This window comes from Periweissella ghanensis (assembly GCF_918814755.1).
GTDB classification, from domain to species: Bacteria; Bacillota; Bacilli; order Lactobacillales; family Lactobacillaceae; genus Periweissella; species Periweissella ghanensis.
This window is the reverse complement of sequence record NZ_CAKKNT010000013.1, coordinates 1-53,963: the sequence shown is the minus strand read 5'-3', so window position 1 is coordinate 53,963 and position 53,963 is coordinate 1. Positions and strand designations below refer to the sequence as shown.

Here is a 53,963-nt window from a genome sequence, read left to right as displayed (position 1 = left end):
GCTATCTCTATTTTTGTACTCTTTTTTACGAAACAATACAATTAGAATAAAAAATGGTACTGACACCCATGACTTAAGTCATGGCCATCAGTACCAAAAAGTATAGAACCAAAAGAGTTAGTAAGGATTTCCTTGCTAGCTCTTTTTTTGTGGCTTTTTACGAAGGTAGTGCAGCGCCCATGTGATGGACCAGTTAAATAATTAGCGATTTTACTTGCGTTTAAGCTAATTGAAAGGGTAACCTAACGCTTTAGATTATCCAGTGGTGAAAATCGCTATAGCATACTAAAAATGGGAGTGTGACCAAAGGCGTTTAGCTCCGATATAACACTAAAAAATCCCGACTGAATTTAAAAATTCGGTCGGGATTTTCGTATTTTATGCTAGTAGCTGTCTTTTGAAACACGTTCTAGCAGCAACTTATTACTAAATTTCACTGCTGTCACAGCTCTGTTTTGGTAATTAAATATCGTAATCGCTATCTTCCATAACTTCAACTTGGCCAAGACGGTAACCATTACCAACTTGCGAGAAGAAATCGTGGTTTGATGTTGAAGTTGAAATCCCGTTCATAACAACAGGGCTAACATCATCAGCAGTATCTGGGAACAATGGATCTTGGCCTAAGTTCATTAAGGCTTTGTTGGCATTGTAACGCAAGAAAGTGAGTACTGATTCAGTCCAACCAACACCATCATATAATTCGTGGGTGTATTTTTCTTCGTTTTCATACAATTCGTACAATAAGTCATACATCCAAGCTTTGATTTCTGATTGTTCATCTTCATTTAATTCGTTAAACGCAATTTGGAATTTGTAACCAATGTACGTACCGTGGACAGATTCATCACGAAGAATTAATTTGATGATTTCAGCCACGTTAATTAACTTGTTGTGGCCTAAGTAGTAAAGTGGTGTGTAAAAACCAGAGTAGAATAAGAATGTTTCTAAGAATACAGAGGCAATCTTCTTTTGTAATGGGGTTCCATTTTGGTAAATATCATTAATGCGTTGGGCTTTGTACTGTAAGAATTCGTTAGTATTTGTCCATTCGAAAATAGCTTCAATTTCTTTAGGTGCATTCAATGTTTCAAAGATTGAAGAGTATGATTTTGCGTGCACTGATTCCATGAATTCAATGTTGTTCAAAACCGCTTCTTCGTGTTGTGTCCGGATGTCGTCTTTAAGTGCTGACATCCCATCTTGTGATTGAATGGTATCAAGTAAAGTTAAACCACCGAAAACTAAACCAACCAAATCTTTTTCTTTTTGATCCATTTGACGCCAATCATCAAGGTCGTTTGATAACGGAATCCGGGTGTCTAACCAAAATTGTTCAGTTAATTTTTCCCAAGTTGCCTTATCGATAGCATCTTCAATGTTATTCCAATTGATTGCGATGTATTCTTTTGCCATTAGATATTCTTCTCCATTGTTAATTGATTCACTAAATTTTAGCCCGTCAACTTATGAATGTCAACATAAGTGGGGGAGGCTTAAAATTCAGTAGTTGTAATAAAAAAGGTATGAATTACGAATTTATCGCAATTCATACCTTCACTTTTAAGCTATGCAATTAGATTGAGCAGCTGACGCATTCGTTAACACCAGCTTCAGTGTCATCATCAGTAAATGTCCGCACGTAGTAAACTGACTTACAACCACGCTTGTAAGCGTAGTTCCGTAAGATGTTTAAGTCCCGCGTTGTCATCTTATCAGTGCGACCGTTCTTCCATTCGTAGAGGCCTTCAGGCAACGTTGCCCGCATAAAGAGGGTTAATGCCATCCCTTGGTCAATGTGTTGTTGAGCGGTGGCGTAGATATCGATAACTTTACGCATATCAGTATCGTAAGCTGAAACGTAGTAAGGAATAGTATCATCTGCCAAGTATGGGGCTGGATAGTAAATCTTACCAATTTTCTTTTCTTGACGTTCTTCAATCCGGTTTACAATTGGGTGCAATGATGAAGTTGCATCGTTAATGTATGAGATTGATCCAGTTGGGGCAATCGCCATCCGGTTACGGTTGTATAAACCATCTTTTTTAACGTCAGCAGCAAGTTGACGCCAGTCATCAGCAGTTGGAATGTGGTGACCTTCAAAAAGGGCCGCAACCTTCGCTGATTGAGGTTGCCAATCACCGTTAATGTATTTTTCAAAGTATGAACCATCAGCGTATTTTGATAATTCGAAGTCTTTGAAAGTTTCTTGACGTTCACGGGCAATCTTGTTTGATGAAACTAATGTGTAGTAGTTAACCATCATAAAGAAGACATTAGTGAAGTCCATTGAATCTTCATCCCCGTACATGATGTGACTCTTAGCCAAGTAACCGTGAAGGCCCATGGCACCAAGCCCCACCGCGTGGGCTTCATCATTCCCTTTACGGATTGAAGGGACAATATCAAGTTTTGACATGTCAGAAACAAATGAAAGGGCCCGCATCATTGTATCAACTGATTGACCAAAGTCACTCGTTTCCATCATGTTAGCAATGTTAATTGAACCTAAGTTACATGAAACGTCAGTTCCAAGGTGGTCATACATTTGCTTATCGTTAATCTTTGATGGTTCTTGAATTTGTAAAATTTCAGAACATAAGTTAGATGAAACGATTTTACCAGCAACGGCATTTTCACGGTTAGCCATATCAATGTTGATGATGTATGGGTAACCAGATTCTTGTTGTAATTTAGAAATTTCAGTTTCAAGGTCACGAGCATTAATCTTGTACTTGGCAATTTCAGGATTAGCAACTAAGTTATCGTATTCAGCCGTAATATCAACGTAGTTAAATGGTGTTCCGTAAACCCGTTCCACATCATATGGTGAGAAAGTGTACATTGGTTCGTTGGCTTGGGCTAATTCGTAGAACTTATCAGGAATGGTTAAACCAAGTGAAAGCGTCTTAACCCGAATTTTTTCATCGGCGTTTTCTTTTTTAGTAGCTAAGAAGTGCATGATATCTGGGTGGAAGACATTTAAGTACACAACACCGGCCCCTTGACGTTGACCAAGTTGGTTAGAGTATGAAAATGAATCTTCCAACAACTTCATAACTGGTACAACCCCAGAAGCGGCGTTGGCAATTCCTTTAATTGGCGCTCCAGCTTCACGAAGGTTTGAAAGGTTCATTCCAACCCCACCACCAATTCGTGAAAGTTGAAGGGCGGAATTGATGACCCGGCCAATTGAATTCATATCATCAGTTGATTGGATAACAAAACATGAAACCAATTCACCACGACGTGACTTACCAGCATTTAAAAATGATGGGGTCGCAGGTTGGTAGCGTTGGTGAATCATTTCATCAGCCAAGTGCATTGCTAATTCTTCATTACCATCCCCGTAGAAAAGCGCATTAATCGCTACCCGATCAGTGTAGCTTTCTAAATAAGTCGTGTTGTCATTAGTCTTTAATGCGTATTGGGCATAAAACTTGTAAGCCGCCATGAATGACTTAAATTGAAAATCTTGGTCCAAAAGGTAGGCGTAAAGCTTTTCAATGAAGCTAAAGTCATATTTAGCAACAAAACCAGGTTCAAGAAAATCGTTTTCAAGTAGGTAATCAAAACGATCACGAAGGGTTGCAAATTGCATGGTGTTAGGTTCAACATTTTCGGCAAAGAAGGCCGCTAATGCGTCATGATCTTTTTCTAATTGGATCCGATTGTTTTTTGGAATGTTAATTTGATTGTTTAAATCAAAATATGTAACATCTTTTAAGTCTTTTAAACTCATGTGTAAGCTCCCCTTATATGGTAATGATAGAAATTAGTGTGGCTAATTGGCAGCGCACTTTACAAATAAAAAACAACACCCTGTTGTTTTTGACACAAGATGTTGTCTTTAGCACGCGACTTTTAATTGAATACTTAGGCTAATTGTTGCAAGGCGTCTGGACGGAAACCAGCAATTGAATCAATATTAGCACCTTCAACAACTGGTACTGATTGGAAACCTTGAGCCTTTAAGTAGTCGACATATTCTGGGTTCGTGCTGACATTTTTTTCTTCAAAAGCGATGCCGCGGGCTTCTAAAAAGCGCTTTGTCATCTTGCATTGAATGCAGTTATCTTTAGTAAATACGGTTAAATTATTCATGTTATATACCCCTGTCCCTTTTTATTTCATCGATTAGTATAACAATATGTAGTGGCCGGTGCAATGATAAAAAACTATATATAGTGTATAGTGGGAAATAAAGTGATTATTTGCCTTACAGTAGCAAAGAGAAAAATTTATAAAAGGGTGTAAAAACTTTTCGCTAACAGTTATTATTAGATAGAAGCAAAATGAAGGGGGCCAAGCCCATGAATAATCACTACTATACAGAGAACCCAGATATTGTCCACGATGAAAAAACGTGGTCATTTAACTTATTAAACAACGAGATTAAGTTTACCACGGATAACGGGGTCTTTTCAAAACAAACTGTCGATTACGGGACACGCGTGATGCTTGAAGCATTTCGTGAAGACCACGCTCCGGTTGGAAAAATTCTTGATTTAGGGACCGGTTATGGACCAGTCGGCATTTCGTTAGCCTTAGCTTACCCAGAACGCCACATTGATATGGTTGATGTTAATAATTTAGCATTGAGTTTAGCCCAACGTAACGCCACTAATAATCGGGTGGCGGAACAAGTTAACGTGTTCCATTCAAATGTCTATGAAGATGTGACTGAGCAATATGCAGCGATTTTAACTAATCCACCGGTCCGGGCAGGTAAAGAAATTGTCCAAGCCATGATTAGTGAAGCGGTGGCACATCTAGTAGCGGGTGGAACTTTAACCGTTGTGCTACAAAAAAAACAAGGTGCGCCATCAGCTAAGAAACTAATGGAAGAAGTTTTTGGCAATTGCGAAATTATTCGTAAAGATAAGGGCTACTATATTTTAGAAGCCGTTAAAGCCTAACGGGTAAGTAGAATGCAAGAATTAACAATTGAAGAACAACAAAAATTTATGCGCGCTGCCTTAAAAGAAGCCGGTAAAGCTGGTGCAATTGGTGAAGTACCGATTGGGGCGGTGATTGTGCACGATGGGGAAATTATCGGGCGCGGTTTTAACTTACGTGAACACGCCCAAGATGCGATCATGCATGCTGAAATTATGGCGATTCAAGAAGCTAATCGGCGCTTAAAGTCATGGCGGTTAGAAGATTGTCAAATGTTTGTGACACTTGAACCATGTCCAATGTGTGCCGGCGCAATTATTAATTCGCGGATTCCCCAATTATATTTTGGTGCCCGTGATCCTAAAGCCGGTGTCGTGGGTAGTTTATATAATTTATTAACGGATGAACGTTTTAATCACCAAGTGGAAGTGCATGAACGGATCTTAGCTAAAGAAGCTGGAGAAATTTTACAGCAGTTTTTCCGCAAGATTCGCGCGCAACAAAAAGCCCGTAAAAAGGCCGCTAAAGCACAACAAACAAAAGATGCTTGATGTTGCTTAGAAAAAAGTGTATAATTTAAATCTGTAAGGCAAGGTTGTACTTCGAACCGGGTCAGGTCTGGAAGGAAGCAGCCCTAAGAATGCTGCAATTTGTGCTTTACATACATAGCTTGAGAAACGAGGTCAGAAATGGCCTCGTTTTTTTTATCGAAATTTGTAATGATAAATCAGCGATAGAGCTTTTGAATGTGGTAATATTGATAGAGTAATTATGAAATCTACGGGAGGTAAACAAATGGCTTATCAAGCACTATATCGGGTGTGGCGGCCCCAAAAATTTAGTGATATGGTTGGACAAGAAATCATCACTAAAACGCTGAAAAATGCGATTATTACGGGACAAACGAGCCACGCATATTTGTTTACTGGGCCACGCGGAACCGGGAAAACGTCAGCAGCTAAGATTTTTGCCAAGGCGTTAAATTGTTTAAACTTACACGATGGTGAACCATGTAATGAGTGTATTAATTGTCAGGCCATTAATAATGGTTCATTAAATGATGTGATTGAAATTGATGCGGCCTCAAATAATGGGGTTGAAGAAATTCGTGACATTCGTGATAAGGTTAAATATGCTCCGACCCAAGCGCCATTTAAAGTTTACATTATTGATGAAGTTCATATGTTATCAACCGGGGCCTTTAATGCCTTGTTGAAAACCTTAGAAGAACCACCGGCCCAAGTAGTTTTTATTTTGGCAACTACTGAGCCACACAAGATTCCCTTAACGATTATTTCACGAACCCAACGTTTTGATTTTCGCCGGATTGGGACAACTGCAAGTATTGCCCGTATGGAATATATTTTGGAACAAAAAGGGTACCAATATGAAGCCTCAGCCTTAAAAGTGATTGCCAATGCAGCAGAAGGTGGGATGCGGGATGCCTTAAGTATTCTGGATCAAACACTCTCGTTTGGGGATGATAAAGTCACCTTAGCAAATGCGTTATTAGTGACGGGTGCGGTTAAGCAAAGTTTATTAAATGAATACGTAACGGCTGTGTTAGCTGAAGATGTGCCAACTAGTTTGCAAGTTTTAGAATCAATCCTGCAAGAAGGTAAGGATGCGCATCGATTCATTGAAGATTTAATTAGTTATATTCGGGATTTATTATTGGCAAATCAAGCCCCTGACATGGTAACAGTCACGCCAGATGAAGTATTTACGGCTTTGAGTAAGCAAGTAACGCCGGATTACGCCTATGCGGTGATTAATGTCTTAAATGATGTCCAACAACAGTTACGGTTTACCACGCATCCGGATGTCTATTTAGAAGTATTAACAGTTAAATTAGCTAGTCTAAAAACGATTACGTCACAACCGATGCAGCCGGCCGTTCAACAACCATCAGTGGCCAAGCCCCAAAGTCAAAGTGGTGCTGTGCCGACCACTCCAGCAGCTAGGCCGACAATTGCTAGGGAACCTGTGGTAACGACGCATGTGCCACGTGAAACATTAATGGTTAAGGCTGAAATGCCAGCTAGCTTACCAGCTGAACCGAGTCTCCTTGCGGAACCGAAGCAAGCAGAAGTAATGCCGGTTGAAGGGGCTCGTAATATTCCCGTCAGTGGACCGGCTGGACCAGTTGTAAATACCGCCACGACGGGTAAAATGGCCTTTGATGGTCAAACCGTTTTTACGATTTTACAAGCGGCAACTAAAGGGGCGTTACGCGCAATTGAGGATAATTATCCAGATTTACTTAACATGTTAAGTGTCGTTGAGATGGCCAAGTTAAATCAAGCTAAACCAGTCGCGGCGAGTCCTAATGGAATTGTTTTGGCATTTAGCCAACCATATATTCATCGGTTGGCCCAACAAGATGCCAATTTGCAGCATAATATTTTACAAAGTTTAAATCGCTTAACGGGTGAGACCTTAACGGTGGCGTTAATTACAGATGATCAATGGGTTCAGTTGCGGAACAGTTATATTAGCCAATATAAAGAAAAAATTGCGGTTAATGAGATGACGGTGCCCCAATTGGCTGAGTTGGCAGTCGAAACACAACCGCCAGTTGAAGGCCCAGTGACGGTCGCTGTAACCCCAACCGCCGTTGAGCCAGTAATTGAAGAACCGGCATTAATTGCCCAAGCAAAAGATTTATTTGGTGACATTGTTACCGTTGAAAATGATTAATTAATGAAAGAATGAGGAATGATAATATGATGGGTGGAAACATGCAAGGCATGATGAAACAAATGCAAAAGATGCAAAAGCAAATGCAAGCCGAACAAGCAGAGTTGGAAGCAACTGAGTTTGTTGGGGTAGCACCTAGTGACATGGTTAAGGTTACGTTTACTGGTGATCGTAAGTTAAAGGATGTTGTTATCGCACCAGCAATCGTTGATCCTGACGATGTTGATACACTACAAGATATGTTAGTTGTTGCGATTAACGATGCGATGACAAAAATTGATGATCAAACTGCCCAAACAATGGGTAAATACACTCGTGGTTTAGGCTTCTAAGCTATTTTTAAAGGAGGGGCCGATGCAATATCCAGAACCAATTGCCCAATTAATTGAAAGTTACATGAAATTACCCGGAATTGGCCAAAAATCAGCAACCCGGTTAGCATTTTATACCCTTGGTATGGATGAAGAGGATGTGACTGGTTTTGCCCAAGCCCTGATTGCTGCCAAACGTGATTTACAATTTTGTAGTATCTGTGGCAATATTACCGAAGCTGATCCATGTGTTATTTGCCAAGACCCTAGTCGTGATCAAACAACGATTCTAGTCGTTGAGCAATCTAAAGATGTTATGTCTATGGAAAATACCCGTGAATATCATGGTTTGTATCATGTTTTACACGGGGTTCTATCACCGATGGATGGGAAAGGTCCCGATGATATTAACATTGCGAGTTTAATTAAACGCCTACAAGAAAATGAAAGCATTACCGAAGTAATTGTTGCGACAAATGCAAATGCGGAAGGTGAAGCAACGGCAATGTATTTAGCCCGGATGTTAAAACCAGCAGGTATTAAAGTTACCCGGTTAGCCCATGGGCTAGCAGTGGGAAGTGATATTGATTACGCGGATGAGATGACATTAATCAAAGCGGTTGAGGGGAGAACTGAGCTATGAGTCGCTTAAATAAAAACAAGCAACCAGTAAGTCATTTGGCCTATGATGGTATGTTAATGGACCAAGTTGATGAAGCTAAAATCGATTGGGATTTAGCTAAATCATCGGAACGTGCAATGACGGAAAGTAACTATGATGGCCGGTTAATTCAAGCCCAAACCGCTTTAGCAAAGCAGAAATTTTTTTATTACTATCGTGAAGCTCGGCGCCGCCAAATTAAAGGCCGGATTCAACGCAGTGTCTTTACGATTGATTAAGTAGGAGAATCGGATGGCTAAAAAGAAAGCAACCCCGCAATCAGGTTTTGCATCAATTATTGGTTTAATTATTTTAGTGGCCTTAGCGGCAAGTTGGTTTACTGGTGGCCAAGACCATCAACCACATCAGCGCCATACCAATCAAGCAACCTCAGCCGTAAGTCGGGTAATTGAGCAATCATCTTCACAAGCAACAACATCTTCAAGTGCAACGACTAGCAGTCAAGTGCCAACCCCAAAACCAACGCCAAATAACTTAGCACAATTGAACTTTAGTGGCCAACAAATTATTCAAGTCAATAATGGCCAACCGAGTTTTAGTGCAAATGAATTAGCGACTAACCGGGGGGCGTGGGCGACATACCAACCACTTGATAATTTAGGTCGGGCGACTGGGGCGAGTGCTTTATTGAATAAAAGTTTGATGCCGCATGCTAAGCGCCAACGGTTAACGGTTAATCCGACCGGCTTTAAAAACCGGAAAGTACCAATTAATGGTCATATTGAATGGTTATACAATCGCTCACACTTGATTGGGTATCAATTTACGGGCCAAAATAATAATTTGCAAAATTTGGTGACCGGGACCCGTTCATTAAATGATCCAGGCATGTCATATTATGAAAATATGGTGGCTAGTTATTTACGTAGTCATCCCAACGATTATGTACGCTACCAAATTACGCCCTATTATCGGGATCAAGAACTTGTTCCGCGCGGGGTGCAAATGCAAGCCGAATCAATTGGTAGCTCAACAATCCGCTTTAATTTGTATATTTTTAATATTCAACCTGGGATAAACATTAACTATCAAAATGGCTACTCAAGTACGAACTAACATGTTAAAATAATTTAAGCAATGATATAGACAAAGTAGTTAATCAAGTCTCGATACAGAAAGTTAGTGGTTGCTGTGAACTAACCGACCTTGATCCAACGAAGTTACATCTATGGAGCACAAACGGTTCGTCTCGTTATCGACGCCTAAGGCTACAACTGTAGTAAATTAAGGTGGTACCACGGAATTAATTCGTCCTTAAGTGCATAGATAATGCGCTTAGGGACTTTTTTTATGGAAAAAAGGAGAACTTAAATGGAAATTTTTGCTGATTTAAAGTGGCGCGGTGCCATTAACCAATTAACCGATGAAGACGGCTTACAAAGCCTATTAAACGAAAAACAAGTCGGAATGTACGCTGGGATTGACCCAACAGCAGATTCAATGCACATTGGCCACTTGATTCCTTTTATGGTGTTGAAACGGTTCCAATTAGCTGGTCACAAACCAGTAATTGTCATCGGTGGGGGAACTGGTTCAATTGGTGATCCATCTGGTCGTAATTCAGAACGGGTTTTACAAACGATGGAACAAGTTATGCACAACGAAGCCGCCTTAACGGCGCAAATGGTGCACTTGTTTGGCACGGAAAACTTCCGCGTGGTCAATAACCGTGATTGGTTAGGTAAGATTAGCTTACTTGATTTCTTGCGTATTTACGGTAAATTATTTTCAGTTAACACTATGTTGGCTAAAGATGTCGTAGCTTCACGTTTAGAAACGGGAATTTCATTTACTGAATTTACTTACCAAATTTTACAATCAGTTGATTTCCTTGAATTATTTAAACAAGAAGACGTACAACTTCAAGTTGGTGGGGCTGATCAATGGGGTAACATTACAGCCGGAATTGATTTAATTCACCGGATGGAAGGTAACGATGCCAAGGCTTATGGTTTAACAATTCCATTGATGCTTAAATCAGACGGAACTAAATTTGGTAAAACAGCTGGTGGGGCCGTTTGGTTAGATGCTGAAAAGACATCACCATACGAATTCTACCAATTCTGGTTTAACCAAGAAGATGCCGATGTTATCAAATACTTGAAATACTTTACTTTCTTGTCAAAAGAAGAAATTGATGCCTTAGAAGTGGCTACCCAAGAAAACCCACGTGCACGTGAAGCGCAACGGAAGCTTGCTCAAGAAGTAACCCGTTTTGTCCATTCACAAGCCGCCGTTGAAGAAGCTGAACGGATTTCAGCAGCGTTGTTTTCTGGGGATGTCCAAGATTTAACAGCGACTGAAATTGCCCAAGGTTTCGCTAATATGCCATCATTTGCATTGACTAGTGAAGTTAAAAACGTGGTTGATTTTATTGTTGATGCTGGGGTAGATGCATCTAAACGCCAAGCCCGTGAAGATGTGACCAATGGGGCTATTCGGATTAATGGGACTCAAGTTACGGATGTTGAAGCTATTGTTGATCCAAGTGCCATGTACGATGGTAAATTTGTTATTGTGCGTCGTGGTAAGAAGAAGTACTTCTTAGGCCGCGTTCAAGATTAAAAGAGCGTGTGCTAAGCTCCGTTTAAATATGCTCCGGTACAGAAAAATGTGGTTGTGACATTACTCTTTTCTAGTGGTAATTTGCTGCTAGAACGTGTGACAGAAGTCCGATATATTCGAAATACGACAAAATCCTCTATGAAGAATTTTCTTCATAGAGGATTTTTAGTGTATTTCTCGATATCGCCCGACTTCTGTCACACTCCCGTTTTTGTGTGTGATGTTAGTATTTCGGTCATCACGTACACGGTCTGTTATTTCTGCATTAAATGCTGGTCTAACAACGCCAAAATATTTTGTTGAGCCGGAGTTAAGACATGTGCGGTTCGATATGCAATACTAGTGATAAATTCTGGTTGATCATCATCAAGTAAATCAAGGGCGACCACGTCGGTGCGTTGCTCACTAGTGATGCTTGCTAGAAATGAAATGCCAAGATTAGCGGCGACCATATTAAGCACTAAGTTAACATCAGTTGAGCGAAAAACAGGATTTAAACGCATATGATTACGGTTGGCCAGTTTGTTAATGGCTTGGGTGTGCACAAACCCTTCACTTAATAAGATAAAGGGTAAGCCTTTTAAGTCTACAAAGTGGACCGCTCCTTTGTTTGCCAAAGGATGGTTTTTGGCCACAAAGATTTTAAAGGCGTGCCGATCAAACTCTTTAGTTATTAATGATTTATATGAGAGCGGTTCATCTGACCCTAGTAAGGCAATATCGATTTTACCGTGTAAAAGGGCTTTACGGAGGTCATTTGAGCCACTTTCAATCGTTTGAATATTGTGAAGTAATTCTAGCGAGCTTAATTAACTCGCAATTTTGGTGAAGTAATAATTACGAATGATAGGAGGTAAACCAAGCGTAATTTGATCATTGTTTAAGCGGCTGATTTCATCTTTAGTGACGGCCCATTCGTTTAAAATTTGATTGGCGTGTTTATTAAGTTGTTCACCGGCTAAAGTGATGTAGAGATCGTTATGTGAATGGTCACGCACCACTAATTGGGTCGCTAATTCTTCTTCCAAACGTTTAATGGCTGCACTAATCGTTGGTTGGCTGACATTAAAAAAAGCGGCAACTTTTGAAAAGTTTTTTTGCAAGATTAATTGCTGATAATATTCTAGGTCTCGAATATACATGGTTACTCCTTGCTATGACTGTTTTTTTTTAGGTGATATAAAAATCATTTATAGTTCGTGTTTAATTTGACTATACCGTAATATGAGGTATATATTAGTTGATAATGAATGATTGTATAAGAAAAAATAATTAAAAAGTTAGTTTAAACTACTAGAAACGGTCTGATTAATATTTGTCCAAGTATCATGCATTTTACTATGCTGACAATAAAGTCATGTACATTTCATTGTACCACTGATTTTAGTTGTCACGTAAACGGATGTAATCAGACGGGATAAATTTAGGCGAATAATTTGGCAGTTTGGTAACATAATTATGACGACTTATACAATGAATGTAAGTTAAAAGAAGTTTGAGGTAGGGATAATGGCAGTTTTATGGAGTTCCATTCAAAGTGTCCTTGTTGTCGTAATTATTATGGCACTTGGTTACATTTTACGGGTTAAAGGTTGGTTTGCAGATAGTTTTGGAAAAAACATTTCTAAATTTATCAAAAACATCGCTTTGCCCGCTTCAATTTTTGTATCCGTGTTACAACGCTTAACACGTGGTACTTTAGTATCATTCTCAAGTTACTTAATTTGGGGATTTTTAGCAGTAATTATCGGTTATGTAATTGCATTTATTTTAGTTAAAGTATTAAAAGTTCAACCTGGCCGTCGTGGGATTATGATTAACGCGATTGTTAATGCCAACACGATCTTCATTGGATTACCATTGAACATCGCTTTGTTCGGTAACGACAGTTTGACATACTTCTTGGTTTACTACATCGTTAACACCGTTTCAACATGGGCCTTTGGGGTCTTCTTGATTAGTAACGATGACCCAACTAAGGTTGACAACAATGGTGAAAAGAAGAAAATCAACTGGAAACAAGTTATTCCAATGCCATTGGTTGGATTTGTGGTTGCTTTAGTCTTCTTATTATTGAACATTCCAATTCTAAAGATTACTTTCTTGGCACAAAGTATGACGTACGTTGGTAGTTTGGTAACACCACTTTCACTTATTTACATCGGGATTGTGTTAGCAGATGCTGGTTTGAAGAGTATTAAGTTTGATCGTGATACAATTGTTGCCTTATGCGGCCGTTTCATCCTTTCACCAATTATCATGATTGCGATTGTTTACTTTACTGTTCGTCATGGTGTTGACTTGGCACCACTCTTACAAAAGACTTTGATTGTGCAATCAGCAACGCCAATGTTAGCTGTTTTACCAATCTTGGCAGCTGAAGCCCACGGTGATGTTAAGTTTGCAACGAACATTGTGACAACATCAACGGTCTTGTTCATCATCGTTGTACCAATCTTGATGACCATCATTCAATACATCTAATTTATTTAAATTAGCAGTTATCAAAGCGACTTGGAAATTAATTTCTAGGTCGCTTTTTTTGTTCCTTCCAGATGATATCCGCCCAACACGCCTATCTTATGATACAATTTAATAATTAGATAAATGAAGTGAGGAATAATATGCAAACAATGACAATTGGTGATTATAAGCGCCAAGCTCGGCAAAAATTAGCTGGTAACTGGCCAACTGCGGTGCGCTTAAACGCCTTTCCCGCCGCGTTACAATTTATTAGTACGATCGTATCTGTTTTTTTAATTATTGGAGTAATTATTGTTATCGCCCTTGCACTTGGTGATGCACATGCCAGTAATGAAATTAACCAAGCGGTTAAAACTAGTATGGATGCTAGTGATAGTATCAATTTGCAACCCGGTTTTCTGGGCTCATATGGTAATCGATTAAGTTCATTTTTAATGTCGATTGTAATTGCGATGGTTTCAACGGGGATTTATTGGGCATCACTTGATTGGTTACGTGGTAAAAAGGCCACGGTTAAATTTATTGATGCTTTTGAAGGGTTTAACAGTAATAATATTTTAGCCAACTTTATGTTGCTCTTAGTAATGACGTTGTTTAAAATTTTATGGACGTGTGTACTTATTATTCCTGGATGTATCAAAGTTTTTTCATATTCACAAACCATGTTCATCTATAAAGATATGGTTGATAAGCACGGACGTGAAAATGTCCCAACTAGCTGGACGTGGTATATCACAGCTAGTCGGCGGTTAATGCAAGGTCATAAAGCCCAGTTATTCTGGTTAGAAGTAAGTTTTATTGGCTGGTATGTATTAGTGGCTTTAACCTTTGGAATTGCATGGTTCTGGGTCTTGCCATATGTTAATATGACTCGGGCAGTGTTCTATGATAATTTAGCTGGGGATGCCTTTAAATAAGTCCGGCTAACTTAATAACATTTTTACAGATGTAGGACTAAAAATTGATATAATAGACTACGATGATTAACCGTAGTCGCATATTAAAATCCGGGAGCGGCATGCGATGCCAGCTTGCGGATTTTAATTATCTAATGCGGACAAAATGAGCAAGCAACTAGCTGGCCGGAGGTGCAATAATGACAAATGAACAAGAAATAGTAATTATCACAGGGATGAGTGGGGCTGGTAAAACGGTTGCAATGCAAGCCTTTGAAGATATGGGGTTTTTAACAACCGATAACTTACCAATTGCTTTATTAGGCCAATTTTTTAAGATGCTTCAAGATAGTAAATCAGTTCAAAAAGTGGCCTTGGTCGTCGATGCCCGCTCAATGGAATTACTTGGTAATATTGATGAAATGTGGCGGGATAAACAAGCAACCACGAAAATTTTATTTTTAGATGCCAATGATCAAGAATTAGTAGCCCGGTATAAGGAATCTCGGCGCCAACACCCGTTAGCCCCAGCAGGGCGCGTGCTTGAAGGGATTGAAAAAGAGCGCCACGTCTTAGAAGGGATTAAGCAACATGCGGATATGCTAATTAATACTGGCGATTTATCAAATCGGCAATTACGCAAAATACTCTTCAATAAATTTAGCGATGGTACCCACCGCGCACCATTTAATGTTCAAGTGATGTCATTTGGCTTTAAATATGGCTTACCATTGGATGCGGATTTGGTATGGGATGTGCGCTTCTTAACTAATCCATTTTACGATCCAGATTTACGTAATTTAACTGGTTTAGATCAAGCGGTTTATGATTATGTGATGCAGACGGATGGGGCGGAAGAATTTTTCCAAAGTTACATTAAATTACTCGCACTCACAATTCCTCGCTATATTAATGAAGGTAAAACATCATTAGTCATTGCGATTGGCTGCACGGGGGGCCAACATCGGTCAGTTGCATTTGCTGAGCGCATTGGGCGGACGTTAGAGGCCAACTATCAAGTTCGAGTTACCCATCGGGATATCGAATTACGGAAGGAATCGAGTGTTAAATCATGAAAAAAGTCGTAATTATAGGGGGGGGCTCGGGACTACCAGTCGTTTTACGAGCTTTACGCAAACAACAAGTAGACATTACGGCTGTTGTGACAGTCGCTGATGATGGTGGGTCATCGGGTATTTTACGCAATTATATTAACGTTGTACCACCAGGGGATATTCGCAATGTAATGGCCGTGATGTCAACGTTAGATGAAAACTTTATCAATGTTTTTCAATATCGGTTTAAGTCAGAAGATGATTTTTTTGCCGGTCATAGTATTGGTAATTTGATTATTGCCGCGATGCAAGAAATGAATTTAAATATTTTTGAAGCGGTGCAGAAATTAAGCAAAATGATGGCAATTCGGGGACATGTTTATCCGGTTGCCAACGAACCATTGGAGTTGCATGCTGAGTTTGCGGATGGTACATCGTTGGTGGGGGAAGCGGAAATAACACACGCGCATAAAGTAATCAAAAAAGTGTGGGTTGAACCATTAGCAACATCGCACAATAAAATTGCCCAAGCCGTACCACAAGTTATTACCGCAATTGCCCAAGCTGACCAAGTTATTTTGGGTCCCGGTTCATTGTACACAAGTATTTTACCGAACTTAACGATTGCCGATGTGGCCCTTGCGTTACGGGCAACCCGCGCTGATATTGTTTACATTTCAAATATTATGACGCAAAAGGGTGAAACCGATAATTTTTCGGATGCAGATCACGTAAAAGTCTTAAATGAACACTTAGGTGGCGATTTAATTACGCATGTGATTGTCAATGGTTCAGAAGTGCCAGAAGATTATATTGATTGGCAACGATGGAGCGAAGTATCCCAACAAGTACGCCACGATAGTAGTGAATTTACCGGGATTAAAGCCCAAGAAATTCGTGCTAATTTACTTGAATTGCGTGACAATGGAGCATTTCATAATGGTGAATTAGTAGTTGAAGAATTAATGAAAATTCTCGCGCAAAAGCGATGAAAGGAAACATGGAATGTCATATGCAAGTGACGTTAAAAAAGAGCTGACCAGTTTAGAAGTCCATGAAAATAATGCAAAGGCTGAATTATCAGCTTTAATTCGCATGAATGGGGCTTTGGGGCTAAGTAACCGTCAGTTTATTTTAAACGTGCAAACCGAAAATGCTGCCACAGCTCGGCGAATTTATAGTTTGCTGCAGCAATTTTATAAAGTTGAAGCGGAAGTTGTGATTCGGCGGCAAATGAAACTTAAAAAGAATAATGTTTATATTGTGCGCTTAAAATACCAAGTACAACAAATTCTTGATGATTTACAAATTATGAAGGGCTTTGAAATTAATGAAGACATGCCTAAAGCGTTATTACAACGTGATTCTGAACGGCGATCATACTTACGGGGGGCGTTTTTAGCCGCTGGTTCGGTTAATAATCCCGAAAAAAGTCGGTATCATTTAGAAATTTATTCCTTGTATCAAGCTCATAATGAACAATTAGCCGCGTTAATGAATGAGTATCATTTAAATGCTAAAACAACCGAACGTCGCTCAGGCTACATTGTGTATTTAAAAGAAGCTGAAAAAATTGCCGATTTCTTACAATTAATTGGGGCAACCAATAGTATGTTGCAATTTGAAGATGTTCGGATTATGCGAGATATCAAAAATTCCGTTAATCGCCTCACAAATGCCGAAGAAGCGAATGCTAATAAAGTTGCAGATGCAAGTGCGCGGCAAATTGATAATATTAATTTAATTGAGGATCAAATTGGCTTGATGCGCTTACCAATTAAGTTACGCCAAATTGCTGAAGCCCGGTTAAATCACCCGGATGTTAGTTTGGGCGAATTAGGGAATTTTGTACCTGATGGACCGATTTCAAAATCGGGGGTTAATCATCGGTTACGTAAAATTAATGAGTATGCCCAAGCGTTGCGCGAAGGCTTACCATTACCAGGAACCAAAAAACGTTAATCACGATTAATTAATATTATTGTTTGACCTGTTTTGACCTTTGCGGTAAGATAAACAAAGTGGATTAGCAGTCAAACTATTTGATTGCTAGAATTATTTAAGGAGGATCAATTATGTATCCAGTACCTACAGTTATTGAAACGTCAGCTCGTGGTGAACGTGCTTACGATATTTACTCACGGCTTTTAAAAGACCGGATTATCATGGTTAGTGGTCAAATTGAAGATGGGATGGCAAATGCCATTGTGGCCCAACTCCTCTTCTTGGACGCCCAAGACTCAGAAAAAGACATTTACATGTACATTAACTCACCTGGTGGAGTTGTAACCGCGGGGATGGCAATTGTTGATACGATGAACTTCATCAAGTCAAACATTCAAACCGTCGTTATCGGATTAGCCGCTTCAATGGCAACGATCATTGCCTCATCAGGTACGAAGGGTAAACGCTTTATTTTACCAAATGCTGAATACTTGATTCACCAACCAATGGGTGGTGCGCAAGGTCAACAAACTGAAATTGAAATTGCTTACCAACAAATTACTAAAACTCGCCACAAGTTAGCCCAAGTATTAGCTGAAAATGCTGGCCAAGATCTTAAAAAGGTTGAAGCTGATATTGAACGTGACTACTGGATGGATGCTGAAGAAACTTTGGCCTATGGTTTAGTTGATAAAGTGATGACATCAGCGGCCGATTTATAAACGAGCTAATGATAAACGATAAAAAACTAGGAGAAAATACTCCTAGTTTTTTTACTATCACGACCGTTAAAGGGTAAGTTCGCGTTGGGACTACGGGTAGTGTCTTATTAAATAACGTAATCGTGTTATAATATTTAGTATCAAAAGTTTGGGAATCGAGGATTGATGTGTGGCCATCGAAAATTTAATAACATTCCGTAATGCGATTAATTTAATTGATATTTTAGTCGTGTGGTTTGTAATTTATCGGTTAATGCTTTTGCTACGAGGAACCCGTGCGGTGCAATTAATGCGTGGGGTAGCAATTGTTATTATTATCAAATTATTTAGTGCATGGATTGGTTTTAATACCGTTTCATGGATTATGAATCAAATTATTAACTGGGGGGTAATTGCCTTAGTCGTAATTTTCCAACCAGAAATTCGCCGGGGCTTGGAACATTTAGGCCGTGGTTCGGTCTTTACACGGACGAATAAAGAAACTGAAGCAGCCGAACATGTGGTTGAATCGCTTGATTTTGCAATTCAATACATGGCCAAACGCCGGATTGGGGCCTTAATTGCGATTGAGCGTAATACGGGCCTTGAAGAATACGTCGAAACGGGAATTAAAATGGACGCGTATGTCACCGGGCAGTTATTAATTAATACGTTTATTCCCAATACACCGTTACATGATGGTGCAGTAATTATTGAAGGTGACCGGATTGCAGTTGCCGCGGCATATTTGCCGCTTTCTGAAAGTAGTACGATTCCCAAAGAATTGGGAACGCGCCACCGGGCAGCCGTTGGGATTAGTGAAGTAACGGATGCCTTAACAATTGTTATTTCAGAAGAAACCGGAGAAGTTTCATTTACCCTAAATAATGAATTGATTCGTGATTTAGACCAAGCGGATTATTTAAATATGCTCCGCAAGCAATTAGTGCATAAAGAACTGGTTAAGCAGGCCCCACTAATTGCTTTCTTTGAAAAATTATTTCAAGGAGGCCAAAAATAATGCGACTAATTAAATTTTTAAAAGATCAAGGTTTATATTTAGCTGGTTCATTGATTTTAGCAATTTCATTATTTGTCTATGTGTCTTCAACGAATCAAGGATCACAAAATAATCAAGCCCAACAACAAATTAATTCCGGTAATTTCTTCTCATCCTTAGCATCGCAACGCAAGGCGAAAGTTAATTTACCGTTACAATTAGATGTAAATGATATTCGATACTTTGTCACGGGCGCCCCAGAAAATGTCACCGTTCAATTGAGTGGTCCAAGTGCGTTAGTAACGGCGGCAATTAATACTAAAAATTTTGAAGTTTATGCTAATCTCCGCGATTTAACCTTAGGTAACCATACGGTGACTTTAAAAGTCCGAGGGTTAACTAAAGACATTGTGGCACAAGTAATCCCAAGTAAGATTTCGATTAATTTAGCCCAACGTGCGACACGTAATATTCCGGTCAAGGTTCAATATAATGAGGATAATGTGGCCCAAGGTTATGATATTGGTAATCCTAAGTCATCAATTCAAACGGTTCAAATTACGGGGGCTGCCGAACAAGTCGCCCGCGTCCAACAAGTTGTGGCGCAACTCGTTATTCCAAACAATACTAAAAAATCTATAAATCAGCGCGTGCAGTTGCAAGCATTGGATTCAAATGGTAATTTAGTAGATGTCGTGATGACGCCTCAAATTACCAACGTCAATTTACCAATCACCCCAGGTAATGGGAAGAAGGCCATTCCGGTCCAACTCAAAGCGATTGGTACAAACGCCAGTGGTTATACGCTAACTGCTAATGTTAACGAAATTAGTATTTTTGGTAAACAGCAAGTCTTGAATGATATTAAACAAGTTGTTGTCCAAGTTGATGTGTCGGGAATAACGACTAACACAACTAAAAAAGTCGCTATTCAAAGTTTTGAAGGGGTTAAACAATTTGAGCCCGCGACGATTTCGGTTAATATTCAACCCAACGGCAATCATAGCAATGCAAGTAGTAGCAGTAGTAGCAGTAGTAGTAGCGCATCAAGTACTGATAGTAAAGATGCCGTCAGTCAAGATCAAGATGCTAATGAAGACTCAGCGCAAGTAACAACAAAAAATAATAAATAAGGAATAACAATATGTCAGAAATTAATTTAAAATACTTTGGAACCGATGGGGTCCGTGGAATTGCTAACCAAACGCTTACACCTGAATTAGCTTTTCAACTTGGTCGAACAGGTGGTTATGTCTTAACCCAACACGCCCAACAACAAGAACGGCAACCACGAGTGTTAGTTGCTCGCGATACACGTATTTCTGGGCAAATGTTGGAACATGCATTAGTCGCTGGTTTATTATCAGTTGGGATTGAAGTATTACGCTTAGGGGTTATGACGACACCAGGAGTTGCTTACTTAGTCCGGGCACAATCAGCGGATGCCGGGGTCATGATTACGGCCTCACATAATCCAGCACAAGATAATGGAATTAAGTTCTTTGGTAATGATGGCTTTAAATTATCTGATGAACTTGAATTTGAAATCGAACAGTTACTGGATGCTGACCAAGACACGTTACCACGGCCTGCAGCAGTGGGGTTAGGTTCAGTATCTGAATATCCTGAAGGTGCTTTGAAGTATACTAAATTTCTCCAAGATACAATTCCAGATGATTTATCAGGTTTGAACGTGGCCATTGATGCAGCTAATGGCGCTACATCAGGCCTAGTTTCGCACTTGTTTGCTGATTTAGGAACTGATTTTGTTACGATGGCCACTAACCCAAACGGTACCAATATTAATGACGGGGTTGGCTCAACCCATCCAGAAGCGTTAGCTGCCTTAGTGCGAGAAAAAGGGGTTGATGTTGGGATTGCTTTTGATGGTGATGGTGATCGCTTAATTGCTGTTGATGAACTTGGTAATATTGTTAATGGTGATAAAATTATGTTCATTACGGGTAAGTACATGAATGAACACGGTCGCTTGAAGAAAAACACCGTGGTAACAACTGTGATGTCTAACATCGGCATGTATAAAGCACTTGAAGAAAACGAGATGCAATCCGTTAAAACCGCCGTTGGTGATCGCTATGTCGTTGAAGAAATGTTAAAAAATGGCTACAACGTTGGTGGTGAACAATCAGGGCACATCGTCTTTCTTGACTGGAATACGACCGGCGATGGGATGCTAACCGCCATTCAGTTACTTCATATTTTGAAAGAAAGCGGCAAAAAATTGTCAGTATTAGCTGCTGAAGTCACTGAATATCCACAACAATTAATTAATGTGCGCGTTACGGATAAAAAACGGGCTCTTGAAAATGAAGCGATTCAAGCGATTATTGCACAAGTTGAAACCGAAATGAACGGTGAAGGTCGGGTCTTGGTACGGCCAAGTGGGACTGAAAACTTGTTACGTGTAATGGCAGAAGCCAAGACTGAAGAAGCCGTTAAAGAATATGTTGATCGTATTGTGGCGGTTGTTGAAGCTGAAGTAGGGATCAAATAAAAACACTAAAAATCGTTAACTAATTAGTTGGTTAACGATTTTTTTTGTCCTTTGAAAAGCATTTAAAACCTTGATTTAATAAGGAAAATTAATCATATGATGAGAATTAGCGATTAATTTTAATTAGTAAACGTCTATACCAATGTGCAAAAAGTTTGACAAAAGCTTTTGTATGAGTGTATTATCTAGCTATACCATTAAAACAACAGAGGTGAAATTATGTGTGGAATTGTCGGAATTACTGGGAACCGAGTAGCATTACCAGTATTGTTACGTGGATTACAAAAACTTGAATACCGTGGCTACGATTCAGCTGGGGTATATGTAAATGATAGTGCCAACAATCAAGAATTTTTCTTTAAAGAAAAAGGTCGGGTTGATCAATTAGAAGCATTAGTAGCAGATAAAGATATTCATGGAAACACTGGAATTGCGCATACGCGTTGGGCAACTCACGGCATTCCAAGTGCGCATAATTCTCATCCGCACGTATCAGCATCTGGTCGTTTCTTCTTAGTTCACAATGGGGTGATTGAAAACTTCCGTGAATTAAAAGAAACTTACCTTCAAGGGGTTGAATTTAAATCAGAAACTGATACCGAAGTAGCTGTGCAACTTGTGGCTAAATTTGTTGAGCAAGATGGTTTGACAGTAACGGATGCTTTCCGTAAAGTCTTAACTTTAATCGGGGCTGGTTCATACGGATTTGTCTTAGCTGATAACCAAAATCCGGATGTCCTTTACGTTGCTCGTAACAAGAGTCCATTGTTATTAGGGCTTGGGGATGGCTTCACAGTGGTCACATCTGATGCTGCTGCGATGTTAGAATACACACACGAATTTATGGCCCTTAATGACGGTGAAATGGCCATTATTAAAGGAACTGATATTGAAATTTTGGATGCAGCTAGCCAACCGGTTAAGCACGAATCATTTACTATTGAAATTGATGCATCAGAAACTGATAAGGGCATTTACCCTTACTACATGTTAAAAGAAATCGAAGAACAACCAAATGTTATTCGGACATTACTTAACGAATACTTAGATGATGCTAAGCAAGTAACCATTGATGACGCGATTATTCGGGAATTAAAACAAGCTGATCGCATTTATATTGTGGCCGCCGGAACATCTTACCATGCATCATTAATTGGTAAACGCATGTTTGAAAAGATTGCTAATCGCCCAACACAAGTTGAAATTGCTTCTGAATTTGCTTACGACAGTTACATTCCTGAAGCCAACCCATTCTTTGTGTTCCTTTCACAATCTGGTGAAACCGCTGATTCACGGGAAGTGTTACAAATGATTGAAGCAAAAGGCTTTAAATCATTAACTTTAACCAACGTACCAAACTCAACTTTGGCTCGTGAAGCAACGTATGCCTTACCATTATTAGCAGGCCCTGAAATTGCAGTGGCCTCAACGAAAGCCTACACCGCCCAAATCACTGTATTAGCATTCTTAGCCCAAGCAATGGCGGATAACCGAGTATCAGTGGCGCACCCATTAGCAGCAATTGCCGTAGCGATGGAAGCAATCTTACAAGATAAAGAACACTATGAAGCATTAGCCAAAGATTACTTAGTGGATGCCTCAAGTGCCTTTTACATTGGGCGTGCTAACGATGCTGAATTAGCATTGGAAGCGGCTTTAAAGCTTAAAGAAATTTCATATGTTCACACTGAAGGCTTTGCCGCGGGTGAATTAAAACACGGTACATTGGCGTTAATTGAAGACAACACGCCCGTGATTGCATTAATTACGCAACCTAAAACAGCTGAATTGACACGTTCAAACTTAGCTGAAACACAAGCACGGGGCGCACATGCTTTAGTTATTGCAACTGAACAAGTGGCGCATGCTGAAGACCAAGTCATCTTACCATCAGTGGATAGTGCTGATGATGATGCGGTGGTAGTTGATCAATTGGCAATTTTATTGGCCACAATTCCGGTTCAATTATTGTCATACTACACATCATTAGGCCGTGGGTTAGATGTTGACCGTCCTCGTAACTTAGCTAAGTCAGTGACAGTTCAATAATATTTTTAAAAGTATTAAACTAAAGGAGCTGTGACAGAAGTCGGGCGATATCGAGAAATACACTAAAAATCCTCTATGAAGAAATTCTTCGTAGAGGATTTTGTCGTATTTCGAATATAGCGGACTTCTGGAGCGCGTTTTGGCAGCAATTTAGTATTTGAAAAGAGTTATGTCACAACCCCTTTTTTGTTGAATCAGGTAAAATAAGTAAATAAATTACTTATTTTTGGTCTATACCACTTGTCGAAAAGGAACTTTAGTTGTATTATTGGTATATACCAATAAAGAAGGAGTACTAATCATGAAAATTATTAAAGTAACTGATGAACAAGCAGGTGGAAAAGCCGGATTTGAAATCTTTAAAGAAGCCCTTGAAAATGGCGCCAAGACATTTGGTTTGGCAACCGGTAGTACACCATTGACAACGTATGCAGAAATTACGGCCAGTGACCTTGATTTTTCTAAGGCAACGTCAATTAACTTGGATGAATACGTTAACTTATCAACCGACCATGATCAAAGTTACCACTACTTTATGAACGAAAACTTATTCAGTAAAAAGCCTTTTGCGCAATCATTTTTACCTGATGGTAATGCGAGTGATTTAGCTGCTACAACAAAGGCCTACCATGAAATCATTGAAAACCACCCAATTGATTTACAAATTTTAGGGATTGGTCAAAATGGTCACATTGGCTTTAATGAACCAGGAACATCATTTACTGCCAATACTCACGTAGTTGATTTGACTGATTCAACGATTGAAGCTAATTCACGCTTCTTTGCTAGCCGTGATGATGTTCCAGCCCAAGCTATTAGTATGGGGATTGCCGAAATCTTACAATCAAAACAAATCTTAGTTGAAGCCTTTGGTAAAAATAAAGCGCAAGCCGTTAAGAACATGATTGAAGGTCCTGTGACCGAAGATGTTCCAGCTTCAGTGCTACAAAACCACGACAATGTCATTGTGATTATTGATGAAGCGGCGGCAAGTTTGTTAGCTTAAAATTAAGTATCAATTAGTTGATGAATTAGTATTGACAGCGCTTACATAATTTTGTATTATAATAGCAGTAAGAAGTAATTCTTACCTTCTAATCAATTCTCTTTCTCTCTTATGCCGACCTTTCGTCTTTTGACGGAAGGTTTTTATATTGTCGTGGTATAATGTTAAGTGAGTATAACACGGAGGACAGTAGCTTGAATGAAGTCTTAGATTTGATTGAAGAAATCACACGCTTAGATAATACAAAATATATTGAAATTGGTAATTTAACCCATAATGGCCGCGCTGAAGCCGCTGCTGAAAAAGGCTTCATTAAGGAAGTCCGAATTTTAAAGTTAAATATTCCCCACTCTAAACATGTTGAGTTATATGAACAATTAGTGAATCAACGGCATCAAATGCCCACTTGGGAAATGACTAGTTGGGATGAGTGGCTAAAAGATGCCCAAATGGAGCATGAAATACAAGCGATTTTAACGGAAAATAAGGTTGGTTAATATATTTGTATAGCATGTTAACTAAATTCGTGGTATTTTAACTATTATCACCGTTAATAGAAAGGAGGGCCAGACATGAAGACAGAATTGTTAGAACAGTACATAGATGCGTATTTAGTGTATTTAAAATACCTAGGTGATATTGTTGCACGATCAGCAGCCCGCTTTAATTTATCGTTTGAACAATATTTAATCATTCGTGAAATTGCGCGGCGTGAAAAAGTTACATTAACTGATATTGTTGATGAACGAAATGTCACGCGGGCGGCCGTTTCACGTCAAATTAAAGTACTCTTGAAACGTAATTATATTTATCAGGAAGCGGATGTTCATGATCGCCGACGGATGTTTTTACATTTAACAACTGATGGTAAAGAAGCTGAACGGGTGATTAGTAAACGCATGCGTGATCGCTTTAATGGCTGGATTGATGTGTTTGGAACTGAACGTGCCGAAGATATTTTAGAATTTATTCTTGATTTTGGTGAGTTAGTTACCAAAGAGTCTAAAGGTGAAGATTCAAGCTTAACGAGTAAATAATAAAATATACAATATCAATGGAAGTGGATTGCTTGTCAGTGACCCACTTTTTTTGTGCAGTAATAATTTTTACAATGAAAGCCTTTTCATATAAAAAGAAAACGGTTACAATTTAGTTATCTAAACTATGGAGGCATATTATGGCAGAACCATTATTCTTAATTCCAGAACTACATAACAAAATTTGGGGAGGAACCGCCCTCGGTGAATTTTTTGATTTTAAATTAGCTAGTGATCATGTTGGGGAGGCGTGGATTATTTCCGCTCACCCAAATGGGGTTGATACAATCAGTGGGGGCACATATGCTAATCAAACGCTCGCTGATGTTTGGCAACACCATAAAGAGTTATTTGGTGGTGCGACAGCTGAAAAGTTTCCCTTATTAGTTAAATTTTTGGATACCAAAGAGGATTTATCGATTCAAGTACACCCGGATGATGCTTATGCGCATGCCCATGCAAATGAATTAGGTAAAACAGAATGTTGGTACATTTTAGCTGCTAAGCCCGGTGCTAAAATCTATTATGGCCATAATGCGCAAACTCATACTGAATTAGCAACGATGATTGCTAATCAAGATTGGGAACATTTATTACGCCAAGTGGCCGTAAAGCCGGGTGAATTTTACTATATTCCATCAGGTACCGTCCATGCCTTAGGTGCCGGCGTTTTAGCACTGGAAGTCCAACAAAGTTCTGATACAACTTATCGGATTTATGATTTTGATCGGGTTGATCAAACGACGGGGCAATTACGAGAATTACATTTAGAAGATGCGATTAACGTAATTAATGTCCCTTCAAAAGAACGTGCGGTGCACCCAACTAGTCAAGTGGTTGGCAGTAATACGAAAACGTTGTTAGCTGATGAAAAATACTTTAATGTCGTTAAATGGGATATTAAACGCCCAGGACAAACCTTTACTCAACCAGCCACGACATATACCTTAGCAGTGGTGATTGCAGGTAGTGGGACATTAACGGTTGCTGAAAAAACATATCCCTTAACCAAGGGTCAAGGGTTGATTTTACCAAGTGATGTTTTGGAATGGTCGATTGACGGCGACGTAACGGTCGTCTTAAGCCAACCCAATAATTAAAGTGCATAAAGTAAGCTTTTAAATTGCAAAGTAAACGCTTACATGATAATATATAGTCATAAGGAAGAATCAATTAGGTAGTGCCACCGGATAAGTTTACTTGCGGACACACCGCCGAAGATTCGTTCAAGTCTAGAGCGGTTTTGGTGATACAACTCTAGCTAGGCGTGTAGATTTGGTAATGCTTTCAATGAAACAATATACGATGAAAATCTTTAATTTAGTGTGGAAAGTGCAAATCGTCAACGGTAAAAGTTAAGACCAGTTTATGAAGGTTGGATTAGTGATCATAAAGTGGCATGATTCTTCCAGTAGTTTTGTAGTACGGCTAGGTGACTCGCGAGAGATTGCCTAGCTTTTTTATTTGCAAAAGAAGTCAAAAAAGCTTAAATTTAAGGAGTAGATAACCGATTTAGTAATAAGGAATTACTATTACTTAAATCGATAGTTTGTTAACAAATTAATCTGAAAGCAATTGTAAAATAAGTATCGAAAATGCTGCTGATTGGGTTTATCAAATTTACATTATTTATTAGATAAAATCATTGTTATGTAGACAAATCTACTATATAATTTACGCTGCAATAAAATTTTATGGTATCGGTAAAGGAACAAAACGACATGTCTGAATTAAAATTACAAGTGGCAACAGTCGCCGATTTACCAATTGTCATGAAGATTACCAACCAGGCAAAAGCATTGCTTAAAGCTGACGGAATCAATCAATGGCAAATGGGTTATCCAAGTGAAGTTGACTTTGAAAATGATATGAAAGAAGAACATCTTTATGTCGCAAAACTCGATGATGAATCAGTTGGGTTTATTGCATTGATTGATGGTTTGGATCAAGCATATCAAATTATTGAAAATGGGGCGTGGTTAAATAACGACGAACCTTATTATACAATCCACCGGGTGGCTGTAAGTAGTGAAGTTAGTGGTCAAAAACTAGGTGAACGAATGTTACGCGCTGCGGTGGAAAAAAGTTTAGAACTCGGTCCGGATGCTAAAAGTGTTCGGGTTGATACCCATCCAGATAACAAACGCATGCAATATTTATTAAATAAAATTGGCTTTGTTTTAACGGGCCATATTTTTATCAATGACGGTGAATTACGTTACGCTTACGAATATATGAAATAAATTTATTTTCGAGGAAGAGCCAATGAAAACGCCCCCGCACGTATGTTTATATCCAAGTAACGACAAAAGTCCTAAGCTCAGTAAACCGGTAACGGTTAACATTGATTTTCGTGATACCAATATTTTAATTATTGAACTTGATAAGCTGCATAAGATTAAACAAGTTGATTTAGCAGGTGGCAATATTTGCCAACCAGTTGTAAGTAAGATTTTGAATGGCGATACATCGATAATGAGTCTCAAGACGATGACCGTTTTTGGTAAGCAATTTGACATGGTGGGCGGCATAACTAAAAGTGTTGATAGTGATATCTTTGCGAAAGTTTCACGAGCGTATTTAAATGACAATAAGCGGCAATTTGCAGCGGCGTTAGAAGTGATTAAGTATCGGGATTTAATTGATGTAATTGATAAATTACGTTACCATGCTTATGACTTGGTTTTACTTAATTTTCGGCGTCAGTATCAACAGGTTGTTGCTAGTGAAGTCCGACTTGAAAAATTAGTTGCCCAAACTCAGTATATTCGCATTGAATTGTTGGTTAACATGCAGTTAGCGATTGCTTATTTGAATTTAGCACAAGATACGGAGTTTGAACGGACTTTTGCTAAAATATTAGCGTTATTACGGCAATATCAAGAACGCCAAGAACTACATGATGAATTACATTACATGTATGCCATGGTGGGTTATGAACTATTACAACGGCACATGCGGCTCCACGGGCTTGATGCGCAAGTAATGGTGCTTTCTCGAAAAATGAAAGTTTGGCACAAAAGTCAAAGTTTTCACGCAGGCTTTACTAATGCGGTTATCGTATTAGACCAACGTTTAAAAAATAAGTAAAAAAATAAGCATCTAACAATCAGTTAGATGCTTATTTTTATTTAGTACGAACAACTAAAACGTCAACATCGGCAACGCGTGTGACGTATTCAGTAACAGAACCGATTAAGATTCGTTCAACGGTGTTCAGACCAGTTGCCCCAATCATAATCAAGTCAGCGTTAACAGCTTTAGGTGCTTCTTTAGCAATGACCGCTTTTGGTGAACCATATTCAATAGTGTAGCTCACATTAGTAATACCGGCTGCTTTAGCTTTTTCAACATAGCCATCAAGGGTCTTTTTAGCAGTTTCAGAAACTTCTTCAACCATTGAAGTATCAAATGATGAAACGTTTTGGAACGCCCGCGTATCGATAACATGCAAAATGTGCAAGTGGGCATTGTTACCATTCCGAAGAGTTACTGCAATTGCTTTGTCTAAAGCCAATTCAGCTTCTTTTGATCCGTCAACGGGAATAAGAATATTTAAATAACGTTGGTCTAACATAATAGATACCTCAGCTTTCATTTTTTATGGTGCTCTAACTATCTATATTATAATTTAAAATTGTATTTTAAACAAATGATATCATAAGTAATGTTTTAAGAAAGTACTAAATTGCCAAGTAAGTGCCATGGTTGCGAGCATACTAATGATAACTAAGATGGCCGCAAATACTAGATAACCTAGTAAATTAACGATAATGGTTAGTAAACCTAAAATTATAAAGAAGCGGCCATAAAAACGACAAAATTTAGTTAGCTGGGGGTTTTCAGCAACTGCAATACCTAATAAGTTAGTACGTTGATGGTGCCATAAATAACCACCAATAAACAGGACAACGACCCCTAAAAAAGTGACAAGAACGAGTAACATGCTGCTAGTTCCTTTCTGTAAAAAAATATAAAAAAAGAGTAGGGGGCAACCCTACTCCAGAACACCAATATGGTACCGTTAGAAAATCATTCAGTTTGACCCCGATAAACGAGGTGGTCACCTCAAGCAATAAAATTACGTTACCAAATGTGTGGCATACGTGCATTTAAAGCCGTCCGCGACCGAAATGTAGTTACTTGTAAGGCAAAGCTGAAATAAGTAGATTTTCGCGTATACCTTAGAAATCCTTACTTAAATTATAGCAACATTTACTGTAAAATAAACCCTTTTGTTTAAGTTAATGCCGATTACGTAAACGATGGGCAATTTCCTTTAATTGGGCTTCATACTTACTGTTACCTTTGGGTTGGAAATAATCCGCATTTTGTAAATTATCAGGTAAATACTGTTGTTTAACCCAGTCATTTGGATAATCATGGGGATACTTATAACCAATTCCCCGGCCTAGTTTAGCTGCTCCTTGATAATGGGCATCCCGTAGATGCGGTGGAATATTGCCAGCCCGACCACTAGCGATATCGGCTAATGCATTATCAATAGCAACGTTGGCAGCGTTTGATTTAGCAGATAAGGCGAGCTCGATGACGGCATTAGCTAATGGAATGCGCGCTTCAGGTAAGCCTAACTTGTTGGCTGCTTCAACAGCACTAACGGCATGGGCAGCAGCAGTTGGATTAGCGAGCCCGATATCTTCATACGCAATTACAAGGAGGCGGCGCATAATGATTGGTAAATCCCCGGCGGTAATTAAGCGGGCTAAATAATGCAAGGCAGCATTAACGTCACTCCCCCGAATTGATTTTTGGAAGGCGGAAATGACATCGTAGTGGGCATCACCATCTTTATCAGCACTAACCGTTTTCTTTTGAAGCACTTGTTGGATCGTGTTCAACGATAACTCAATCACGCCATCTGGATTAGGATCTGTTGATAAGACGGCTAATTCGAGGCCATTTAACGCACTCCGTAAATCCCCATTTGTGGCCGTGATTAATTGCTCCATCGCAGCTGGTGCTAGATCGACTTGGTATTGCCCTAAACCACGCTCACTATCGGTTAACGCCCGTTCAATGGCTAATTTAATATCGGTTGGGGCCAGTGGTTGGACCTCAAAAATCTGGGTTCGGGAACGAATCGCCGGATTGATAGTGATATATGGATTTTCAGTTGTAGCACCAATTAAGATAATCGCCCCACTTTCTAGATGGGGTAACAAGAAATCTTGCTTAGTTTTATCCAGTCGGTGAATTTCATCAAGTAGTAAAATGACGGTGCCCGACATTTTAGCTTCTTCGGCGACAATTTGCATGTCTTTTTTAGTATCAGTGGCGGCGTTTAAGATTCGAAATGCATATTTAGTCGAACCGGCAATGGCACTAGCAATACTCGTTTTTCCGGTACCAGGCGGGCCATATAAAATCATTGAAGAGAGCCGCTTGGCTTTAACCATCCGATTAATAATTTGCCCTTCACCGACAAGTTGTTGTTGACCAACAATTTCAGCGATGTTTTTGGGCCGCATTCGAAATGCTAAAGGTTGCTGCATAACATTATTTTCCTTTGAAAAGTTTTTGCCACCACGATAATTTGGGTTGAGCGGGGGCAGCTGGCTCAGGTGATTGTTGACGCAGACTAAGAATTGATTGGGCCGGTTTAGAAACGGCGGTGGTTAAATTAACTAACGCAAGGGCAACGTTTTCAGGTGCGGTGTGGTAACGCGCATCGGTTTTTAATTGAATGGGAAAGTTAGTGTGTTTAGCTAAATTCAAAAACGGGGTTAGTTGATCAATAGGTAAGTTACCATTGATTAATAAGGTAGCCGTGGGTTGTTGCTTAAAAGCTGCTTGCCATTCTTGTAAATAATTATCTTGATTAAGTTGGGCAACCGTCATAATAAAATAAACCCGTTCTTTAAATGAACCAAGATACGCGTTTTGTTCATCGGGATTTAATTGTTGATCACCATAGCGGGCATGATCAAGGTGCTGGCTGAGATTATTTGTTTCATCAGTGGGCATAAAAAAACTCCTTTATGATCGGTATTAGGTTTATTATACCAGTTAATTGAAATTGGTGTAAAATGCCCCACCGCTAGTAATATACTGAATTTGTGATTAATTGGTTGGCAACGAAGCTAAACTATGGTATGATACTCTTTGTGTTTAATAAGGCAGCAGTGAACGGTAAGCTCGTCAATAGCACAGTCAACCACCTTTGTTTTTTAGGAAACCAAGTAACCGTAGCTGTAAGGTGAACGGCGTAGACTGAGCTACACGAATATTGAGTTCACATGAATTATTAGATAACAAAAATATAATTCATAAAATAGGAGGACATTCATATGTCTCGTTATACTGGTCCTAAGTACCGTATCTCACGTCGTCTTGGCGTTTCATTGTCAGGTACAGGTAAAGAACTTGCTAAAAAACCATACGCACCTGGTGACCACGGTCAAGGTCGTCGCGGTAAGCTTTCAGAATACGGTACACAATTGCGCGCTAAGCAACGTATCCGTTTCACTTACGGTTTGAGCGAACGTCAATTCTCAAACTTGTTCAAAAAAGCTGGTAAGGTTCGTAAGGGTACTCACGGTACTAACTTCTTAGTATTGCTTGAAACTCGTTTGGACAACGTTGTTTACCGTTTAGGTTTGGCTACTACTCGTGCCCAAGCTCGTCAATTGGTAAACCACGGCCACATCCTTGTTGATGGCGGACGTGTTGATATTCCATCATACGAAGTTAAGCCTGGTCAAGAAATCTCAGTTCGCGACAAGTCAAAGAAGTTGGCAATCATTGCTACTTCAGTTGAAGCAACTGTTGCTCGTCCACAATTCGTTGAATTTGATGCTGAAGCATTGAAGGGTTCATTAGTACGTTTACCAGAACGTGAAGAACTTGATGCAGAATTCGAAGAAAACCTTGTGGTTGAATACTACAACAAGCTTGGCTAATCTTTGGTTACCATGTGCTTGGAAAAAAGCAGTCGACATTGTCGATTGCTTTTTTGTTGTCTAAAATTTTCTTAACGCTTTTGCATTCTTTACTTATAAATGTTACGGTATGAACTGATAAATTAATTAAAGAGGTTCGAAACTATGAGTATACGTCTAATTACAGTTGATATGGATGGGACATTTTTAAATGACCAAAATGAATTTAACCGCCAACGGTTTCAGAATTTATTACCGCAATTAGCTGCTAAAGATATTAAATTTGCTGTAGCTAGTGGATCTCAATACCAACGTTTACAAGGAAAATTTGCCGGCATTGATGCTGAAATTTTCTTTATCTCCCAAAATGGTTCGGTTGTACACGATGGGGATGAATTTTTGGCCGCCGCACCGATTGATGACGCTTTGATTCGAAAGGTTTTTGCGGTAATTGCTGAATTTCCAGCGGAATATATTAGCCAAGTGATTGTTTCCGGGATTGAAAAGACATATGTTGCTAGTGGGACCCCCGTGGAAGTTCAAGCGGTAATTGCCGAATACTTTAGTGATTTAGCAACTGTTGATGATTTAACTGCGATTTCAAGTGCTACGGTCGGTGAAGGACTAACTAAGATTGGGGTGCGTTTTTCAAGTAAAACCCCCAATCTTGAAGATGTAATTGCGGATTTTCGGGCTAAATTGCCTACACAATTAGCGAGCTTAAATTCGGGTTTTAATATTGAATTAGTTGGGGTCGGTCATGTTAATAAGGCGACTGGAATTAAAATGATTCAAGATAAATATGATATTGCTGCTGATGAAATTGTGACCTTTGGTGATAATGAAAATGATATTGCTATGTTGGAATTAACACCACACAGTTATGCTATGGGAAATGCGCATGACAATGTTAAAGCAATTGCGCATCATTTAGCACCAACGAACAATGAAGAAGGTGTTTTAGCAGTAATTGAACAATTAATTGCTGAATAAAAAGTTACCGGTAACGGTAGCTTTTTTATTTGAAGTGTCGGAGTGTTAACGATGCATCAAGGATATATATGTGCTATGATATTCATTTATGACATTAAAATAGTAGAGAGAAATAAGGATAAATTACATGAATAAAAAAGGGATTAGTTTACCGATGTTAATTGCATTGGTTATTAGTTCATCGATTGGAACCGCAATTTTTACGTTTACCAGTAATTTTGCCAAAGTTGCCGCACCAGGTCCGATGTTAATTGCTTGGGGCATTGTGGGGATCGGTATTTTGGCTTTAGCCTTAACTTTTAGTAATTTAATTAATAAACGGCCCGATCTTGATGGGATTTTTGCCTATGCGGAAGCTGGCTTTGGTCCCTTTGCAGGTTTTTTAAGTGGCTGGGGTTACTGGTTATCGGCTTGGGTTGGCAACGTGGCATTTGCGACCATTTTAGTTAGTTCAATTGGTTATTTTTTACCAATTTTCAAGAGTGGCCAAAATATTCCATCAATTATTTTAGCTTCAATTATTGCGTGGGCCTTAAATTGGTTTGTTAGTCGGGGTGTTGAGTCAGCGACTGCCGTCAACACGATTGTCACAATTTGTAAGTTGATTCCATTATTCGTTTTTATGGTGGTTGCGATTGTTATGTTTAATGGCCACCTATTTACCGCTGATTTTTGGGGTAACATCCATGATAATTTTAGTAATCACTTAGTTTGGCCCCAGGTTAAACAGTGTGTGATGGTTATGATGTGGTCATTTGTAGGGATTGAAGGAGCAACAATGATGTCATCACGGGCCCGTGTTAAGAGTGATGCTAGTAAAGCGACTATTATTGGGGTGATTACGTTAATTCTTTTATATAGTATCGTCTCACTTTTACCATACGGCTATTATGATCAACATCAATTAGCCCAATTGCCACAACCATCATTGGTGTACTTATTTAGTCACATGGTTGGCCCAATTGGGGGTGCTTTTATGAGTTTAGGCTTGGTAATTTCAATTTTGGGCGCTTGGTTATCGTGGACCATGTTACCAGCTGAAACGGTCTTATTAATGAGTGAAGCCAATTTATTACCAAAATATTTTGCCCACAAAAATCGGTTTGGTGCCCCAAATACGGCTCTATTAATTACGCAAGTGCTCGTACAATTATTCTTGTGTTCATTATTATTTACCAATCAAGCGTATAATTTTGCGGCGTCATTATGTACCGCAGCGATTGTGATTACGTATTGTTTTGTAGCTGCATACCAGATCAAACACTCCATTCAAAATTGGCAGCAAAAAGACGCTAAGTGGCAATTGTTTGTCGGGGTGGTTGCGATTGCCTTTCAAATGATTGGTATCGGGTTAACGGGGATTCAATATATCTTATTAGCGATGATTGCGTATATCCCGGGGATTTACTTCTACCGCCAAGCACGGCAAGTAGCACACGGAAAACATAAGATGGCTAAGCACGAAATCGGGATTACAATTTTAATTGCCGGGTGTGCAATTTTAGCAATTAGTGGTTTAGTAATGGGGAAAATAAGCCTTTAATATAACTTAGTTGTGATATTTTTATCAAATATTTACAAACCACTAAATAACCGTAAAAAGCCTATTGTAATAGGCTTTTTTTGTCACGTTAAGGTAATAGTAAAATGCAAGATAGCTTAAATTTGTTTAGCACTTATATTGCTAAATTATCTTTTCTGGCGTACAATAAAAACTGTTAAAAAACTAATTCTGTTGGAGGAATTTACTATGACTGTGAAGGTTGGTATTAACGGTTTCGGACGTATTGGTCGTCTTGCATTCCGTCGTATTCTTGAATTGAAAGACACTGCTTCAGATATCGAAGTGGTTGCTATTAACGATTTGACTAGTCCATCAATGTTGGCATACCTTTTGAAGTATGACTCAACTCATGGAACTTTGAAGGCTGAAGTTTCAGCTACTGAAGATTCAATTATCGTTGACGGTAAGGAATACAAAGTTTACGCCGAACGTAACGCTGCTGACTTAAAGTGGGTTGAAGAAGCTGGTGTTGAATACGTACTTGAATGTACTGGATTCTACACTTCAGAAGAAAAATCACAAGCGCACATCGACGCTGGTGCAAAGCGTGTCTTGATCTCAGCTCCTGCTGGTGCTATTAAGACTGTTGTTCCTGGTGTTAACTTGGACATCTTGGACAAGGACGATGTGATCGTTTCTGCTGGTTCATGTACTACAAACTGTCTTGCACCAATGGCCTTCTTCTTGAACGAAGAATTTGGTCTTGAAGTTGGTACTATGACTACTGTTCACGCATTTACTTCAACTCAAATGATCCTTGACGGTCCTCGCGGTTCAAAAGGCCGTAACAACCGTTCAGCTTCAGTTAACACTATTCCTCACTCAACTGGTGCCGCTAAGGCTATCGGTCTTGTAGTTCCTGAATTACAAGGTAAACTTCAAGGTCACGCCCAACGTGTTGGTGTTGTTGACGGTTCATTGACTGAATTGGTTTCAATTCTTTCAAAGAAAGTTACTGCTGAAGAAGTTAACGAAGCAATCAAGAAGCACACTGAAGGTAACGAAGCCTTTGGTTGGAACGAAGACGGAATCGTATCATCAGACATCATTGGTGACACACACGGTTCAGTATTTGACCCAACTCAAACTGAAGTTACTACTGCCGGTGACTTCCAATTAGTTAAGACTGTTGCTTGGTACGATAACGAATACGGTTTCACTTCAAACATGATCCGTACTTTGCTTCACTTCGCAACTCTTGAAGCCTAATTATAACTAATAAGAAAAGATGACTTAATGTCATCTTTTTTTTGTGATTTGGTGTACAAGGTGTTAAAATGGTTACAGGTGCTGTGTATCTTTGCACAGCCAAAACTTGTTGATAAAAAATTTCAGGAGGATTCTAAATTGGCTAAGTTAACTGTTTCTGATTTAGATTTACAGGGCAAAAAAGTCCTTATGCGTGTTGATTTCAATGTTCCATTGAAAGATGGTGTCGTTACTAACGATAACCGGATTGTGGCTGCGTTGCCAACAATCAAGTACGTGATTGAAAATGGCGGTCGTGCTATTCTTTTCTCTCACTTGGGTCGTATCAAGTCAGAAGAAGACAAGCAAACCTTGTCAATGAAGCCAGTCGCACAAAAGTTAGCTGATTTGCTTGGCAAACCAGTCAACTTTGTTCCTGCTACTGAAGGTCCTGCTTTGGAAGACGCTATCGCCAACTTAAAAGATGGTGAAGTGCTTGTCTTTGAAAACACTCGTTTTGAAGACGTTGTAAACGGTGAAGTTGTTAAGCGCGAATCAAAGAATGATCCAGAACTTGGTAAGTACTGGGCATCACTTGGTGACGTTTTTGTTAACGATGCCTTTGGTACTGCGCACCGTGCGCACGCATCAAACGCTGGTATCGCTGCTAACATCGCCCAAACTGCCGCTGGTTTCTTAATGGAAAAAGAAATCAAGTTCTTGGGTGGTGCGGTTGAAAACCCAGCTCGTCCATTCGTTGCCATCCTTGGTGGTGCGAAAGTCTCAGATAAAATCGGTATCATCGAAAACTTGTTAGAAAAAGCTGACAAAGTTATCGTTGGTGGTGGTATGGCTTACACATTCGACGTTGCTAACGGCAAGAAGATTGGTAACTCATTATTTGAAGAAGACAAATTAGAATTAGCTAAGGAATTAATTGCCAAAGCTGGTGACAAACTTGTGCTCCCAGTTGACGCTGTTGCAGCCGATGCATTCTCAAACGATGCTAAGACTGTAATTACTGACGGTGACATTCCTGATGGTTACATGGGTCTTGATATTGGACCTAAGTCAATTGAACTTTTCAAGAACACTTTAGATGGTGCTAAGACAGTTGTTTGGAACGGACCTATGGGTGTGTTTGAAATGTCTAACTTTGCTAAGGGTACCCTTGAAGTTGGTTCATACCTTGCAACTCTTGAAGGTGCAACGACAATCGTTGGTGGTGGTGACTCAACTGCGGCCGCTCAACAATTAGGCATTGCTGACAAGCTTACGCACATTTCTACTGGTGGTGGTGCATCACTTGAATACCTTGAAGGTAAGACCCTTCCTGGTATTGCTGCTATCTCAGAAAAGTAAGCTCAATTATTGTGATAAATTAAAAGCGTTTGATTCATCGAATCAAGCGCTTTTTTGCTATCTACAGCCTTAATTTCTTGAGATATGGTATCATTTTAATTAAATATAGCATTATGGAGGTAAAATGATGCGGACACCTTTTGTAGCAGCAAACTGGAAAATGAATAAGACCTTACCAGAAGCATTGGCTTTCTTACAGGCGATTGCTGGTAAGCTGCCTGATCAAGCGGAAGTTGAAGCGTTAATTTGTGCGCAAAGTTTATTTTTAAGCCAAATGATGATTGAAACCAAGGATGAGCCCCTTAAAATTGGCGCTGAAAATGTTTTTTGGCAAAATCAAGGGGCCTTTACGGGGGAAACGAGTCCTAAAGCCGTGGCGAGCTTAGGGGTCGATTACGTTATTATTGGCCACAGTGAACGACGGAAATATTTCCGTGAAACCGATGAAATGGTGAATAATAAAGTCCAAGCGGTCTTACGTAACGGTATGCGGCCAATTATTTGTGTTGATGAAACAATGGGCCAACGTGAATCAAATGAAAAGGTTCACTGGGTGGTGTCACAAGTTATTGAAGCCCTCAAGGGAGTCGCACTTGAAGATGCTGATAAAATTACGATTGCGTATGAACCTTCATGGGCCATTGGGGCCGCGGCGGCGAGTGCTAAAGAAGCTGAAGATGGGTGTTATTTAATTCGCCAAACCGTCGCAGATATGTTTTCGGATGAAGCAGCCGATCAAGTGCGCGTCTTATATGGGGGCTCAGTTAAACCGCACAATCAAGCCGAATTAATGGCGATGCCAAATATTGATGGAGTTTTAGTCGGGGATGCCTCATTGGACCCAGATATTTTCCTCCAACTTGTAAATTACCAACAAAAGTAAAGTTTGTAATATTCATGTGAAATTATGGATAAACTGATGGATTATCATTGTAATTTACTAGTAAAACTTATACAATTAAAGACGGTAAAACATTAAATTTAACCGAATTCAAGGAGATGTTAAAATGTCTGCAATTACTGATATTTATGCACGCGAAGTCCTCGACTCACGTGGTAACCCAACTGTTGAAGTTGAAGTATATACTGAAGAAGGCGGCTTTGGTCGTGGTATCGTTCCTTCAGGTGCCTCAACTGGTGAACACGAAGCCGTTGAATTACGTGATGGTGACAAGAGCCGTTACATGGGTAAGGGTACTCAAAAAGCTGTTGAAAACGTTAATAACGTTATCGCTAAAGAAATCTTAGGTTACGATGTAACTGATCAAGTTGCTATCGATAAAGCAATGATCGCGCTTGATGGTACTGAAAACAAGGGTAAGCTTGGCGCCAACGCTATCTTAGGTGTTTCTATCGCCGTAGCACGTGCTGCTGCTGACGAACTTGACGTGCCATTGTTCAACTACCTTGGTGGTTTCAACGCGCACGTATTGCCAACTCCAATGATGAACGTTATCAATGGTGGTGCTCACTCAGAAAACAAGGTTGATTTCCAAGAATTCATGATCATGCCTGTTGGTGCTCCTTCAATCAAGGAAGCAATCCGGATGGGTTCTGAAACTTTCCACAACTTGAAGAAGTTATTGTCAGCTGACGGTAAAGCTACTTCAGTTGGGGATGAAGGTGGTTTCGCACCTGACTTTGCTAACAACGAAGAACCTCTTCAATACCTTATCAAGGCGATTGAAGCTGCTGGTTACAAGCCTGGTAAAGATATTGCCATTGCTATTGACGTGGCATCTTCAGAACTTTGGGACAACGAAACTAAGAAGTACAAGTTACGTTGGTCAACTGGTGAAGAATACACTACTGAAGAATTCATCAAGTACCTTGAAGACTTGACTGACCGTTACCCAATCATCTCAATTGAAGACCCAATTGATGAAAACAACTGGGACGACTGGAAGACTATCACTACTGAACTTGGTAAGAAAGTTCAATTAGTTGGTGATGACTTCTTCGTTACTAACACTCAATACCTTAAGAAGGGTATTGAAATGGGTACTGCCAACTCAATCCTTATCAAAGTTAACCAAATCGGTACTTTGACTGAAACTATGGAAGCCATCGAAATGGCTAAAGAAGCTGGTTACACTGCGATCGTTTCACACCGTTCAGGTGAAACTGAAGACACTACTATCGCTGACTTGGTTGTTGCTACTAACGCCGGCCAAATCAAGACTGGTTCAATGTCTCGTACTGACCGTATCGCTAAGTACAACCAACTTATGCGTATCGAAGACTTATTGTCTTCAAACGTTGCTGAATACAAGGGTATCCACGCATTCTACAACATTTCAAAAGAAGCACGCGAAAACATTATCAACAAGTAATGTTTCGGCATGCACTTTAAAAAGCCACGTAACTTTAGGTTACGTGGCTTTTTTGCTACCGTGCAATTAGATAATATTAGCCAAACCCGCCTAGAATTTGCTATACTTGTAAGGAGCTTTTTTTGCAGTGTTTAGATTAATAATAAAAACTAAAGATATATTTGAGGTTAGAAAAAATGAGCGATTTAGCAACAGAAATTAGTAAACGGCGCACGTTTGCGATTATTTCTCACCCCGATGCCGGGAAAACAACCATTACCGAACAAATGCTTTTATTCGGGGGGGTCGTGCGTGAAGCCGGAACCGTTAAAGGTAAAAAGAGTGGTAACTTTGCCAAGTCTGACTGGATGGAAATCGAACAAAAACGTGGGATTTCAGTTACCAGTTCCGTGTTGCAATTTGATTTTGAAGGTAAGCGGATCAATATCTTGGATACACCAGGGCACGAAGATTTCTCTGAAGATACTTATCGGACTTTGATGGCCGTCGATTCTGCGGTCATGGTTGTTGATTCAGCCAAGGGGATTGAACCCCAAACAAAGAAGTTATTTGAAATTGTTAAACAACGTGGGATTCCCGTATTTACTTTCTTCAACAAATTAGACCGTGATGGCCGTGATCCACTTGAATTATTGGCTGAATTAGAAGATACGCTTGGGATTGAGACATACCCAATGAACTGGCCAATTGGTTCCGGACAAGTTTTACAAGGTTTGTATGACATGTATAACAAAGAAGTCTTGTTGTACCGGCCCGATGTCAATGGTAACACCAAGCTTCCATTAGAAGCTGACGGTAATATTGCCGATGGTAATATCTTAAAAGAAAACCAAATCTGGCGTGATACGTTAGATGAAGTTGATTTGGTAACTTCAGCAGGTAATGAATTTAATGAAGACGCCATTTTAAATGGTCAACTTTCACCAGTCTTCTTTGGATCAGCGTTGACTAATTTTGGGGTGGAAACGTTCTTAAAGACGTACCTTAAGTATGCCCCAGCCCCTGGTCCTAAGAAAACCGTTGAAGGGCAACCAGTGGCACCTTTGGCTGATCAATTCTCAGGTTTCGTCTTTAAGATTCAAGCGAACATGAACCCCCAACACCGTGACCGCATTGCCTTTGTGCGGATTGTTTCAGGCGAATTTACGCGTGGAATGGACGTTACGCTTGGTCGGGATAGCAAGAAATTACGCTTGAGTAATGTGACTCAGTTTATGGCCGATTCGCGTGAAAACGTTGAAAATGCCGTACCTGGTGACATTATCGGAGTATATGATACGGGGACATTCCAAATTGGGGATACAATTTTCTCAGGTAAGCAAAAGCTTGAATTTGAAGACTTGCCAACCTTTACACCGGAAATCTTCATGCGGGTAACCGCTAAAAATGTGATGAAGCAAAAGTCATTCCACAAAGGAATTCAACAATTGGTACAAGAAGGAACCATTCAATTGTACACGGCTTGGTCATCCGGTGATTACATCTTAGGGGCCGTTGGGGCCTTGCAATTTGAAGTGTTCAAATTCCGGATGGAAAATGAATATAACTCTGAAATTGTCTTAGAACCAATGGGTAAAAAGATTGCTCGCTGGATTAATCCAGACCAATTAGATGAAAAGATGGCCTCATCACGGAACTTACTAGTTAAAGACCGTTATGAAGCACCATTATTCTTATTTGAAAATCAATTCGCAGAACGTTGGTTTAAAGATAAGTATCCTGAAGTTGAATTGGAAGCAAAACTATAAAATTCAAAATAAAAAGCGTCCTACGATGGGTTATCGTAGAACGCTTTTTTGTATTACATGAGTTTAATTATTCAGTAGCGTCTGTAGTAGCTTCAGCGCTTGGGGTTCCCTTAGCGGCTGGTTCTTGACCTTCTGGCGTAATTACAATTTCGTCATCAACGAGATGGGCAACGAGTTGATGTTCCGTTGGGTTGTCCAAGAAGTAATCAGCAACGCGATCTTCAACTTGTTCTTGAATCACCCGACGAAGTGGCCGAGCACCCATGGCAGGGTTGTAACCAAGGTCAACCAATTTATCAGCAACATTGTCTTCAACCGTTAAATGTAAATCTTGATCAGCAATCATGTCATTAACATCATCGAGCATTAAATCAACAATCTTGTGGAGATCTTCTTTAGTTAATGGGTTAAATTCGATAATATCATCAAAACGGTTTAAAAATTCGGGTTTGAAGTAGCTACCTAATTTTTCAATAATTGACGCTTTTGGTTTGTTTTCACCAAAACCAACACTTGGTTCAGCATCAACCCCGGCATTTGAAGTCATGATAATAACCGTGTCTTTAAATGAAACTGTGTGGCCTTGGGCATCAGTTAAACGACCATCATCAAGGACTTGTAAGAACATGTGCATAACATCGGGGTGGGCTTTTTCAACTTCATCAAGCAAAATTAATGAGTAAGGGTGACGACGAACTTTTTCGGTTAATTGACCGGCCTCTTCATAACCAACATAACCAGCCGGCGCTCCGATTAATTTAGAAACGCTGTGCTTTTCCATGTATTCAGACATATCAAAGCGAACCATGGCATCGGCTGAACCAAATAATTCTTTGGCAAGTTGTTTAGCAGTTTCCGTTTTTCCGACCCCAGTAGGTCCAACGAATAGGAATGAACCAATTGGGCGACCTGATTTATTAAACCCAACCCGGTTACGACGAATTGCCCGGGCTACTTTGTTAACCGCATCATCTTGACCGATGACATGTTCTTCAAGGTGTTTGTCTAGTTCACGTAATTGGCCGGCTTCAGATTCTTTCAAATCACCAACGGGAATTCCCGTTTTTTCTTCAACAATCTTTTCAAGGTCTTGGTCAGTGACTTCATTTGAACCAGTATCGTGGGGATTTTCTTCGGCTTCTTTTTTAGCACGTTCAAGTTGGTTTACTTGATCACGCCAGTAAGATGCTTTTTCATAGTCTTCACGATCAATAGCTGCTTGCTTTTGGGCTTCCGCAGAATTAATTTTAGTTTGGATTTCTTTTGGATCAACGACCTTTAAGTTAAGGTTTTTACGTGAGCCAGCTTCATCAAGTAAATCAATCGCCTTATCAGGTAAGAAACGATCTTGAATGTAACGAGCTGATAAAGTTACGGCTGCTTTAATGGCATCATCCGTATATTTGACGTGGTGATATTCTTCGTATTTCTTTTGAATCCCTTTTAAGATTGCCAAAGCTTCTTCTTGGGAAGGTTCATTAACAGTAACTGGTTGGAACCGCCGGGCAAGAGCCGGGTCCTTTTCAATTTGACGGTATTCATTTAAGGTTGTCGCCCCAACTAATTGGAATTCGCCACGGGCTAAAGCTGGTTTTAAAACGTTCCCAGCATCCATACCGCCTTCAGCGTTCCCAGCACCCATAATTTCGTGGATTTCATCAATGAATAAAATAACGTTTTTATTCTTTGAAACTTCGTCCATTAATTTTTGCATCCGTTCTTCAAATTGACCACGGACACCAGTTCCTTGAACTAATGAAACTACATCAAGTCGGTAGACTTCTTTATTACGTAATTTGTCAGGCACTTGACTATTAACAATGGCTTGTGCTAAACCTTCAACAACTGCGGTTTTACCAACCCCAGCTTCCCCGATTAAAACGGGATTATTTTTAGTCCGGCGGTTAAGAATTTCAACGACGCGGTTAATTTCTTTATCACGACCAATGACTGGATCAAGATGGCCTTGACGAGCTAATTCGGTAAGGTTAAGCCCAAATTCAGCTAATAAACTACCTTCATTACCATTACCACCCATTTCGCGTTGTGGTTCTTGCGGCCGGCGGGCACTACGTTGGGCGCTCATTTGTTGTTGACCATTTAAGGCCCGGAATAAATCATCGATTGAGTTAAAGTTAAAAGATTCTTGTGGCATGTGGATACCTCCATTATGAATTTGTTTTTGGACTTTTTGATAACATGATGGACAAAGGTGCATTTCAACATTTTGACCATTTAAATTTAATTGCATATGAATTGATGCTGGATTTTTATGACATAGCTGACATAGCATTGCCTCACCCCCATAAGTTAGTTTTATAATTTATTTTATATTATTTAATCAGCGTTTGATTTTATTTGACCAATACTGACCTTTGACTATTATTATACTCATACTAGCTAATGATGCAACTGAAATGCTTAAAAAATTAGCACTCTTTTAATTCAAGTGCTAATTGATGTGATTCGTGAAAAAGGCTTGCAATTACTAAGCGTTCGCGTGAAAATTAAAGACTAGGTAATTTTATTTACTGATCAGAAATGAGGTTAAACGATGAAAGATTATTTTGCATTATTGGAAGCAGTACGCCAAGGTGAAATGGCCGAATTTGTGGTAACGGTTGATGAATTTACGGCATTTCACCAAATTTGGCAAACCTATCCATATCAAAATCAAATTCGGGGCGTAGCTAGCCGAGGTGGCCAAGTTACTTATACCCAACAAGTTGAGCGGTGAGCAAAGTTTTTTATGAAATACTGCGTAAAATTACTTTAAAATAGGCATTTAAAATTAGTGCCGGTTACAGCGATTTCACAAAGATTTTCAAAAATGTAAATTAAAAATGTAAGCCTTTACAATGTTATTAAATAAACGTTTTAAGAAAATGTAATAACTTAGCATTTTTGTATATGAAATTGCTTGTAAAACGTTTTCATTTTGGTTATGATAATGACATAAGGTTTGGTAGACTCAAAGATTGATGCTTGCCCTTATCTAATATTTGTTCAAACAAGGAGAACTTTCATTATGGAATCACGCAACTTTCACATTGTAGCAGAATCAGGTATTCACGCACGTCCAGCAACTTTATTGGTACAAACTGCTTCTAAGTTTAGTGCTGATGTTACACTTGCTTACGAAGGTAAGGATGTTAACTTGAAGTCAATCATGGGTGTTATGTCACTCGGTGTTGGCCAAGGTTCAGACGTTGTGATTTCTGCAAATGGTTCAGACGAAGCAGACGCAATTGCTGCTATCGAAGACACTATGAAGAAAGAAGGCTTATCAGACTAATGACTAAAAAGATTAGCGGTATTGCAGCCAGTAATGGTGTGGCAATTGCTAAGGCTTATAAATTAGTTGATCCTGATTTGTCTTTTGCTAAAACATCAATTACTGATGTTGATGCAGAAAAAGGCCGCTTAACTGCGGCCTTTGATGCATCTAAGGCAGATTTGACTAAGATTAAGGCTAAGGCAGTTGAAAACTTAGGGGCGGAAGAAGCCGAAGTTTTTGAAGCACACCTTACGATTCTTTCTGATCCAGAACTTGTTGGTGCAATCCAACAACAAATTGAAAAAGACCAAGTTAATGCGGAAACAGCCTTGAGTGATGTAACTGATGGTTATATTGCGATGTTTGAAGCAATGACAGATAATGCATATATGCAAGAACGGGCAGCTGATATTCGTGATATTACTAAACGTGTTTTATCACACTTATTGAACGTCACTTTGCCAAACCCAGCTTTGATTGATGAAGAAGTTGTCATCATCGCCAAAGATTTGACACCTTCAGATACGGCCCAATTAGATCGCAAATTTGTTAAAGGATTTGTAACTGATTTGGGTGGTCGGACATCCCACTCTTCAATTATGGCGCGGACGCTTGAAATTCCAGCCGTCGTTGGAACTGAAGTTGCGACAACTGATATTGCCGAAGATGAATTAGTAATCGTTGATGGCCTTAATGGTCACGCCATTATTGCTCCAGACGATGCCACGGTGGCTGAATATAAGCAAATTGGTGATGATTACTTAGCGCAAAAAGCTGAATGGGCCCGTTTAAAAGACGAACCAACAACTTCAGCTGATGGGGTTAAATTCATGACCGGTGCCAATATTGGGACACCCAAAGATTTACCAGCGGTCCTTGAAAACGGTGCCGAAGGAATTGGTCTTTATCGGACTGAATTCCTCTACATGGATTCAAGCGAAATGCCTTCAGAAGAAGATCAATTTGAAGCCTACAAGACAGTTCTTGAAGGTATGAAAGGTAAACCAGTTACGGTCCGGACAATGGATATTGGTGGTGATAAAAAATTACCATACATGCCATTACCTGAAGAAGAAAACCCATTCCTTGGTTACCGAGCAATTCGGATTTCATTAGATAAAACCGATATGTTCAAGACGCAATTGCGGGCCCTTGTTCGGGCATCAGCTTTTGGAACGCTTTGGATTATGTTCCCAATGGTGGCTACGTTGCCTGAATTCCGCGCAGCTAAAGAAGTCTTTGAAACGGTTAAGGCCGAATTGAAGAGTGAAGGCGTTGCGTTTGATGATAATATTAAGCTTGGAATCATGATTGAAATTCCTTCTGCCGCCATTTTAGCTGATAAATTTGCGAAAGAAGTTGATTTCTTCTCAATTGGAACCAATGACTTAATTCAATACACGATGGCCGCTGACCGTGGTAATGAAAAGGTCGCGTACCTTTACCAACCATACAGCCCATCAATTCTACGCTTAATCAAGCGCACCATTGATTGTGCCCACAAAGAAGGTAAGTTTGTGGCTGTCTGTGGTGAAATGGGTGGTGATCCAATCGCCGTACCATTGCTAGTCGGTCTTGGTTTAGATGAATTCTCAATGAGTGCAACTTCAATTTTGCAAGCTCGTTCATTGATTAAAAACTTATCAACAACCGATATGCAAGCATTAGCTGAAAAGGCCCTTGATCTTGATACAAATGATGAAGTCGCTGAATTAGTTAAAGCAGCTACCACTAATAAATAATTATTGATAATAGAAGTTATTGCGCGGAATAATCAACCTATGATTATCAGCAATGACTTCTATTTTTTTACGGAAGCCGTAATTTAATCTTGGTATAATATAAATAAGGGATAATAATTTCTTTATTATTGTTGAAATAGTAAAGTTTCTTGTGGATATATCAATAAAATAAATTAATTGTTAGGTGCAGACTGCGGAATTTTTTTACTTAAATTTGGATTTTTGCTATAATGTGTACCTGTTAAGTTTTATTTTCTGTTTATTTAAATTCTAAAAAGGAGGTTGCTGGATGAATATTGGATTATTTACCGATACGTACTACCCACAAGTTAGTGGGGTAGCAACGTCGATTTCAATCCTTCGGGATACGTTGGAACAAATGGGGCATCAAGTTTATATTTTTACTTCAAATGACCCTAAAGTTAGCCGCAATGTGTATGAACGTAATATTTTTCGGTTTCCAAGTTTCCCGTTTACCGGTTTTCCAGATCGGCGACTAGCGTATAGTGGTGCCTTACATGCTGTGCAAATTGCCAAAGAGTTGAATTTAGATATTGTGCACACCCAAACTGAATTTTCAATGGGCCTCATGGGTAAATTTGTGGCCTTTAGTTTAAAGATTCCTGCAATTCATACGTACCATACAATGTACCAAGATTATTTACATTATGTTGCCAATGGTAAATTAATTGGGCCACGGACGGTTAAAACGGCTGTTCGCAACTATTTAAAGAACATGGAAGGGGTGGTTGCCCCATCCCAATTAGTGTATGAGACGATGGTTGCGTATGGTGTCACCGCACCAATCCGGATAATTCCAACCGGGGTGGATGTGCACCATAATGTCACCGCAGCACAAACCCAAGACCTTCGGCAACAATTAGGCTTAACGGCGGCAACGCCGGTGGCCTTATCATTGGGACGGTTAGCGTTTGAAAAAAATATTGAAGACACGATTGATGCCTTTCAAGCAGTTTTGAGTAAAAATGCGGCGGCTAAATTAGTCATTGCTGGGGATGGCCCCGCCCGCCAATCGTTAACCGACCACGTTGATACCCTTGGAATTAGCGATAGTGTTATTTTTACGGGGATGATTGAGCATACTGATGTTCCACGCTATTATGCGATGGCCGATGTCTTTGTTTCATCTTCACAATCTGAATCACAAGGGTTAACATATCTAGAAGCACTAACTGCACATACGCCAATCGTAGTGATGAATAGTCCGTATGTTAAAGACTTAATTACGGATCCAAGTATTGGCGTTGGCCTAGATGATGTTGATGAATTGGCCGTTGCGCTATTACCGTATTTAAATAAAACGGCGCAAGTCGGGGATTTAGCAAAACGCGATGCCAAAATTAACGAAGTAAGTGCCGAACATTTTGGTACGGAAATGTTGAAGTTCTATGAAGCAGTAATTAATGAATATCAGGCTGATGATGACCGGAATAGTGATTCGATTTTTGGAGCATTTAGTAATCCGTTCAAAAGATAGCCTCAGTAATTGGAGTCTAGTATGTCCAAGAATAACCGCATTGTTTTGATTATTATGCTTGCGATTGGAGTAGCCATTATGGGGTACTCATTACGCGATGTTAATATGAAATTGTTGTTTCACGATATTTTGACAATTAATATTTGGTGGCTGTTAGTGGCAATTTTATGTATTATTGCCTATTTAGTCATTGAAGCCGTCATCGTTAAAGTGTTTGTTGGTGATCGGGTTCATGGATTTACGTTTAAAGATGCATTGCGCGTTCCGTTAGTTGAACAACTTGGGAATGGGATTACCCCGTTTGCCAGTGGGGGTCAACCGTTTCAAATTATGGCGATGATGCAAGCCGGGGTTGAACCAGGGTATGCCACGGCAATTTTATTAATGAAGTTTGTGGTTTACCAATTCGTGATTGTGTTGAATTTCTTTTGGGCGTTAATCGTGGGCTCACATTTTTTAGCTGATAAAGTACATGTCCTTAAATATTTAATGATTTTTGGCTTTTTAATTCACTTTGCAGTCATTGTTGGTTTAATTTTAGTCATGTTTTGGTATGGTTTTACCAAACGAATGACCAACTTGCTTTTGAAGACCGTTAAAGTTGTCGGGCTTGGTGGTAAGGAGAAACGTTTGGAACGGTATCATCGTATTAGCCAATGGGTGGATGTACGCTTGCAAAACTTCCATAAAGAAAGTGTGCGGATGACAAGTAATATTGGCTTAATGGTTAAAGGGTTAGTGTTAACCAGTATTCAGTTAATGTTTTACTATTCAATTCCGTATTTCATTCTGTTAGCCCTTGGCTATACCCACATTAACTATATTTTAATTACGTCATTACATGTCCTGATTGTCATGGTAATTTCTATTTTCCCAATTCCAGGTGGTTCTGGTGGGGCTGAAGTTAGTTTTCAATCACTTTTTAGTAGTTTTATTAATGTGCCAACGGATTTAGTATTGGCAATGTTCATTTGGCGCTTCCTAACTTACTACTTTGGGATGTTTGCGGGGATGATTGCCTTTAATATTCGCGCTGATCGCATTGAAGGTGCTCAAGACTGGCTTAAACAGAAGGAAGAGTAACAATGGATCCCAATTTACAACATGTTTTAAAACGATTACGCGTTATGGTGAGTGATTATGCTTACCAAAAGCAAGAACGCAATTTTGATTTATTCGGTATCAATGTTTGTACGGTTGAATATGACCATCAAACAATGTTGTTTTCAATTTTTGAACGTCAAAACAATGGGACGTTTATCTTTGATGATATCGATTTGGCTGCCATTGAGATTTATAATCAATTGGTTGACTTTCAATTAGTATTTTAGAAGGGTAATCAAAAGCGAAGAACTTTTGATTATTTTTTTATTTAGGCGCTTAGAAAATGCTTAAAATTATTTAGATACCGTTGGCGGTATTTGTGTTTTAGCTAAACCTAAGTATAATTAATCTGTTACACGTATTTATGGAGGAGATAACATGTCGAAGTTTTTTAAGAAGCTCGGCGCTAATTTACAAACAACGGTGGGCTTCTTTTGCTTATCGGCGTTTCTCATTTGGTTAAAAACATATATTGTCTACCAAACTGATTTTACACTTGGCGCACAAGGACCACTACAACACTTTCTATTAATTTTAAATCCGATTGGAACAACTTTATTGTTACTAGGGATTGCATTATACTTCCGGGGGCGCGTAGCTTACTGGTTGATGATTTTAATTAATTTACTCGAATCAATCTGGATTTTTTCAAACGTCCTCTACTATCGTGAATTCTCTGATTTCTTATCAGTAGCGATTATTGGGAGTGCTAGTTCAGTTGATAATAACTTGAATAAAGCCATTGGCGGAATTATTCACTTAGGTGATTTCTTCGTCTTTGTCGATATTATTGTCTTAGTACTATTACTACTCTTTAAAGTTATCAAAATTGATAAGCGTAAAATTAAGAAGCGTTTTGCTTTGTCAATTACGGCCTTAAGTTTCTTCTTAATCTTTGCTGATTTTGGAATTTCAAATGCCGACCGTTCTGGTTTATTAACACGGACCTTTGATAACAACTACATCGTTAAGTACTTAGGTTTGAATGAATACTTAGCTTTCAATATTTTCCAAACCCACAAGCAAGAAGCATCACGTTCAGCAGCCAGTGCTAAAGATATCAAGCCTATCTTGAAATTTATCGATAGCCACCAAGCCCCTGATAACGTTCAATACTTTGGTAAAGCTAAAGGTAAGAACGTGTTCGTGATTCACCTTGAAAGTTTACAACAATTTATGATTGGCTATAAGTGGGATGGGCAAGAAGTTATGCCTAACTTGACTAAGTTCTACCATGATCAAAGCACGATGAGTTTTGATAACTTCTATAACCAAGTTGGTCAAGGTAAAACTTCTGATGCGGAAACGATGTTAGAAAACTCACTCTATGGTTTACCATCTGGTTCAGCCATGGTTAACTACGGAACATCAAACACGTTCCAAGCTGCCCCAGCTATTCTTAGTCAACAAGGTTACACAACCGCTTCATTCCACGGGGATGTTGCTAGTTTCTGGAACCGAGACAATGCCTACAAATCATGGGGTTATGATTACTTCTTTAGTAAACCATTCTACAAGGATGCTGATAATCCAAATTACAACGTGGGTTACGGAATGAAGGATAAAATATTCTTGCAAGATACAGCCCAATACATTCAACAATTACCACAACCATTCTATGCTAAAGTAATTACGGTTACTAACCACTACCCATATGACTTAGATAAGCAAAACCAAACGATTAAGCCATTTAATACTGGTGATAACACAGTTGATGGTTACGTGCAAACAGCGCACTACCTTGACCAAGCGTTTGGTGAATTCTTAGCATGGTTGAAAGCTTCTGGATTATACAACAACAGTATGATTGTGCTATACGGAGACCACTATGGTATTTCTGATAACCACCGGCCAGCGATTGCTAAGTTGTTGAACAAGCCTGAAGTTACTAATGCTGATTTAGCTAACTTCCAAAAAGTACCATTTATGATTCACATGCCTGGTTTAAAGGGTGGGATTAACCACACTTATGGTGGTGAAATCGATGTCTTACCAACTCTATTTGATTTACTTGGGGTTAAAGACGATAACTACGTTCAATTCGGAACGGATTTATTATCACCTAAGCATATTTCAATCGTGCCATTCCGTGATGGTGACTTTGTAACACCACAATACATTAAGTATCAAAACCAATACTTCTACACTCAAACCGGTAAGCAAATTGACTTTAGTAAGGATCCAGCCGCCAAACAGGCGATTGCTAAAATCCAAGACTATGTTGATACTAGCTTATCCGATTCAGATAAGGTGATTACAGGAGACTTACTCCGTTTCTACACCCCAGCTGGCTTTAAGAAGGTTAACCGTAAAGATTACAACTATAACCCTGCTAAGACGAAAGCAGCATTGAAGCAAGATTTAGTTTCTGAGCCTTCAAGTATCTTTGCACGTAACCACGATAAATCACTCGTTGATTTATATAAAACCGATGCACCTGAATTGAAAAAAGATGCTAAATAATAAAAAAAGCAACCGCGAACGGTTGCTTTTTTTATGCTTAGATAAGCATTTTGTGTTTACAGATAGTTATGAATGTTTTAGAATGTTACCTAATCGATAGATAATTAAAAAAATCTAATGTAGGTTAAGAAAAAGTTGAAATGGTGTTCATTCGATGGATGGTTTAGGAGATGGAACAATATGCAAAACAAAACAAAACAAACGAATCTAATTAAATTGCTACTAGGGCAGGGGTTATTGTTAATTGCCTTTAGTAGCTATAGTGTCGTTTTACTATACTTGTTAGTCCAACAATATCACGTCTCAGCCCGCGTATTAGGAAGCTTTGGTATTTTAGCAGCTTTACCACCAGCGTTGATTGCCATGGGCGCACCAATCTTGGGCCGAATTAAAAATAGTAAAGCAATCCTCATTATGTTACAAGTAATTGCCACCGTAGCGCTGATCATTGGTGGTAGTTTACTCCTCACGAACCAAGCGTTAATTTTAGTTGGGACGTTATATCTACTATTAAGTATTGCCACGACGATTTCAGGTTCAGTTGAGATCGGCTTCATTCCGGTTATTTTTCAAGAAGATGAAGCCGCGATTGAAAAGTCAGTTGATTTACAATACTTTATGAGTACGGGCTTAACGATTATTACGAGTGTCGTTAGTTCATTTATTTTATTAGCCCATGGCAGTACCTGGTTATTGTGGGCAAGCTTTATAAGTGCCCCGCTAGGAATTGGCTGCTATCTATTAATTAGTTATGTACCAAATGCAAACCTGTCAGTAATTAATGAAGAAGCGGATGCAGTAGATATGGTGCAAACTAGTTCGTATTTCAAACAAATGCAAACCGCCTTGTACCAATTTACCCATACCATGCCGGCATTCTTAATTATTTTATTTGAAGCAATCTTAGGTGGGATAACTGGCTTGCTATTTGAATTGTTACCATTAACGATGAAAGAACTGGGGATTGCGGTAGCATTTTTTGCCATTGTTAGTGCGACACAAAAAGTGGGTGATTTATTAGGCGGGGCTTTAGCACCATTAGTTAAATGGAGTGCACCAACTTTTTTTGCCTGTGATTATTTGATTTCGGGGATCTGTTTTATCGTAATTACCTTACCGTTACCGAATGTTATCCGGTTATTGCTACTATTATTGGCGGGAATTTTTATGGGGATGTCAGGGAATGTCTTTGAAAAGTTGATGTATCGTTCATTTAATGTTGGCGATATTGCCGCCATGCATGCCTTAACCACATCAACGTTTGCCTTTTTCTCGGTAATTAGTTATTTAGCAGCGTGGGTGCGGGTACCAACTATTATGTTATGGCAGGCAACGGGCGTTTTGACCATTGTGTTAGGAATCTTATTGATAAGTGTGGCTAAAATAAACCAAACGAATGCGCATTAATCGGTTAATTAATGATGTAAACCGTTGCCACTTAAGTAATCAATTATCGAAAAAAGGTGCAATGAACTAATTATATGAGTTTTAACGGGTCTCTTTTAAAATAAAGCGCGTGAAAATTTACAATAATAAGCGGAATTATTAGTAGAAATACGAATGATTTCGTTTTTTTATTATCGGAATAAACCTTGATTTAATAGGCTTTTACGCCGTGTTTTTACTTTTTAGTTTGAAATAATAAAAAAATACTCAAAAAGTGTTGACTATTACTACAAGTCCTAGTAATATAGTTTAAGTCCTAAGCGAGCGGATAACTTAATTACAAGTTGTTCAGAAAGCTTTCGAAAAATTAATTTAAAAAAGTTGTTGACGAAGAGTTAAACATCTGGTAATATTAATAAATGTTGTTACGACATATTAAGTTGTTAACAATAACGTAGATCTTTGAAAACTGAATAAAGTTTTGACAATCAAATGTGTAAGTACTTTGAAATTAAATTTCAGAGTTAAACAAATTTGCGAATGTCAATTTCGCTAGTAAATT

50 protein-coding genes, 1 other RNA gene and 1 other annotated feature are annotated in these 53,963 nt (G+C 39.2%); of the genes, 41 read left to right on the top strand and 10 right to left on the bottom strand.

Annotated features, from left to right (window positions below):
• Positions 1-462: 462 nt before the first annotated feature.
• The 3 genes from nrdF to nrdH form a co-directional block, all read right to left on the bottom strand.
• Complete coding sequence (gene nrdF / locus LQZ76_RS05710) at positions 463-1,416, bottom strand: class 1b ribonucleoside-diphosphate reductase subunit beta (protein WP_230098792.1); 954 nt, start codon at positions 1,414-1,416, stop codon at positions 463-465.
• Between the two features lie 160 nt (positions 1,417-1,576).
• Entirely contained in the window at positions 1,577-3,742 is a 2,166-nt protein-coding gene (gene nrdE / locus LQZ76_RS05705; protein WP_230098791.1) for a class 1b ribonucleoside-diphosphate reductase subunit alpha, read from the bottom strand.
• A gap of 134 nt (positions 3,743-3,876) precedes the next feature.
• Positions 3,877-4,104 (bottom strand): glutaredoxin-like protein NrdH, encoded by a 228-nt coding sequence (nrdH, locus tag LQZ76_RS05700; protein WP_230098790.1) that lies wholly within the window; start codon positions 4,102-4,104, stop codon positions 3,877-3,879.
• A 209-nt stretch (positions 4,105-4,313) separates the two neighbouring features.
• On the opposite strand from nrdH, the gene LQZ76_RS05695 reads away from it, so the two are divergent.
• The 9 genes from LQZ76_RS05695 to tyrS all read left to right on the top strand — a co-directional run bounded on the left by LQZ76_RS05695 (position 4,314) and on the right by tyrS (position 11,157).
• Entirely contained in the window at positions 4,314-4,919 is a 606-nt protein-coding gene (locus LQZ76_RS05695; protein ID WP_230098789.1) for a class I SAM-dependent methyltransferase, read from the top strand.
• Positions 4,920-4,931: 12 nt separating this feature from the next.
• On the top strand, positions 4,932-5,450 hold the full coding sequence (gene tadA / locus LQZ76_RS05690) for a tRNA adenosine(34) deaminase TadA (protein WP_230098788.1): 519 nt from the start codon (positions 4,932-4,934) through the stop codon (positions 5,448-5,450).
• A gap of 25 nt (positions 5,451-5,475) precedes the next feature.
• An RNA gene (gene ffs / locus LQZ76_RS05685) (signal recognition particle sRNA small type) lies at positions 5,476-5,573 on the top strand.
• A 121-nt stretch (positions 5,574-5,694) separates the two neighbouring features.
• Entirely contained in the window at positions 5,695-7,599 is a 1,905-nt protein-coding gene (gene dnaX, locus LQZ76_RS05680; RefSeq protein WP_230098787.1) for a DNA polymerase III subunit gamma/tau, read from the top strand.
• 26 nt (positions 7,600-7,625) lie between these two features.
• Positions 7,626-7,931, top strand: a complete 306-nt coding sequence (locus LQZ76_RS05675; protein WP_230098786.1) for a YbaB/EbfC family nucleoid-associated protein — start codon at positions 7,626-7,628, stop codon at positions 7,929-7,931.
• Between the two features lie 22 nt (positions 7,932-7,953).
• On the top strand, positions 7,954-8,553 hold the full coding sequence (gene recR, locus LQZ76_RS05670) for a recombination mediator RecR (RefSeq protein ID WP_230098785.1): 600 nt from the start codon (positions 7,954-7,956) through the stop codon (positions 8,551-8,553).
• Positions 8,550-8,810, top strand: a complete 261-nt coding sequence (locus LQZ76_RS05665; RefSeq protein ID WP_230098784.1) for a YaaL family protein — start codon at positions 8,550-8,552, stop codon at positions 8,808-8,810. Before recR ends, LQZ76_RS05665 begins: the two co-directional genes overlap by 4 nt.
• A gap of 13 nt (positions 8,811-8,823) precedes the next feature.
• Positions 8,824-9,648, top strand: coding sequence for a DNA/RNA non-specific endonuclease (locus LQZ76_RS05660; protein WP_230098783.1), 825 nt, complete (start codon positions 8,824-8,826; stop codon positions 9,646-9,648).
• Positions 9,649-9,660: 12 nt separating this feature from the next.
• Positions 9,661-9,851, top strand: a binding site (T-box leader).
• Positions 9,852-9,903: 52 nt separating this feature from the next.
• A complete protein-coding gene (gene tyrS, locus LQZ76_RS05655; protein ID WP_230098782.1) occupies positions 9,904-11,157 on the top strand; it encodes a tyrosine--tRNA ligase in 1,254 nt (417 codons plus the stop codon).
• Between the two features lie 254 nt (positions 11,158-11,411).
• Here tyrS and LQZ76_RS05650 read toward each other — a convergent pair whose 3' ends face one another.
• Both LQZ76_RS05650 and LQZ76_RS05645 read right to left on the bottom strand, forming a co-directional pair.
• The gene (locus LQZ76_RS05650; protein ID WP_290368169.1) at positions 11,412-11,930 is read right to left on the bottom strand and encodes a LysR substrate-binding domain-containing protein; all 519 of its coding nucleotides are present in this window, start codon (positions 11,928-11,930) and stop codon (positions 11,412-11,414) included.
• A gap of 36 nt (positions 11,931-11,966) precedes the next feature.
• On the bottom strand, positions 11,967-12,299 hold the full coding sequence (locus LQZ76_RS05645; protein WP_230098781.1) for a LysR family transcriptional regulator: 333 nt from the start codon (positions 12,297-12,299) through the stop codon (positions 11,967-11,969).
• Positions 12,300-12,666: 367 nt separating this feature from the next.
• Between LQZ76_RS05645 and LQZ76_RS05640 the strand changes: the two genes are divergently transcribed.
• The 16 genes from LQZ76_RS05640 to LQZ76_RS05565 all read left to right on the top strand — a co-directional run bounded on the left by LQZ76_RS05640 (position 12,667) and on the right by LQZ76_RS05565 (position 28,934).
• Positions 12,667-13,641: an AEC family transporter gene (locus tag LQZ76_RS05640; RefSeq protein WP_230098780.1), complete on the top strand. Its 975-nt coding sequence runs from the start codon at positions 12,667-12,669 to the stop codon at positions 13,639-13,641.
• 140 nt (positions 13,642-13,781) lie between these two features.
• Positions 13,782-14,558, top strand: a complete 777-nt coding sequence (locus LQZ76_RS05635) for a DUF975 family protein (protein ID WP_230098779.1) — start codon at positions 13,782-13,784, stop codon at positions 14,556-14,558.
• A gap of 179 nt (positions 14,559-14,737) precedes the next feature.
• A complete protein-coding gene (gene rapZ, locus LQZ76_RS05630) occupies positions 14,738-15,613 on the top strand; it encodes an RNase adapter RapZ (RefSeq protein WP_230098778.1) in 876 nt (291 codons plus the stop codon).
• A complete protein-coding gene (locus tag LQZ76_RS05625; protein WP_230098777.1) occupies positions 15,610-16,584 on the top strand; it encodes a gluconeogenesis factor YvcK family protein in 975 nt (324 codons plus the stop codon). The genes rapZ and LQZ76_RS05625 overlap by 4 nt, the downstream gene beginning before the upstream one ends.
• A 13-nt stretch (positions 16,585-16,597) precedes the next feature.
• Positions 16,598-17,554 (top strand): DNA-binding protein WhiA, encoded by a 957-nt coding sequence (whiA, locus tag LQZ76_RS05620; RefSeq protein WP_230098776.1) that lies wholly within the window; start codon positions 16,598-16,600, stop codon positions 17,552-17,554.
• A gap of 113 nt (positions 17,555-17,667) precedes the next feature.
• Complete coding sequence (locus LQZ76_RS05615; RefSeq protein WP_230098775.1) at positions 17,668-18,258, top strand: ATP-dependent Clp protease proteolytic subunit; 591 nt, start codon at positions 17,668-17,670, stop codon at positions 18,256-18,258.
• Positions 18,259-18,427: 169 nt separating this feature from the next.
• Positions 18,428-19,258, top strand: a complete 831-nt coding sequence (gene cdaA / locus LQZ76_RS05610; protein ID WP_230098774.1) for a diadenylate cyclase CdaA — start codon at positions 18,428-18,430, stop codon at positions 19,256-19,258.
• Positions 19,258-20,370 (top strand): CdaR family protein, encoded by a 1,113-nt coding sequence (locus LQZ76_RS05605; protein WP_230098773.1) that lies wholly within the window; start codon positions 19,258-19,260, stop codon positions 20,368-20,370. Before cdaA ends, LQZ76_RS05605 begins: the two co-directional genes overlap by 1 nt.
• 11 nt (positions 20,371-20,381) lie before the next feature.
• Positions 20,382-21,752 carry a phosphoglucosamine mutase gene (glmM, locus tag LQZ76_RS05600; RefSeq protein WP_230098772.1) on the top strand — a complete coding sequence of 457 codons (1,371 nt, stop codon included), beginning with the start codon at positions 20,382-20,384 and terminating at the stop codon, positions 21,750-21,752.
• Positions 21,753-21,971: 219 nt separating this feature from the next.
• Positions 21,972-23,801 (top strand): glutamine--fructose-6-phosphate transaminase (isomerizing), encoded by a 1,830-nt coding sequence (glmS, locus tag LQZ76_RS05595; RefSeq protein WP_230098771.1) that lies wholly within the window; start codon positions 21,972-21,974, stop codon positions 23,799-23,801.
• A 301-nt stretch (positions 23,802-24,102) separates the two neighbouring features.
• The gene (gene nagB / locus LQZ76_RS05590; RefSeq protein ID WP_230098770.1) at positions 24,103-24,807 is read left to right on the top strand and encodes a glucosamine-6-phosphate deaminase; all 705 of its coding nucleotides are present in this window, start codon (positions 24,103-24,105) and stop codon (positions 24,805-24,807) included.
• Between the two features lie 194 nt (positions 24,808-25,001).
• Complete coding sequence (locus tag LQZ76_RS05585) at positions 25,002-25,304, top strand: hypothetical protein (protein ID WP_230098769.1); 303 nt, start codon at positions 25,002-25,004, stop codon at positions 25,302-25,304.
• Positions 25,305-25,379: 75 nt separating this feature from the next.
• Positions 25,380-25,844, top strand: a complete 465-nt coding sequence (locus tag LQZ76_RS05580) for a MarR family winged helix-turn-helix transcriptional regulator (RefSeq protein ID WP_230098768.1) — start codon at positions 25,380-25,382, stop codon at positions 25,842-25,844.
• Positions 25,845-25,984: 140 nt separating this feature from the next.
• Positions 25,985-26,944 carry a mannose-6-phosphate isomerase, class I gene (manA, locus tag LQZ76_RS05575; protein WP_230098767.1) on the top strand — a complete coding sequence of 320 codons (960 nt, stop codon included), beginning with the start codon at positions 25,985-25,987 and terminating at the stop codon, positions 26,942-26,944.
• A 621-nt stretch (positions 26,945-27,565) separates the two neighbouring features.
• Positions 27,566-28,087 carry a GNAT family N-acetyltransferase gene (locus LQZ76_RS05570; RefSeq protein WP_230098766.1) on the top strand — a complete coding sequence of 174 codons (522 nt, stop codon included), beginning with the start codon at positions 27,566-27,568 and terminating at the stop codon, positions 28,085-28,087.
• A gap of 22 nt (positions 28,088-28,109) precedes the next feature.
• Positions 28,110-28,934 carry a hypothetical protein gene (locus LQZ76_RS05565; protein ID WP_230098765.1) on the top strand — a complete coding sequence of 275 codons (825 nt, stop codon included), beginning with the start codon at positions 28,110-28,112 and terminating at the stop codon, positions 28,932-28,934.
• Positions 28,935-28,971: 37 nt separating this feature from the next.
• Here the strand turns inward: LQZ76_RS05565 and LQZ76_RS05560 are convergent, their stop codons facing one another.
• The 4 genes from LQZ76_RS05560 to LQZ76_RS05545 all read right to left on the bottom strand — a co-directional run bounded on the left by LQZ76_RS05560 (position 28,972) and on the right by LQZ76_RS05545 (position 31,829).
• A complete protein-coding gene (locus LQZ76_RS05560) occupies positions 28,972-29,421 on the bottom strand; it encodes a universal stress protein (RefSeq protein ID WP_230097468.1) in 450 nt (149 codons plus the stop codon).
• 81 nt (positions 29,422-29,502) lie between these two features.
• Complete coding sequence (locus LQZ76_RS05555; protein ID WP_230098764.1) at positions 29,503-29,790, bottom strand: hypothetical protein; 288 nt, start codon at positions 29,788-29,790, stop codon at positions 29,503-29,505.
• 298 nt (positions 29,791-30,088) lie between these two features.
• The gene (locus tag LQZ76_RS05550; protein WP_230098763.1) at positions 30,089-31,357 is read right to left on the bottom strand and encodes a replication-associated recombination protein A; all 1,269 of its coding nucleotides are present in this window, start codon (positions 31,355-31,357) and stop codon (positions 30,089-30,091) included.
• A 4-nt stretch (positions 31,358-31,361) separates the two neighbouring features.
• Positions 31,362-31,829 carry a DUF1694 domain-containing protein gene (locus LQZ76_RS05545; RefSeq protein ID WP_230098762.1) on the bottom strand — a complete coding sequence of 156 codons (468 nt, stop codon included), beginning with the start codon at positions 31,827-31,829 and terminating at the stop codon, positions 31,362-31,364.
• Between the two features lie 323 nt (positions 31,830-32,152).
• On the opposite strand from LQZ76_RS05545, the gene rpsD reads away from it, so the two are divergent.
• The 8 genes from rpsD (at position 32,153) to LQZ76_RS05505 (ending at position 41,931) form a co-directional block, all read left to right on the top strand.
• Positions 32,153-32,764, top strand: coding sequence for a 30S ribosomal protein S4 (gene rpsD, locus LQZ76_RS05540; protein WP_230098761.1), 612 nt, complete (start codon positions 32,153-32,155; stop codon positions 32,762-32,764).
• Between the two features lie 144 nt (positions 32,765-32,908).
• Positions 32,909-33,736: a Cof-type HAD-IIB family hydrolase gene (locus LQZ76_RS05535; RefSeq protein WP_230098760.1), complete on the top strand. Its 828-nt coding sequence runs from the start codon at positions 32,909-32,911 to the stop codon at positions 33,734-33,736.
• 127 nt (positions 33,737-33,863) lie between these two features.
• Positions 33,864-35,279, top strand: a complete 1,416-nt coding sequence (arcD, locus tag LQZ76_RS05530; RefSeq protein WP_230098759.1) for an arginine-ornithine antiporter — start codon at positions 33,864-33,866, stop codon at positions 35,277-35,279.
• A 207-nt stretch (positions 35,280-35,486) separates the two neighbouring features.
• Positions 35,487-36,509 carry a type I glyceraldehyde-3-phosphate dehydrogenase gene (gene gap / locus LQZ76_RS05525; RefSeq protein WP_230098758.1) on the top strand — a complete coding sequence of 341 codons (1,023 nt, stop codon included), beginning with the start codon at positions 35,487-35,489 and terminating at the stop codon, positions 36,507-36,509.
• Positions 36,510-36,647: 138 nt separating this feature from the next.
• Positions 36,648-37,850: a phosphoglycerate kinase gene (locus tag LQZ76_RS05520; RefSeq protein ID WP_230098757.1), complete on the top strand. Its 1,203-nt coding sequence runs from the start codon at positions 36,648-36,650 to the stop codon at positions 37,848-37,850.
• Positions 37,851-37,977: 127 nt separating this feature from the next.
• A complete protein-coding gene (gene tpiA, locus LQZ76_RS05515; protein WP_230098793.1) occupies positions 37,978-38,733 on the top strand; it encodes a triose-phosphate isomerase in 756 nt (251 codons plus the stop codon).
• A 124-nt stretch (positions 38,734-38,857) separates the two neighbouring features.
• A complete protein-coding gene (gene eno, locus LQZ76_RS05510) occupies positions 38,858-40,183 on the top strand; it encodes a phosphopyruvate hydratase (protein ID WP_168722655.1) in 1,326 nt (441 codons plus the stop codon).
• Positions 40,184-40,359: 176 nt separating this feature from the next.
• Positions 40,360-41,931: a peptide chain release factor 3 gene (locus LQZ76_RS05505; RefSeq protein ID WP_230098756.1), complete on the top strand. Its 1,572-nt coding sequence runs from the start codon at positions 40,360-40,362 to the stop codon at positions 41,929-41,931.
• Positions 41,932-41,998: 67 nt separating this feature from the next.
• Here LQZ76_RS05505 and LQZ76_RS05500 read toward each other — a convergent pair whose 3' ends face one another.
• Positions 41,999-44,224, bottom strand: a complete 2,226-nt coding sequence (locus tag LQZ76_RS05500) for an ATP-dependent Clp protease ATP-binding subunit (RefSeq protein WP_230098755.1) — start codon at positions 44,222-44,224, stop codon at positions 41,999-42,001.
• Between the two features lie 261 nt (positions 44,225-44,485).
• Between LQZ76_RS05500 and ykzS the strand changes: the two genes are divergently transcribed.
• From ykzS to LQZ76_RS05460, 8 genes are all read left to right on the top strand, one after another.
• Positions 44,486-44,668 carry a protein YkzS gene (gene ykzS / locus LQZ76_RS05495; protein WP_230098754.1) on the top strand — a complete coding sequence of 61 codons (183 nt, stop codon included), beginning with the start codon at positions 44,486-44,488 and terminating at the stop codon, positions 44,666-44,668.
• Between the two features lie 291 nt (positions 44,669-44,959).
• Positions 44,960-45,226, top strand: a complete 267-nt coding sequence (locus tag LQZ76_RS05490) for a phosphocarrier protein HPr (RefSeq protein ID WP_168722659.1) — start codon at positions 44,960-44,962, stop codon at positions 45,224-45,226.
• A complete protein-coding gene (gene ptsP, locus LQZ76_RS05485) occupies positions 45,226-46,950 on the top strand; it encodes a phosphoenolpyruvate--protein phosphotransferase (protein WP_230098753.1) in 1,725 nt (574 codons plus the stop codon). Before LQZ76_RS05490 ends, ptsP begins: the two co-directional genes overlap by 1 nt.
• Before the next feature lie 289 nt (positions 46,951-47,239).
• A complete protein-coding gene (locus tag LQZ76_RS05480; RefSeq protein WP_230098752.1) occupies positions 47,240-48,448 on the top strand; it encodes a glycosyltransferase family 4 protein in 1,209 nt (402 codons plus the stop codon).
• 21 nt (positions 48,449-48,469) lie between these two features.
• Positions 48,470-49,531, top strand: a complete 1,062-nt coding sequence (locus LQZ76_RS05475) for a lysylphosphatidylglycerol synthase transmembrane domain-containing protein (RefSeq protein WP_230098751.1) — start codon at positions 48,470-48,472, stop codon at positions 49,529-49,531.
• A 2-nt stretch (positions 49,532-49,533) separates the two neighbouring features.
• Positions 49,534-49,779 (top strand): DUF1797 family protein, encoded by a 246-nt coding sequence (locus LQZ76_RS05470; protein WP_230098750.1) that lies wholly within the window; start codon positions 49,534-49,536, stop codon positions 49,777-49,779.
• 151 nt (positions 49,780-49,930) lie between these two features.
• Positions 49,931-52,015 (top strand): LTA synthase family protein, encoded by a 2,085-nt coding sequence (locus tag LQZ76_RS05465; RefSeq protein WP_230098749.1) that lies wholly within the window; start codon positions 49,931-49,933, stop codon positions 52,013-52,015.
• A 180-nt stretch (positions 52,016-52,195) separates the two neighbouring features.
• Positions 52,196-53,422 carry an MFS transporter gene (locus tag LQZ76_RS05460; protein ID WP_230098748.1) on the top strand — a complete coding sequence of 409 codons (1,227 nt, stop codon included), beginning with the start codon at positions 52,196-52,198 and terminating at the stop codon, positions 53,420-53,422.
• Positions 53,423-53,963: the final 541 nt, after the last annotated feature.

What these genes read in the sequence shown, in the direction of transcription:
- LQZ76_RS05615 (WP_230098775.1), top strand. Translation starts at nt 17,668, where the DNA reads ATGTATCCAGTACCTACAGTTATTGAAACGTCAGCTCGTGGTGAACGT.
- LQZ76_RS05640 (WP_230098780.1), top strand. Translation starts at nt 12,667, where the DNA reads ATGGCAGTTTTATGGAGTTCCATTCAAAGTGTCCTTGTTGTCGTAATT.
- nrdH (WP_230098790.1), bottom strand. Translation starts at nt 4,104, where the DNA reads ATGAATAATTTAACCGTATTTACTAAAGATAACTGCATTCAATGCAAG.
- LQZ76_RS05470 (WP_230098750.1), top strand. Translation starts at nt 49,534, where the DNA reads ATGGATCCCAATTTACAACATGTTTTAAAACGATTACGCGTTATGGTG.
- LQZ76_RS05625 (WP_230098777.1), top strand. Translation starts at nt 15,610, where the DNA reads ATGAAAAAAGTCGTAATTATAGGGGGGGGCTCGGGACTACCAGTCGTT.
- glmS (WP_230098771.1), top strand. Translation starts at nt 21,972, where the DNA reads ATGTGTGGAATTGTCGGAATTACTGGGAACCGAGTAGCATTACCAGTA.
- LQZ76_RS05500 (WP_230098755.1), bottom strand. Translation starts at nt 44,224, where the DNA reads ATGCTATGTCAGCTATGTCATAAAAATCCAGCATCAATTCATATGCAA.
- LQZ76_RS05550 (WP_230098763.1), bottom strand. Translation starts at nt 31,357, where the DNA reads ATGCAGCAACCTTTAGCATTTCGAATGCGGCCCAAAAACATCGCTGAA.
- nagB (WP_230098770.1), top strand. Translation starts at nt 24,103, where the DNA reads ATGAAAATTATTAAAGTAACTGATGAACAAGCAGGTGGAAAAGCCGGA.
- LQZ76_RS05505 (WP_230098756.1), top strand. Translation starts at nt 40,360, where the DNA reads ATGAGCGATTTAGCAACAGAAATTAGTAAACGGCGCACGTTTGCGATT.
- LQZ76_RS05490 (WP_168722659.1), top strand. Translation starts at nt 44,960, where the DNA reads ATGGAATCACGCAACTTTCACATTGTAGCAGAATCAGGTATTCACGCA.
- LQZ76_RS05645 (WP_230098781.1), bottom strand. Translation starts at nt 12,299, where the DNA reads ATGTATATTCGAGACCTAGAATATTATCAGCAATTAATCTTGCAAAAA.
- manA (WP_230098767.1), top strand. Translation starts at nt 25,985, where the DNA reads ATGGCAGAACCATTATTCTTAATTCCAGAACTACATAACAAAATTTGG.
- ykzS (WP_230098754.1), top strand. Translation starts at nt 44,486, where the DNA reads ATGAAAGATTATTTTGCATTATTGGAAGCAGTACGCCAAGGTGAAATG.
- LQZ76_RS05605 (WP_230098773.1), top strand. Translation starts at nt 19,258, where the DNA reads ATGCGACTAATTAAATTTTTAAAAGATCAAGGTTTATATTTAGCTGGT.
- LQZ76_RS05465 (WP_230098749.1), top strand. Translation starts at nt 49,931, where the DNA reads ATGTCGAAGTTTTTTAAGAAGCTCGGCGCTAATTTACAAACAACGGTG.
- LQZ76_RS05635 (WP_230098779.1), top strand. Translation starts at nt 13,782, where the DNA reads ATGCAAACAATGACAATTGGTGATTATAAGCGCCAAGCTCGGCAAAAA.
- tpiA (WP_230098793.1), top strand. Translation starts at nt 37,978, where the DNA reads ATGCGGACACCTTTTGTAGCAGCAAACTGGAAAATGAATAAGACCTTA.
- rapZ (WP_230098778.1), top strand. Translation starts at nt 14,738, where the DNA reads ATGACAAATGAACAAGAAATAGTAATTATCACAGGGATGAGTGGGGCT.
- nrdF (WP_230098792.1), bottom strand. Translation starts at nt 1,416, where the DNA reads ATGGCAAAAGAATACATCGCAATCAATTGGAATAACATTGAAGATGCT.
- LQZ76_RS05560 (WP_230097468.1), bottom strand. Translation starts at nt 29,421, where the DNA reads ATGTTAGACCAACGTTATTTAAATATTCTTATTCCCGTTGACGGATCA.
- LQZ76_RS05555 (WP_230098764.1), bottom strand. Translation starts at nt 29,790, where the DNA reads ATGTTACTCGTTCTTGTCACTTTTTTAGGGGTCGTTGTCCTGTTTATT.
- arcD (WP_230098759.1), top strand. Translation starts at nt 33,864, where the DNA reads ATGAATAAAAAAGGGATTAGTTTACCGATGTTAATTGCATTGGTTATT.
- LQZ76_RS05565 (WP_230098765.1), top strand. Translation starts at nt 28,110, where the DNA reads ATGAAAACGCCCCCGCACGTATGTTTATATCCAAGTAACGACAAAAGT.
- recR (WP_230098785.1), top strand. Translation starts at nt 7,954, where the DNA reads ATGCAATATCCAGAACCAATTGCCCAATTAATTGAAAGTTACATGAAA.
- nrdE (WP_230098791.1), bottom strand. Translation starts at nt 3,742, where the DNA reads ATGAGTTTAAAAGACTTAAAAGATGTTACATATTTTGATTTAAACAAT.
- gap (WP_230098758.1), top strand. Translation starts at nt 35,487, where the DNA reads ATGACTGTGAAGGTTGGTATTAACGGTTTCGGACGTATTGGTCGTCTT.
- LQZ76_RS05695 (WP_230098789.1), top strand. Translation starts at nt 4,314, where the DNA reads ATGAATAATCACTACTATACAGAGAACCCAGATATTGTCCACGATGAA.
- rpsD (WP_230098761.1), top strand. Translation starts at nt 32,153, where the DNA reads ATGTCTCGTTATACTGGTCCTAAGTACCGTATCTCACGTCGTCTTGGC.
- LQZ76_RS05475 (WP_230098751.1), top strand. Translation starts at nt 48,470, where the DNA reads ATGTCCAAGAATAACCGCATTGTTTTGATTATTATGCTTGCGATTGGA.
- dnaX (WP_230098787.1), top strand. Translation starts at nt 5,695, where the DNA reads ATGGCTTATCAAGCACTATATCGGGTGTGGCGGCCCCAAAAATTTAGT.
- tyrS (WP_230098782.1), top strand. Translation starts at nt 9,904, where the DNA reads ATGGAAATTTTTGCTGATTTAAAGTGGCGCGGTGCCATTAACCAATTA.
- LQZ76_RS05535 (WP_230098760.1), top strand. Translation starts at nt 32,909, where the DNA reads ATGAGTATACGTCTAATTACAGTTGATATGGATGGGACATTTTTAAAT.
- LQZ76_RS05570 (WP_230098766.1), top strand. Translation starts at nt 27,566, where the DNA reads ATGTCTGAATTAAAATTACAAGTGGCAACAGTCGCCGATTTACCAATT.
- LQZ76_RS05660 (WP_230098783.1), top strand. Translation starts at nt 8,824, where the DNA reads ATGGCTAAAAAGAAAGCAACCCCGCAATCAGGTTTTGCATCAATTATT.
- LQZ76_RS05665 (WP_230098784.1), top strand. Translation starts at nt 8,550, where the DNA reads ATGAGTCGCTTAAATAAAAACAAGCAACCAGTAAGTCATTTGGCCTAT.
- LQZ76_RS05580 (WP_230098768.1), top strand. Translation starts at nt 25,380, where the DNA reads ATGAAGACAGAATTGTTAGAACAGTACATAGATGCGTATTTAGTGTAT.
- LQZ76_RS05545 (WP_230098762.1), bottom strand. Translation starts at nt 31,829, where the DNA reads ATGCCCACTGATGAAACAAATAATCTCAGCCAGCACCTTGATCATGCC.
- eno (WP_168722655.1), top strand. Translation starts at nt 38,858, where the DNA reads ATGTCTGCAATTACTGATATTTATGCACGCGAAGTCCTCGACTCACGT.
- glmM (WP_230098772.1), top strand. Translation starts at nt 20,382, where the DNA reads ATGTCAGAAATTAATTTAAAATACTTTGGAACCGATGGGGTCCGTGGA.
- tadA (WP_230098788.1), top strand. Translation starts at nt 4,932, where the DNA reads ATGCAAGAATTAACAATTGAAGAACAACAAAAATTTATGCGCGCTGCC.
- LQZ76_RS05480 (WP_230098752.1), top strand. Translation starts at nt 47,240, where the DNA reads ATGAATATTGGATTATTTACCGATACGTACTACCCACAAGTTAGTGGG.
- LQZ76_RS05675 (WP_230098786.1), top strand. Translation starts at nt 7,626, where the DNA reads ATGATGGGTGGAAACATGCAAGGCATGATGAAACAAATGCAAAAGATG.
- LQZ76_RS05460 (WP_230098748.1), top strand. Translation starts at nt 52,196, where the DNA reads ATGCAAAACAAAACAAAACAAACGAATCTAATTAAATTGCTACTAGGG.
- whiA (WP_230098776.1), top strand. Translation starts at nt 16,598, where the DNA reads ATGTCATATGCAAGTGACGTTAAAAAAGAGCTGACCAGTTTAGAAGTC.
- ptsP (WP_230098753.1), top strand. Translation starts at nt 45,226, where the DNA reads ATGACTAAAAAGATTAGCGGTATTGCAGCCAGTAATGGTGTGGCAATT.